This window comes from Neobacillus soli NBRC 102451 (genome assembly GCF_001591665.1).
GTDB lineage: Bacteria > Bacillota > Bacilli > Bacillales > Cytobacillaceae > Neobacillus > Neobacillus soli.
The window spans coordinates 1-57,671 of sequence record NZ_BCVI01000036.1; the positions used below are offsets into that span (position 1 = coordinate 1).

Annotated in this window: 48 protein-coding genes; 10 read left to right on the plus strand and 38 right to left on the minus strand. The window is 39.5% G+C overall.

Translation table 11 applies throughout. The annotated features are described in order from the left end of the window. Positions 1–589: 589 nt before the first annotated feature. Together BSO02S_RS12860 and serA are read left to right on the plus strand one after the other, a co-directional pair. Positions 590–1,747, plus strand: coding sequence for a pyridoxal-phosphate-dependent aminotransferase family protein (locus tag BSO02S_RS12860; RefSeq protein WP_066067587.1), 1,158 nt, complete (start codon positions 590–592; stop codon positions 1,745–1,747). Next, positions 1,740–3,383, plus strand: coding sequence for a phosphoglycerate dehydrogenase (serA, locus tag BSO02S_RS12865; protein ID WP_066067590.1), 1,644 nt, complete (start codon positions 1,740–1,742; stop codon positions 3,381–3,383). Before BSO02S_RS12860 ends, serA begins: the two co-directional genes overlap by 8 nt. 320 nt (positions 3,384–3,703) lie before the next feature. Here serA and BSO02S_RS12870 read toward each other — a convergent pair whose 3' ends face one another. The 9 genes from BSO02S_RS12870 to BSO02S_RS12910 form a co-directional block, all read right to left on the minus strand. Continuing rightward, positions 3,704–4,828 (minus strand): HAD family hydrolase, encoded by a 1,125-nt coding sequence (locus BSO02S_RS12870; protein ID WP_066067593.1) that lies wholly within the window; start codon positions 4,826–4,828, stop codon positions 3,704–3,706. Positions 4,829–5,327: 499 nt separating this feature from the next. Next, positions 5,328–6,749: an NAD-dependent succinate-semialdehyde dehydrogenase gene (locus tag BSO02S_RS12875; RefSeq protein ID WP_142303778.1), complete on the minus strand. Its 1,422-nt coding sequence runs from the start codon at positions 6,747–6,749 to the stop codon at positions 5,328–5,330. A gap of 37 nt (positions 6,750–6,786) precedes the next feature. Next, a complete protein-coding gene (gene gabT / locus BSO02S_RS12880) occupies positions 6,787–8,157 on the minus strand; it encodes a 4-aminobutyrate--2-oxoglutarate transaminase (protein ID WP_066067597.1) in 1,371 nt (456 codons plus the stop codon). A gap of 52 nt (positions 8,158–8,209) precedes the next feature. Continuing rightward, a complete protein-coding gene (locus tag BSO02S_RS12885; RefSeq protein ID WP_066067600.1) occupies positions 8,210–9,577 on the minus strand; it encodes a putrescine aminotransferase in 1,368 nt (455 codons plus the stop codon). Between the two features lie 63 nt (positions 9,578–9,640). Then, the gene (locus BSO02S_RS12890) at positions 9,641–11,134 is read right to left on the minus strand and encodes an aldehyde dehydrogenase family protein (protein WP_066067603.1); all 1,494 of its coding nucleotides are present in this window, start codon (positions 11,132–11,134) and stop codon (positions 9,641–9,643) included. Between the two features lie 304 nt (positions 11,135–11,438). Continuing rightward, the gene (locus BSO02S_RS12895) at positions 11,439–11,657 is read right to left on the minus strand and encodes a spore germination protein (RefSeq protein WP_066067605.1); all 219 of its coding nucleotides are present in this window, start codon (positions 11,655–11,657) and stop codon (positions 11,439–11,441) included. 75 nt (positions 11,658–11,732) lie between these two features. Then, positions 11,733–13,856, minus strand: coding sequence for a sigma 54-interacting transcriptional regulator (locus BSO02S_RS12900; RefSeq protein WP_066067608.1), 2,124 nt, complete (start codon positions 13,854–13,856; stop codon positions 11,733–11,735). Positions 13,857–14,094: 238 nt separating this feature from the next. Further along, complete coding sequence (locus BSO02S_RS12905; protein ID WP_066067611.1) at positions 14,095–15,447, minus strand: APC family permease; 1,353 nt, start codon at positions 15,445–15,447, stop codon at positions 14,095–14,097. A gap of 372 nt (positions 15,448–15,819) precedes the next feature. Beyond that, a complete protein-coding gene (locus BSO02S_RS12910) occupies positions 15,820–16,422 on the minus strand; it encodes a cell wall hydrolase (protein WP_066067614.1) in 603 nt (200 codons plus the stop codon). Positions 16,423–16,785: 363 nt separating this feature from the next. Between BSO02S_RS12910 and BSO02S_RS12915 the strand changes: the two genes are divergently transcribed. Further along, complete coding sequence (locus BSO02S_RS12915; protein ID WP_066067617.1) at positions 16,786–17,232, plus strand: Dps family protein; 447 nt, start codon at positions 16,786–16,788, stop codon at positions 17,230–17,232. A gap of 134 nt (positions 17,233–17,366) precedes the next feature. Further along, positions 17,367–18,635, plus strand: coding sequence for an FAD-dependent oxidoreductase (locus BSO02S_RS12920; protein WP_084375012.1), 1,269 nt, complete (start codon positions 17,367–17,369; stop codon positions 18,633–18,635). A 67-nt stretch (positions 18,636–18,702) separates the two neighbouring features. On the opposite strand, the gene BSO02S_RS12925 is transcribed toward BSO02S_RS12920, so the two are convergent. The 19 genes from BSO02S_RS12925 to BSO02S_RS13015 form a co-directional block, all read right to left on the minus strand. Beyond that, the gene (locus BSO02S_RS12925) at positions 18,703–20,001 is read right to left on the minus strand and encodes an MFS transporter (RefSeq protein ID WP_218010604.1); all 1,299 of its coding nucleotides are present in this window, start codon (positions 19,999–20,001) and stop codon (positions 18,703–18,705) included. Between the two features lie 321 nt (positions 20,002–20,322). Beyond that, entirely contained in the window at positions 20,323–21,069 is a 747-nt protein-coding gene (locus tag BSO02S_RS12930) for a LytR/AlgR family response regulator transcription factor (protein ID WP_066067620.1), read from the minus strand. Then, positions 21,047–22,825, minus strand: a complete 1,779-nt coding sequence (locus tag BSO02S_RS12935; protein ID WP_066067623.1) for a LytS/YhcK type 5TM receptor domain-containing protein — start codon at positions 22,823–22,825, stop codon at positions 21,047–21,049. Before BSO02S_RS12935 ends, BSO02S_RS12930 begins: the two co-directional genes overlap by 23 nt. 105 nt (positions 22,826–22,930) lie before the next feature. Then, a complete protein-coding gene (locus BSO02S_RS12940; RefSeq protein WP_066067626.1) occupies positions 22,931–23,635 on the minus strand; it encodes a response regulator transcription factor in 705 nt (234 codons plus the stop codon). Further along, entirely contained in the window at positions 23,625–24,773 is a 1,149-nt protein-coding gene (locus BSO02S_RS12945; protein WP_066067629.1) for a sensor histidine kinase, read from the minus strand. The genes BSO02S_RS12940 and BSO02S_RS12945 overlap by 11 nt, the downstream gene beginning before the upstream one ends. 97 nt (positions 24,774–24,870) lie before the next feature. Beyond that, positions 24,871–25,851, minus strand: coding sequence for a carbamate kinase (gene arcC / locus BSO02S_RS12950; RefSeq protein ID WP_066067633.1), 981 nt, complete (start codon positions 25,849–25,851; stop codon positions 24,871–24,873). A 59-nt stretch (positions 25,852–25,910) separates the two neighbouring features. After that, positions 25,911–26,810 carry an oxamate carbamoyltransferase subunit AllH family protein gene (locus tag BSO02S_RS12955; protein ID WP_066067635.1) on the minus strand — a complete coding sequence of 300 codons (900 nt, stop codon included), beginning with the start codon at positions 26,808–26,810 and terminating at the stop codon, positions 25,911–25,913. Continuing rightward, positions 26,811–28,091 (minus strand): YlbE family protein, encoded by a 1,281-nt coding sequence (locus tag BSO02S_RS12960; RefSeq protein ID WP_066067638.1) that lies wholly within the window; start codon positions 28,089–28,091, stop codon positions 26,811–26,813. A 53-nt stretch (positions 28,092–28,144) separates the two neighbouring features. Continuing rightward, positions 28,145–29,893 carry an acyl-CoA synthetase FdrA gene (gene fdrA / locus BSO02S_RS12965; RefSeq protein ID WP_066067641.1) on the minus strand — a complete coding sequence of 583 codons (1,749 nt, stop codon included), beginning with the start codon at positions 29,891–29,893 and terminating at the stop codon, positions 28,145–28,147. Positions 29,894–30,128: 235 nt separating this feature from the next. Then, a complete protein-coding gene (gene allD, locus BSO02S_RS12970) occupies positions 30,129–31,178 on the minus strand; it encodes an ureidoglycolate dehydrogenase (RefSeq protein ID WP_066067643.1) in 1,050 nt (349 codons plus the stop codon). Between the two features lie 40 nt (positions 31,179–31,218). Then, complete coding sequence (allD, locus tag BSO02S_RS12975) at positions 31,219–32,268, minus strand: ureidoglycolate dehydrogenase (RefSeq protein ID WP_066067646.1); 1,050 nt, start codon at positions 32,266–32,268, stop codon at positions 31,219–31,221. Between the two features lie 36 nt (positions 32,269–32,304). After that, positions 32,305–33,069 carry a (S)-ureidoglycine aminohydrolase gene (allE, locus tag BSO02S_RS12980; RefSeq protein WP_066067649.1) on the minus strand — a complete coding sequence of 255 codons (765 nt, stop codon included), beginning with the start codon at positions 33,067–33,069 and terminating at the stop codon, positions 32,305–32,307. A gap of 35 nt (positions 33,070–33,104) precedes the next feature. Further along, on the minus strand, positions 33,105–34,331 hold the full coding sequence (gene allC, locus BSO02S_RS12985) for an allantoate deiminase (protein ID WP_066067652.1): 1,227 nt from the start codon (positions 34,329–34,331) through the stop codon (positions 33,105–33,107). 167 nt (positions 34,332–34,498) lie between these two features. Further along, positions 34,499–34,882: a RidA family protein gene (locus BSO02S_RS12990; protein WP_066067655.1), complete on the minus strand. Its 384-nt coding sequence runs from the start codon at positions 34,880–34,882 to the stop codon at positions 34,499–34,501. Between the two features lie 50 nt (positions 34,883–34,932). Further along, positions 34,933–36,612 (minus strand): PucR family transcriptional regulator, encoded by a 1,680-nt coding sequence (locus tag BSO02S_RS12995; protein ID WP_066067658.1) that lies wholly within the window; start codon positions 36,610–36,612, stop codon positions 34,933–34,935. Positions 36,613–36,694: 82 nt separating this feature from the next. Beyond that, positions 36,695–38,038, minus strand: a complete 1,344-nt coding sequence (locus BSO02S_RS13000; protein ID WP_066067662.1) for an allantoinase — start codon at positions 38,036–38,038, stop codon at positions 36,695–36,697. A gap of 139 nt (positions 38,039–38,177) precedes the next feature. Further along, a complete protein-coding gene (gene allB, locus BSO02S_RS13005) occupies positions 38,178–39,536 on the minus strand; it encodes an allantoinase AllB (RefSeq protein WP_066067665.1) in 1,359 nt (452 codons plus the stop codon). 92 nt (positions 39,537–39,628) lie between these two features. Then, positions 39,629–40,966: an NCS1 family transporter gene (locus BSO02S_RS13010; RefSeq protein ID WP_066067975.1), complete on the minus strand. Its 1,338-nt coding sequence runs from the start codon at positions 40,964–40,966 to the stop codon at positions 39,629–39,631. A gap of 379 nt (positions 40,967–41,345) precedes the next feature. After that, a complete protein-coding gene (locus BSO02S_RS13015; RefSeq protein WP_066067668.1) occupies positions 41,346–42,668 on the minus strand; it encodes a uracil/xanthine transporter in 1,323 nt (440 codons plus the stop codon). Between the two features lie 347 nt (positions 42,669–43,015). Between BSO02S_RS13015 and BSO02S_RS13020 the strand changes: the two genes are divergently transcribed. From BSO02S_RS13020 to BSO02S_RS26370, 3 genes are all read left to right on the plus strand, one after another. Continuing rightward, on the plus strand, positions 43,016–44,674 hold the full coding sequence (locus tag BSO02S_RS13020) for a PucR family transcriptional regulator (protein WP_066067671.1): 1,659 nt from the start codon (positions 43,016–43,018) through the stop codon (positions 44,672–44,674). Between the two features lie 121 nt (positions 44,675–44,795). Then, positions 44,796–45,653, plus strand: coding sequence for an alpha/beta hydrolase (locus BSO02S_RS13025; protein ID WP_066067674.1), 858 nt, complete (start codon positions 44,796–44,798; stop codon positions 45,651–45,653). A 156-nt stretch (positions 45,654–45,809) separates the two neighbouring features. Next, positions 45,810–45,914, plus strand: a complete 105-nt coding sequence (locus tag BSO02S_RS26370) for a YjcZ family sporulation protein (RefSeq protein ID WP_142303696.1) — start codon at positions 45,810–45,812, stop codon at positions 45,912–45,914. Between the two features lie 121 nt (positions 45,915–46,035). Here BSO02S_RS26370 and BSO02S_RS13030 read toward each other — a convergent pair whose 3' ends face one another. The 3 genes from BSO02S_RS13030 to BSO02S_RS13040 all read right to left on the minus strand — a co-directional run bounded on the left by BSO02S_RS13030 (position 46,036) and on the right by BSO02S_RS13040 (position 48,982). Then, entirely contained in the window at positions 46,036–47,631 is a 1,596-nt protein-coding gene (locus BSO02S_RS13030) for an acetolactate synthase large subunit (protein ID WP_066067677.1), read from the minus strand. A gap of 216 nt (positions 47,632–47,847) precedes the next feature. Continuing rightward, the gene (locus tag BSO02S_RS13035) at positions 47,848–48,273 is read right to left on the minus strand and encodes a disulfide oxidoreductase (RefSeq protein WP_066067682.1); all 426 of its coding nucleotides are present in this window, start codon (positions 48,271–48,273) and stop codon (positions 47,848–47,850) included. Beyond that, positions 48,266–48,982 (minus strand): DsbA family protein, encoded by a 717-nt coding sequence (locus BSO02S_RS13040; RefSeq protein ID WP_066067686.1) that lies wholly within the window; start codon positions 48,980–48,982, stop codon positions 48,266–48,268. Before BSO02S_RS13040 ends, BSO02S_RS13035 begins: the two co-directional genes overlap by 8 nt. Positions 48,983–49,193: 211 nt before the next feature. Here BSO02S_RS13040 and BSO02S_RS13045 point away from each other — a divergent pair, with 211 nt between their 5' ends. The 3 genes from BSO02S_RS13045 (at position 49,194) to BSO02S_RS13055 (ending at position 51,639) form a co-directional block, all read left to right on the plus strand. Further along, positions 49,194–50,279 carry a lactonase family protein gene (locus tag BSO02S_RS13045; protein ID WP_066067692.1) on the plus strand — a complete coding sequence of 362 codons (1,086 nt, stop codon included), beginning with the start codon at positions 49,194–49,196 and terminating at the stop codon, positions 50,277–50,279. Between the two features lie 11 nt (positions 50,280–50,290). Continuing rightward, a complete protein-coding gene (locus BSO02S_RS13050) occupies positions 50,291–50,761 on the plus strand; it encodes a VanZ family protein (protein ID WP_066067695.1) in 471 nt (156 codons plus the stop codon). 173 nt (positions 50,762–50,934) lie between these two features. Beyond that, on the plus strand, positions 50,935–51,639 hold the full coding sequence (locus BSO02S_RS13055) for a DUF421 domain-containing protein (protein WP_066067696.1): 705 nt from the start codon (positions 50,935–50,937) through the stop codon (positions 51,637–51,639). A 147-nt stretch (positions 51,640–51,786) separates the two neighbouring features. On the opposite strand, the gene BSO02S_RS13060 is transcribed toward BSO02S_RS13055, so the two are convergent. From BSO02S_RS13060 to BSO02S_RS13090, 7 genes are all read right to left on the minus strand, one after another. Further along, positions 51,787–52,899 (minus strand): nucleotidyltransferase family protein, encoded by a 1,113-nt coding sequence (locus tag BSO02S_RS13060; protein WP_084375016.1) that lies wholly within the window; start codon positions 52,897–52,899, stop codon positions 51,787–51,789. Between the two features lie 15 nt (positions 52,900–52,914). Continuing rightward, positions 52,915–54,726, minus strand: a complete 1,812-nt coding sequence (locus tag BSO02S_RS13065; RefSeq protein ID WP_235846921.1) for an ABC transporter ATP-binding protein — start codon at positions 54,724–54,726, stop codon at positions 52,915–52,917. Between the two features lie 19 nt (positions 54,727–54,745). Continuing rightward, positions 54,746–55,201 (minus strand): signal peptidase I, encoded by a 456-nt coding sequence (locus BSO02S_RS13070; protein ID WP_066067699.1) that lies wholly within the window; start codon positions 55,199–55,201, stop codon positions 54,746–54,748. Further along, a complete protein-coding gene (locus BSO02S_RS13075) occupies positions 55,191–55,463 on the minus strand; it encodes a PqqD family protein (RefSeq protein ID WP_066067700.1) in 273 nt (90 codons plus the stop codon). The genes BSO02S_RS13070 and BSO02S_RS13075 overlap by 11 nt, the downstream gene beginning before the upstream one ends. Then, positions 55,463–56,248 carry a hypothetical protein gene (locus BSO02S_RS13080; RefSeq protein ID WP_066067703.1) on the minus strand — a complete coding sequence of 262 codons (786 nt, stop codon included), beginning with the start codon at positions 56,246–56,248 and terminating at the stop codon, positions 55,463–55,465. Before BSO02S_RS13080 ends, BSO02S_RS13075 begins: the two co-directional genes overlap by 1 nt. Before the next feature lie 89 nt (positions 56,249–56,337). Further along, entirely contained in the window at positions 56,338–56,544 is a 207-nt protein-coding gene (locus BSO02S_RS13085) for a hypothetical protein (RefSeq protein ID WP_066067706.1), read from the minus strand. 237 nt (positions 56,545–56,781) lie between these two features. Beyond that, the gene (locus BSO02S_RS13090; RefSeq protein WP_066067711.1) at positions 56,782–57,498 is read right to left on the minus strand and encodes a metallophosphoesterase family protein; all 717 of its coding nucleotides are present in this window, start codon (positions 57,496–57,498) and stop codon (positions 56,782–56,784) included. Between the last annotated feature and the right edge of the window lie 173 nt (positions 57,499–57,671).

Below are 57,671 nucleotides of genomic sequence, written 5' to 3' on the forward strand. Positions count from 1 at the left end.
GGGCGATGGAGCTAGACAGTAGTCAAAGTTCAAAGATTCATATTCTGAAAAATGATTAAAAGTAATGATGAAGACGGCATTAAGAAATAGCTTCAGAGAGCCGGTGGCTGCTGCGAACCGGTGCTATTTCTTAAAAAGTAAAGCGAAAGCTTCTTATAAGCGGCGTAGACTGTCGCAGGGGGCTTGAGCCGGAAACTATTTTGCCCAGCCCTTCTGAACTGGCTGCCGAACGTTTTTAGTAGGCAGTCCCGGGTGAAACCGTTAAATTGTTGAGGCTGCTTTTACTATTATGCAGCAAAAGAGGGTGGCACCACGTTACATCACGTCCCTCATAACAAGACAAATCTGTCTGTTATGAGGGACGTTTTTTTATATGGAAAAGGGGCGGAGCTTGAATTATTATTTCCAATTTGAGCGTAAAATATACATTTTTCACTACGAATTAGGAAAGTTCTGCTTCGCTCACACCGCCTTTATTATGTTGGTATACAGCTTGTAATCCATTCATTTTCATGAATTGGTTGGGAGTTAAAACTCATAATAGTTTTTATTAGAAAAACAAAAAGAAAATTTGAAAGGATGAGTTTCCATGTTACTTGATCAACAATATTTGTTTGCCCCTGGCCCGACACCCATTCCTGATCGCGTGAAAATTGCAATGAATCAACCGATGATCGCCCACCGCAGCCCAGAATTTCCTAGCTTACTTGAAGATGTATCGACCCGCCTTATGCCTGTGTTTGGTTCCGAAAATCCTGTCACGGTTCTAGCGGGGAGCGGGACTTCCGCTTTAGAAACAGCTGCCGTTAATGTGATTGAAGAAAACGATGAGGTTGTTGTCATTGTCGCAGGTGCCTTTGGAGACCGTTTTGCCTCTATTTGTGAAACTTTTGGAGCAAATGTCCACCGCTTAAACATTGAATGGGGAAAAACGTGCAAACCAGAGCAACTCGAGGATTTTCTGAAGTCCCTTCAAAAAGAAATAAAGGCGGTGTTTGCCACCTATTGTGAAACGTCAACAGGTGTCCTTAATCCGATAAAGGATTTGGGCAAAGTTGTGAAAAGGGTAACGAATGCCCTCTACATTGTTGATGGGGTAAGCTGCATCGGCGCTGTCCCTGTTGATATGAAGGGTTGGAATATTGATATCCTCGTCGCCGGTTCACAAAAAGCGCTTATGCTCCCTCCTGGTTTAGCGTTTATTGCGATTAATGATGAGGCAAGAGAGGTCATTAGAAACTGTAAAGCTAAACGGTTTTATCTCGACTTAAATCGTTATCTAGCATCCTATGAAAATGAAAGGTCCACACCCTTTACACCTGCCGTCTCCCTTATTTTCGGTGCGCAGGAGGTTTGCAACATGTTTGAAGAAGAAGGCTTTGAGCAGGTGATCAAACGTCATCAGCTTTTAAAAGAGATGGTCCGTGAAGGCTTAAAGGCAATTGAGGTTCCGCTGTTAACATCAGATGAAGATGCTTCTCCAACCGTTACTGCGGTTAGAACGATAGACGAACCGGCCAAGCAAATCAAAAAAGTCTTAAAGGATAAGTTCGCGATTACACTTGGCGGCGGTCAAAAGAAATTAAAGGGAGAAATTTTCCGAATCGGACACATGGGGTATTGTACGCCATTTGATGTCATAAAGGTTTTAGGAAGCATTGAAATGACCTTAAAGTTTTTAGATGGAAAAGATGTACTAGGTACCGCTGTAAAAAGAGCTGAGGAGGTTTGGATTGAACATGTATAAAGTACTGGTAACCGATGGAATTAGTAATACTGGTTTAGTGAGCCTAATTGAACATCCCCATTTTGTTGTTGAAAGGCAGCCGACTCTTCCTGTGGAAGAATTGAAAAATATTATTGGCAATTACGACGCCCTGATTGTCCGAAGCCAGACAAAGGTAACCGAAGAACTGCTTCAAGTAGCTGGGAGACTCCGCGTAATAGCCAGAGCGGGTGTCGGGGTCGATAATATTGACGTCAATGCGGCAACTCGAAAAGGGATTATCGTGATTAACGCTCCAGGCGCTAATACGATTGCCGCAACCGAGCATACCTTAGCGATGATGCTGTCATTAGCTCGAAAAATCCCCCAAGCCCATCAAAAAACGGCAGCGGGCGAATGGGACCGTAACTCCTTTAAAGGAGTGGAATTGTACAAAAAGACACTTGGTGTTATCGGCATGGGTAAGATTGGAACAGAGGTGGCGAAACGCGCCAAAAGCTTTGGGATGAATATCTTAGGATTTGACCCGTACTTAACAGAGGAGCGGGCAAAGAAACTGGGAATGACGAAAGCAAGTTTAGATTTAATTGCTCAGGAATCTGATTTTATTACGATTCATACACCATTGACCAATGATACCCGTGGACTAATCAATGATGACTATTTGCAAAAAACGAAAAAAGGGGTTCGCTTTGTTAACTGTGCCCGCGGCGGTGTGATTGATGAAAAGGCTTTGGTTCGAGCGATTCAAGCCGGTCATGTAGCAGGAGCAGCCCTGGATGTTTTTGAAAAAGAACCGGTTGCGGATGTAGAATTGCTACAAAATCCAAATATTATCGTGACACCTCATCTTGGAGCTTCTACTGTAGAGGCACAGGAAAAGGTTGCCCAAGAGGTAAGTGCAGAAATCATCGAAATCTTTGAAACCCAGTCAATCCAGAATGCGGTCAATATGCCTCAAATGTCTGGTGAAACCCAGGCAAAGCTACAGCCATATTTACTGCTTGGCGATCAAATGGGACAGCTCGTGATTCAATTGTTAAACAAGCAGGCCCCTGATAAAATTGAAATCAATTACTATGGCGATTTAATTGATGAAGATACCGAATTGTTGACTCGTACATTGCTAAAAGGCATCTTATCCTATCATTTAAGTGATTCTGTCAATCTCATTAATGCCCTTCATCTTTTGAAGGAGCAGGGGGTTTCCTATAATGTTGTAAAAAATGCGACAAATAAAGGCTTTGCAAATTATATGGAACTTCGTGTTTCTAATGGGGGTGAATCAGCCCAGATTGGCGCAACCGTCCTAAATGGTTACGGTGCGAGAATTTTGAAAATTAACCAATATCGGATTGACGTGAAACCGGAAAAATATCTCTTATATATTAAGCACCGTGACGTTCCCGGTATGATTGGCAGGGTCGGCTCTCTACTAGGTGACTACCAAATCAATATTGGAACGATGCAAGTTGGTCGAACGGAGGTCGGCGGAGAAGCTATTATGGTCTTGACGCTTGATAAAACTTTGGGCGCGGATGTCATTCGTGACTTAACTCTAATTGATGGATTAGATGAAGCACAATTACTGGAGTTAGCGAATGTGGATACGTTTGAACCAGGGCATATCGAGCAGGAGAAGGTGGAAAGTCTATAGGTATAGGAGAGAGGGATTGCATGCAGGTGCAATCCCTCTTTTCTTTATCGGCTTATTTCCTAAAGACTGTTGTTTTTTGAATTCGCCCATTTGGATCCGAAATTCGCTCATTGGACCTTGAAATTCGCCTATTGGAATCCGAAATTCGCCCATTAGACCTTGAAATTCGCCTATTGGAATCCAGGATTCTCCGTTTGAGAGGTAATTAATTAAATAAATCATGAAAATCTAAAAATTTAAGTGTAATTTTACATAAAAAGATTGATTCTTAATGAGTTTAATCTTGATTTATCAAAACATACATAAAAAAACAGCTCTTTCTATAAAATTCCTTTCAAATCAAGCACGGAATCAAGAATATAATCCGCTTCATGCTTTTCAAATTCACTTCTAGCATCTTTGCCGGAAAGGCCTGTTAAAACAGCGGCAAATTGACAGCCCATTTGTCTTGCAGCCAGAAGATCCGCCAAAGAATCTCCTACAACCAAAACTTCTTCCCCATTCTCGATTGGCAGCGCCGTGTTTAAACAATCCCCTACAGATGTCCCCTTACCTTTAAGGCCCATAATATAGGTAAAAGGATGCGGCTTCGATAAGGATGTTTGTTCTGATAGCTCCTGCTCCGCCGCAAACACTTCATCAGCCGTCACAATCCGCTTTACATCAAAATGCTTCAACCAATTTAAATGCTGAAATGGCTGAATCGTTTCAAGCGCCGGCCTGCCTGTACCAATTCCAATCATGAATCCTGATGCAGTTAAGAATTGAAACACCTCATCGATTCTGTCCCGAGGCGCCAAAGTTGTTTCATTGGCAAGAAAACCTCTTTTACCTGTTTGTACCGAAGGTCTTCCGGTAGAGGCAAGAACATTCTCATCACCCACATACCATTCCTGGGATACATGCTCACAAATAGACCATAGCTCACCCTTTTCGAAAATGGAAGTATCCACCCCGAGCTTCTCCTTCGCCAACACATTCAAATAACCAAGCAATTCCTGCTTCGTCGCCTCTGACCGTGTAAAATCCTCCACAAACAAACTAAAATCCATTTTCACATGATAATTACTCAACACCCTGCCAATCTCCAATAATGTTTCTCGATTGATTGGTGCCTGACACCATTTATTGATTTTTTCAAATTCCGTATCCTTAATTTGCGATAAGAGATGGATAAGTTGGTGGCTGAAGGATAAATAGATCATATCCCAGTTGGCGTTTAGGCCGCGTGATTTCATTAATTTAAGGACGTTATCATTCTTAAATACTTGCTCTCGGATGGACTTAATTTCAGCTTCATTATATTTCGTTTTAAATTTCTCAGGTGACAGCGCCAAATAATTACTGCTAATTAACAGCTCCCACACCGTTAATGCCGAGGCATCAAAATAATGCTCCTCGCTTAACAGCACTCCATCTACATCAAACAAAATTGTTTTAATCATAAACTCCGCCCTCATTTCAAGCTTTACTTTTATACGTTATCGTAACACAGCATCATAAGGTAATTGAAGTACATTTGTTTAAATAGAAGAGAATAATTATTAGAAACGCTTAACCGCAGGGCGGTAGGTTAGAACATCTGCAATCGCTACACCTACCTTTGCTGCTTCCATGAAGAGGTCCTGCCACCATAATTCCTCGTTTCCAAAAAGCATATTTATATTTCCTGAATTACTATTCTTGATGGGCGCTCGCTCTGATCTTCCCCCTGTTCGGACACTCTGCGGGGTCCCAGAGTGCCCATCATGTGGAAAAAAGACCTGGGTTGGGCACTATGAACTATGAACTATTCTTATTCGCCATTCTCTCTGTCCCTACCTAAATAGCCAGCGAAAACAACCAATGACAAATAAAAGCATTGATTGTTTCACTGGCTATTCTTCGTGGTTTCTCCTCTGGAAGGAGGATGAAACGAATTAGGCAGTTACATATTTTTTAAAATTAGAAGTCCAAACCAATCGAGATATATTTCACTTCTAAAAACTCTTCAATCCCGTAATGACCGCCTTCACGGCCGAGACCGCTCTCTTTATAGCCGCCAAATGGCGCTTGAACGACAGAAGGCAAGGCATCATTCAGCCCAATAATTCCATACTCCAGCTGCTCGGTGATTCTAAAGGAACGGCTTAAATTCTCAGTATAAACATAGGCTGCTAATCCGTAACACGAGTCATTTGCCCGTGCAATGACTTCCTCTTCTGTTTTGAAGGTCGAGATTGGCGCGAGCGGGCCAAAAATTTCATCCTGCATACATTCCATATCATCCTGTATGTCAGTCAAAATCGTTGGGGCATAGAAATAGCCGTTTTCTTCAGCAGGTTTCAGCCCGCTGTAAGTGACCTTTCCACCCTTTTTGAGCGCATCCTTAACAAGTCCGTCTACTTTTTTATACGCAGCCTTATCGATTAGCGGGCCGATATCCGTGTCCTCTTCAAGTCCATTCCCGACCTTAAGCTTCTCTAATTCCGCTTGAAAAAGCTTGATGAATTCATCTGCGACCCCTTCTTGCACATAAACCCGATTCGTGCAAATACAGGTTTGACCGGCATTGCGGAATTTCGATTGAACAAGCCCAACGGCAGCTTTTGCTAGATTTGCATCATCCATCACGATAAACGGCGCATTCCCGCCGAGCTCAAGCGATACCTTCTTTACATTTTCGGCGGCACCGCGCATCAGCGTCTTACCAACCTCAGTCGAACCCGTAAAGGTAATTTTCGTCACACGCGGATCCTTTAGCCACACCTCTCCAATCTCAGCGGACCTTCCGGTGACCACGTTTAACACACCGGCAGGGATGCCGGCCTCATGTGCCAGCTCAACCATTTTCAAAGCGGTAAGTGGTGTTTGGTTTGCTGGTTTCACAACGGCAGTACACCCGGCTGCAAGCGCTGGTGCTACTTTTCTCGTAATCATCGCCGCTGGAAAATTCCACGGCGTAATCGCCGCAATGACACCAACCGGTTCTTTCCTAACTAGTATTCTCTTATTAGGGTGAGAGGCTGGAATCGTTTCACCATAGATCCTTTTTCCCTCTTCCGCATACCAGGAGATAAATCCATTCGCGTACATGACCTCCCCTAGTGCTTCTTTTAAGGGCTTTCCTTGCTCAATCGTCATGATTCTAGCGATTTCATGTTTATTTTCTTCTATTAATTGATACCATTTCATCAGGAGTCGATAGCGATCTTCCGCTGTTTTTTTCGACCAGGTTTTGAAAGCGGTATGTGCAGCATCAACAGCCTGCTTCGCTTCATAAGCACCGCCTGTTGGAACAGCGCCGACAACTTCTTTAGTGGCCGGATTAATGACTTCTGTATATACTTCATAATCATTCCCGACCCAGTCGCCATTAAGGTACATCGGATAAATTTGGTAGTTTTTCTTTACAACATCCATTTTATTCTCCCCCAACCGATAAGGCAGAGTCATTTAGATAAACTGCCTCCATTGCTTCCTCAAGAATTTGTAAACCTTCTTCAAGCTGGTCATCCGTGATTGTTAATGGCATCAAAATGCGAATCACATTTCCATAAAGGCCGGCACTAAGTAACATAAGCCCACGTTCGCCTGCCGCCTTAACAATTTTTCCAACCGCCTCTTTATCAGGAGTTTTCGATTGCCTGTCCTTAACGATTTCCATTGCACACATTGCTCCAAGGCCTCGGACATCACCAATCCCCTCGAAACGGTCCGCCAAAAGATGCATCTTTTCAAGCACTCTATCTCCCAATTTCTCGGCCCGGTCATTGAGGCCTTCACTTTCAATAATATCTAAAACCGTCAAGGCTGCCCGGCAGCCAAGAGGACTTCCTGAATAAGTACCGCCAATCTCTCCAACTGCAGCAGCATCCATAATTTCCGTCCTGCCAATCAGGCCGCTGATAGGAACACCGGCCCCCATTGATTTCGAAATGGTAATCAAATCTGGGACAACATCAAAATGATCAATCGCAAAATATTTACCCGTCCGGGCAAACCCGGTTTGAATCTCATCAGCAACAAACAACATCCCATGCTGGGTACAGATTTCTCTTACTCGTTGAACAAAGGCGGTGTCAGGCACTATAAATCCGCCTTCCCCCTGCACAGGTTCCATGACGACAGCCGCGATTGTTTCTGGAGCGACCTCCGCCAGTAAAAACTGTTCAAATTGCTCAATAATCATTACGTTATATTGCTGCTCAGTCATTCCTTCCGGGCGTCGATAGACATATGGATAGGGCGCCTTGTAAACCTCCGGTGCAAAAGGCCCAAACCCAAATTTATACGGCTTTACCTTGCTTGTCATTGTCATCGTCATTAACGTCCGGCCGTGGAAGCCCCGCGTAAACGAGATGATTCCTTGCCGTTTCGTATATTTCCTGGCAATCTTCACCGCGTTTTCAACCGCTTCGGCACCGCTGTTAAAAAAAGCAGCCTGTTTATCGAAATCTCCGGGAGCAAGTTTGCAGAGCCGCTCGGCCAACGAAATATACGATTCGTACATCATCACATTAAAGCCCGTGTGAACAAATTGACTTGCCTGTTCTTGAAGCGCCCTAACCACCCTCGGGTGAGAGTGACCGACGTTCAACGTCCCAATCGCACCGGCGAAATCTATATAGGTGTTGGCGTCGACATCCTCGACAAGGGCACCTTGTGCTTTTTTTACAAAGGAATGGCAATTATTGCTAATCCCTTTTGGAACATATTTATTTCTTCGCTCCAATAATTCCTGCGATATAGGTCCGGGAATCGCTGTTTGGAGCTTCACATATTTCTTTTCCACTATTTCCGCACCTCCCTTTTAAATACATACTTTAAAAATTTACCGTTTATTCTTATACTTGTTCCAAAACCTTTTTAAATGTGCCTACCACTTTATCTACATCTTCATAACTAATCGTCAGCGCAGGTTCAATTCGAATCGTCTTCGAGTTGATCAATGTTCCGGCAACAAGGACACCATGATCAAACATCCCTTTTGATACTTCATAACCGATTTCATCTTGGTGGAATTCAATCCCAATCATCAAGCCTTGACCGCGTATTTCCTGAACCTTATCTTCATACCCTTTCGACGCTTCCTTCAGCTTGTTGAGGAAATATTCACCGACCTCGGCTGCTCTCTCTGGTAATTTTTCCTCAAGCAGCACGCCAATCGTCGCAATTGCCGCCGCACAAGCTAACGGATTGCCGCCGAAGGTTGTTGTGTGCATAAACGGATTCGGGAACCAGCTCTTGATGACGTCTTCTGTCGCCACAACGGCACCTGCAGGCATAACTCCTCCGCCAAATGCTTTTGCCAGACAAATAATATCCGGAACAACCTCAAATAATTCCGCGGCAAACATTTTTCCGGTCCTTCCCATCCCCGTTTGTACTTCATCAAAAATTAATAAGGCCCCGTATTGATCACACAGCTCGCGAACCTCTTTTAGGTAGTTTTCTGGTGGAAGGATAATGCCCCCCTCGCCTTGAATTGGTTCAAGTAGCACCGCCGCCACATCTTCACCAACGGCAGAGCATACCTCAAACGTTTTTCTCATCATATCGATATCTCCGAATGGGACATGACGGAAGCCTGGGATTAACGGCAGGAATGGTTTACGAAACATTCCTTTGGCTGTTCCAGACAGGGCACCTAAGCTTTTCCCGTGGAAGGCACGAGTCGTTGAAATAAACGTCGTCCGCTCACTGTACATTTTTGCTAGTTTAAGAGCAGCCTCAACACTTTCTGTCCCGCTGTTAGTAAAAAAGGCATATTTCAAATTGCCAGGAGTTATTTCGGCTAAAATTTTTGCTAGCATCGCCCGAAGTGGATCGAGCAGGTCCTGACTATGCAGGGCTTGACGTTTCAATTGGTCGGTCACTGCCTTTACTACTTTTGGGTGACGATGGCCGACATTATAAATACCAAAGCCACCGAGACAATCGATATACTCTTTGCCATTGACATCCTTAAAGCACGCTCCGGTATCCGACCATTCCACGGCTGCAAATTGACCGTCCTTTGTGACTGTTTTTCGATAATCAAGAAAGCCCGGGTTTACATGATCGCGGAAGCCATCAACCGTTTCCTTTGTAATCCATTCAGCTTCATCCTGATTGATGTCCTCTTTTTCTATTAAACCTAAAACCTTGTTAATATATTCGCTCACATGTTGATTCTGATTTATCTTCAATTCTTGTTTTAAATCGATACTCATATTCTCGCTCCTCCTATTGAATTTAGTTAATTGTCCAGTGCAAGCAGCCCGGCAACTTCGCTTTTAATTTGAAAACCAACCAACTGGCTCAACCTGCAAATTAATATTAATCTGTTTAATCTCCTGGAACTCCTCTAATCCAAATGTTCCAAGGCTGCGGCCAATGCCACTTTGCTTATAGCCGCCCCACGGTGCTTCATTATAAGTAGGATGGTAGGAATTGACCCAGGTAATTCCTGCGCGCAGCTTTTTAATCACCCTTAATCCCTTTGCGCCATCTTTCGTAAATACAGCAGCGGCTAACCCATAAACGGTACCGTTAGCTAACTTCAACGCCTCTTCTTCGTTCTTGAACTTCTGAATAACAACGACAGGACCGAATATTTCTTCCTGAACAATTCTCATCTCCTGCTTTACATCAACGAATACCGTCGGCTCAACAAAATAGCCTCTTTCTAGGCTGTTGCTGACAATTCGATTACCGCCACAAGCAATGGTCGCACCTTCCTGTTTACCAATTTCAATGTAAGAAAGAACTTTTTCCAAATGCTGCTCGCTTACAAGCGGACCCATTTCTGTTGAAGGATCATCTCCAGGTCCTACTTGAATTTGAGTGGCCCTTTCAACAAAACGAGCAACGAATTGATCATAAATGCTTTCTTCGACTAAGATTCTTGACCCGGCTGAACATACCTGACCAGAACCGGCATAGATGCCAAATAATGCATAATCCACTGCCGTTTCAAAATCGGCATCGGCAAAAATAATATTTGGCGATTTGCCGCCTAACTCCAAGGAAACCTTTTTCATCGTGTCAGCAGCCGTCTTCATAATATGCTTTCCAGTTTTCGTACCACCTGTGAAGGAGACCATATCCACTTCCGGATGGGAAGCGATTTCATTTCCAACCACTGGGCCAGCCCCCATTACCATATTGGCAACCCCTTTTGGCAGGCCCACCTCTTCAAAAATTTCAAACAGCTTTTTCGGGGTTATCGGTGTCACCTCGGACGGTTTGTAGACAACCGTATTTCCCGCAGCTAAAGCGGGCGCGAGCTTCCAGACACTCATTAAGAGCGGGTAATTCCAGGGAACAATTAAACCGCAAACACCAACCGGCTCACGGACAACCATGGCCTGCATCGGATCGGCGACATGGTAGGTCTGGCCATCAGGTGCTGTGATAAGTCCTGCATAATAGCGGAAGCATGCGGCCGCATCAGCCACATCAAAGCCAGCTTCTCTTAATGGTTTACCGTTATCCTTTGTTTCAAGCTGTGTCAATTCATCAGCATTCTCATCAATTTTGTCAGCAATTTTTAATAAATAGGAAGCTCTTTCCTGTGCTGATATCCCGGACCAGACACCCTCTTCAAAAGCTCTGCGGGCAGCATGGATGGCAGCACGAGCGTCAGCGATAGTTCCCTCAGGGGCATAGGAAATGACTTCCCCATTCGCAGGATTAATGACCGGGCGGGTTTCTTGATTTTTAGCATCCTTCCACTCACCATCAATAAACATCTTTAGGCTTGCAACCTGGTTTCTTACCTCCACCATTCACAAACTCCTCCTTTATCTATCTCATTAGAAATTAGTGCAAGAAGCGTGCCAAACATAAAAAGACTGATAGAATGATATTCTTCATTGCGTTTTTGATAAAAGCTATTCATTTTTGCATAGGACTATTTCTGATTGCATAATGGTTCTACTAAACATAAAAAAAGTGGACAACCATAGTGTTTATTACACTTGGTCATCCACTTACAGGTGGTACTGTAGAATTTGGACTTCAGCTTATCATCCTCCACCAATCAAAAAGTCTGTCATCCTTCGACAAATTTCGGGTGGTGCCTGGCACCAGCTATTTATTTCCGACAATCGGCTGATCAATTAGATTAGGATCAAGGACATTCGTTCCACTCAAGCCGTTATTTACAATGATAATTCCTCCCGTGTTTATTACACCAGAGCCAGCAAATGTCTTTGCACTTTCTTTTGGTGAAATAAAGAGGCTGTCACCAAACTGGGTAATACCTCCACTTACATTAACGATTTCGACCGGTCCAATAATCGCTGGCACTACACACATCCCTTTCAATTCAACAATAAGATATTATATGTGTGTTCCCCTTCCTTGTTCATGCGGAACACCTATTTAAGGGGTTGACAAGTTTTCAACTTTTATATTTTTCTCACTGACTATTTTCTGATATTTCCTGCTTACTGATGATTGGCTGATTCCTAATGCTTTAGCCGCCTTTGTGGTTGTTTTGTATTGGTTCATCGCCATTACAATCAGCTGCTTTTCGACATGATCGATAGCATCCTGTAAGGGAATCACCCTGGTAATCACGGGCTTCATTTGTTTATGCTCATAGCCTACCGTTAAAAATTGACCGACAAACTCGGCGTCAATTGCCGGGTGATCGGCGGTAACCACTAATCTTTCAATAATGTTTTGCAGTTCCCTTACATTACCCGGCCATGGATAAAATTCGAGCACATTAACGGCATCGGGCGTTAAATGATAATTACGGTCGTATTTCTCATTCAACTGCTGCAGGAAATGAAACGCCAGCAGCGAAATGTCCTCCGTCCTCTCCCTTAACGGCGGAATGTGAATTGGAATGACATTTAAGCGGTAGAATAAATCCTCACGAAAGGTTCCTTCTTCGACCATTTTTTCCAACTTTTTATTCGTAGCGGCAATGATCTGCACGTTCACCTTAATCGGCATGGTACTTCCGACGGGAATAACCTCCTGTTCCTGAAGTACCCGCAGCAGCTTTACCTGCAGGTGCACAGGCATTTCACCGATTTCATCGAGAAACAAAATTCCGCCGTCTGCCTGTTTGAAGTATCCTTCTTTTCCATTTTTATCGGCACCGGTAAAAGCGCCTTTCGCATAGCCGAATAATTCACTTTCCAGTAAATTCTCCGGAATCGCCCCACAATTTAATTTAAGAAAGGGCTGTTCAGAACGCCTGCCCAGTTGATGGATCGCTTGGGCAATCACTTCTTTTCCAACGCCGGATTCGCCAGTTAACAGCACGGTCGAAGAAAAGTCGGCAATTTTCTTTGCCTGGTTAATTATTTTTTCCATCTTCGGACTGCAGTAAATCAGCTTTTTCAAAAAGCGGTCCTTACTCTTGATATTATCTAATTCCTTCTTATATTGTTCCGAAATTTTTCTCATTTCCTGTAGTTCGCTTTTTAAGCGCGATGTTTCGGTAATATCGCGCGAGGCTATGATAATTCGGTCCAATTCATTTTGTTCATTGTAGACGGGATTTCCAACCGCAAGGATTTTCCGTCCCGTTTTTGTTTCTTGAACAACGGAAACCTTTTTTCCCTTTTCTAACACAAGTCTTGTTACCGAAGGTGTAAACAGCCCCTGGTCCTCAAGTTCAAGAATATTTTTCCCAATAAGCTCTTTTAAATCAACCTTCCAGAAATTCTGAATGATATTTTCACTAAAGCGGATTAATTCGCCTTTGGCATTCACGACAAGAATTTCATCATAAATACTCGACAAAATAGCATGCAGGTCCATATTTAGATCCTTAATATATTCAATTTCCATTGCCATCTCTTCAACCATTGGCAAATCCTGGGCAACAATAATAATTCCATCGACTTCATTTTCATAGTTTAAAATAGGGCTATAATCGACGAGAACCCCCATTTCATTTGTTAAGACAAGATGGTTTAGAAGCGTCTTCCTCGTGGCAAATACTTTGTTAATATGGGTAGCGCTAAATATATTTTCTGCAGGAGCATTCAATACCTTTTCTGCCGTGGATTTAATCATTTTTAAACCGGCCTCATTGCAATTAATAATCCGCTTTTCCTTATCCAATACAAAAATCCCCATTGGAATCGAGGTCAGGATGATTTTTAGCAAATCAACGCTTTTATTTTCCTGTTTAAAAAGCTCTGCAAGGACGTCTTCCCTTCGTATGTAACCTGATGGTATTCCATCCTCACCTTTGATGATGGCGAATGGTTCACCAATAATTTGGAACAGGACAGGCAAGGAGATATGTTCGCTAAGCTGGCAGATACTTTCGATTGGTTTGGCCTGTTCAAATAAGCGCTCTAGCGAAAAGCTCTCTTTTTCTGGCTTCTCAAGCAATACATAGGCTATTAGTTTATCTTGTTTTTTAAAGAATAAAAAGGGTTCTTTAAGGTTTTTTAAGGTCGAGCGAAAAACGGCTTCACTTTCATCAACTGCGACTGAAATAATCGGTTTAATTTTTTCCTTAGCAACAGCAAACATAATGACATCCCCCTTAGTTCCTATCAACCTTATACTACCACTTTATTCAGAATTTTTTAAATTTAAAAAAAGAAGATGAGTGCCTCATCTCCTTTTCTGTAGTCTTTCATCACCCTTATGAAGGCTAATTCCTAAAGTTAAGCCCTTTTACGCCATTTTTGGAGGGGAACTCCAATAAAAAAGCAGTGTAATCCCATATTTGGGAAACCACTGCTTTTTCTATATCTATGGAATCAATCTAAAGTGAAGAAGTCCGATCCGCTTCATCAAAAGCAAGATCTGCCATTTTGGTTCGAAAGAATTTTGTTTGGATTAGCAAATAGATAAACCCAATGACTATCCAAACAATCCCGCCAATAAGGGCGTCAGCATGCAGGTTATACCACAAGATTCCCGTTGATCCCGCCCCAATGATTGGCATAATCAGGTAGGTAAAAACATCTTTGCCCGTTTTATATCTTTTTTTACGGAACACGAAATGGGCAATAACGGATAAGTTAACAAAGGTAAAAGCTATCAATGCCCCGAAGTTAATAACAGAAGAAATTAACTCCAGGCTGGGGGCGATTGCAAGCAGTGAAACTACTCCAACCAATATGACATTAAACGCAGGTGTCCGGAACTTTGGATGAACATAGCCGAACAGTTTCCTTGGCAGGACACCATTTCGTCCCATTACGTAAAGAAGTCGGGATACACTTGCATGTGAGGCAAGTCCGGAAGCAACGGTTGCTGCAAAAGCCCCGGCAAGGAAAATCAGTTGAAAGAGTGTTCCACCGACATACAACCCTATTTCGGGTAACGTATCATCAGTCACTTTAAAATTCGAGACATTCGGAAATAATGACTGCGCGAAATAACCCGCGATGAAAAAGATAGCCCCGCCGATTAAAACCGTCAACATAATCGCTTTCGGCATCGTTTTTTGATCAATCGCCTCCTCAGCGTACATGGTAACCGCATCAAAGCCAATAAATGAGAAACAAACCACCGTAGCTCCTGTCAACACATGACCCAGTTGTACATTTGCATGAAAGAGCGGTTCCGTAGTAAAAATGGTTCCTTGTCCCATCCCTTGGGAAAGCTTAACAAAAGCAAGCACAATAAAGGCCGCAATTAACACAATTTCAAAAATAACAAGAATTGAATTCAAATTTGAAGTTTTCCCCATACTCCAAACATTTAATGCGGTCACGACAGCGACATAACTAACAACCCAAATCCACGCCGGGACCTCTGGAAACAGGGATACCATATAAATGCGGATAATCAAAGCATTAACCATAGGAAGTAGGATATAATCTAATAACGCCGCCCAACCAACGATAAATCCAAGATGCGGGTTCATCGTCTCCCTTGTATACGTATAAGCCGATCCGGCACTTGGAAATACTTGTACCATCTTCCCGTAACTAATCGCTGTAAACAGCATAACTGCCAAAGCGGTTAGGTAGGCAAGTGGAACAACGCCATTTGTTCCTTCAGACACAATCCCAAATGTATCAAACACGATTGTCGGTGTCATATAACCTAATCCAAGCCCAACAATTGCCCATAGTCCAAGTGAACGCTTAAGGCTAGTATTCCCCAATATTATCAACTCTCCTTTTACCCTTATTTTTCATTTGAAAGCACTTACATTTTTTAAAAAGAAATTAGATTTTAACTATTCAATCGACCATAAACTCCTCCTCAAACCTTACCTAATATTGGATTATTGTAAATAGTTGCAATTTTCATGCCATTATTCTCTTTTAAAAAATCTTTGTTTACTAGGACCTTTCCGCATAATTTTTAAAAAATGAAGCCAGTTTTTTATGAAATTTTGCATAATCTAATCAGGTATGCATAAACGGAACGAATAAAAGCAAAAACAAAAAAACAGCGGATTCCTAATTTCGGAATCCACTGCTTATTTCTTTAATAAAATTCTATTTTCTAGGTAAACTAATGATATTGGCTATTATTTCGCAAATCGATGGTTACCGATTGTAACCGTTACTTGGCGAGAATAAATCCACTTACTTACTGCCGTTTTTGGATTATAAAAGAATAACGAACCATTTCCCTGTCCTTTAAAAGCCAATGCTTCATTCACTGCTTGTTTTGACGAAGCGTCTGCCGCTTGCTTAATCGCACCGTTTTGAACCGGAGTAAATGCATAATGACCATTAGAAATTTCATTCACAACACCCTTAATGGTATTTGGAAAATCATTGCTCGCTACACGGTTAAGAATAACGGTTGCAACAGCTACTTTCCCTGCATATGGTTCACCTTTTGCCTCAGCATGAACAAGACGGGCAAGCAAATCTTTTTCTGATGCAGTAATAGTAGAATTCGGGATTACTATATTTGTTCCCGCATAAAGAAGACTGCTAGTTGTATTGTTTGCTTTTAATAGACTATTAACAGGCACACCGTATTTTGTAGCAATTTTCCAATACGTTTCACCCGATTGAACTTTATGAGTGGTAGTTGCAGCTTCTGTTGTACCATTTAATGTAAAAGCTGACATTGATAAAATTAATCCAGTTGCAATCACGAGTTTTTTTAGTTTATTCATTTTATTACCTCCAATTTTTGTTGTCCGTTTCTCTACTACTAAGGCTATCAGTTGTAACACACTTATTCATTACCCAATAAGTGGTAAGCGAGAATCTGCTAAACTAGCGCCCACCATGAAAGCTTTTCTCTACTAATTGGAAGTAACAACCATTTTCTTATTATTCCCTAAAAATGGACCCCGTGGTGAATTTAGGACACATTATTACATTCTGTATCATGTATGTAACATAATAAGGTTCTAAATTAAATAAGTTTTCCACGAAATCTTCACCAAATTGACAACAAATCCCTTAAATTCATAGAGGATTTCACCATTAACTTTGGTAATAATATAAGAGAGATTAAAAAAGGAGGCTTTCGAATGGAAAATCAGTTAGTCAGCGTATTGAACAAACAAATTGCAAACTGGTCTGTCTTGTATATGAAGTTACATAACTATCATTGGTTTGTGAAGGGTGGGCAATTTTTCACTTTACACATCAAATTTGAGGATTTTTATAATGAAGCGGGACTGCATGTCGATGAATTAGCGGAACGCCTGCTGGCGATTGGTGGAAAACCAGTTGCTACTATGAAAGAATGCCTTGAAATTTCATCTATTAATGAAGCAACAGGTAATGAGTCCGCTGAAGTAATGGTCGAATCGGTCATCAATGATTTCTCGATTATCATCGGTGAATTGAAAGAGGGAATGAGCTTTGCAAGTGAAATAAATGACGAAACAACAGGCGATATGCTGCTAGCGATTCATTCCGGCCTTGAGAAGCACGTCTGGATGCTGACCGCCTTCCTGGGCAGGGGCATTTAATAGCAGGAAAAAAGTCCAACAGTGTTGGGCTTTTTGTTTTTAAATTATAATAATTATTAATAAGTATTGACTTTTATATAATATTCATATTATTATAATAGTATCTAAAACTTATTAAATGGAGGTTTGCTAAAATGTCTGCACCTGAAGTTATCGTTTATAGCAGTACTGGCTGCCCGTATTGTGAAAAAGTAAAATCGTTTTTAAAAGGTCAAGGAATTGAATTTGAAGAGCGTAATGCATCCATACATAAGGAATATTTTGACCAATTAAAAGAACGGAAAATATTTGGTACGCCGGCAACATTGATTAATGGCAAGCTTGTACTAGGCTTCCAGGAGAAAAAGTTCAATAAACTGCTTGGGCTGACAGAAGATCAATCTCCCATGGCTACCACCACTCCTCAAGCCGAAACAAACATAGAAAACGCAGATTCAATTTTTCAACCAGTTAGCGAAAAAATACTCGAGGAAGTATATGATTTCGTCACCATCGGCGGCGGGCCTGCCGGTGCTTCGGCTGCTGTTTACGCTGCACGTGGGAAATTAAAAACATTAGTGATTGATAAAGCCCCGAAAGCCGGAACGCTGGCAATCACCCATAAGATTGCCAACTATCCAGGTGTCCGTGAGGAATTAACCGGTCTTGAGCTGTTAACGAGAATGCAGGCACAGGCAAAAGATTTTGGAGCAGAATTCGTGCGCTCGACGGTACTTTCCGTTGATTTTTCAGATGAAATCAAACTGATTGAACTAGCTGAAGGTAGAATCAAGGCGAAAAGCGTCTTTATTGGCGTTGGCGCGAAGGCTCCCTCAAGTAAGATTAAGGGGGAAGAGGAATTTACCGGCCGCGGTGTCAGCTATTGTTCGACCTGCGATGCGGCATTCTATCAAGATCAGGTAGTCGCCGTTGTCGGTGATAATGATGAAGCCATCCATGAGGCGCAAAACTTGGCCAAGTATTGTAAAACAGTAAAATTGTTAATTCCAACTGAATTAAAAGGCGACGTTGATTTCACTTTATTAGAAAATAATCCAAAGGTTGAAATCTACAAACGTCATCGTGTCAGAGAAATCACCGGAACCGATAGTGTTGAAAAAGTCATTGTCCTTACTGATAAAAGAGTGGAACAAGTTTGGGATGTCGATGGGATTTTCTTATACCTTGGCGGAATGATGCCTGGAACAGATTTCTTAAAAGGCTCAGTGATGCGCGATGAGGAAGGCTACGTCATGGTCGATGATCTTCTCCGTACCAATGTTGATGGTGTCTTTGCCGGCGGGGACGCTAGAAGGACACCGATTAAACAAGCGGTTATTTCTGCAGCGGATGGAGCAATTGCCGCATTAAGTGCCGAGCAGCATGTTAATAAGCGCTCAAAACTACGCCCGCAATATAGTTAAAATATAAAAAATGGCCTGCCCCTCGCATCATTCGTTAATGCAGCAAGGGCAGGCCACTTTCTATTTATTATGCGCCGAGTTTAGGGGCTAGATTTACTGGTTCCTCTTTTGGCTTCCCGGAAATAGTAAACGCGATACCGGCTGCAATTACTAGAGCCACAATCATCATAATGAATGATGAATTGAATGAGCCGGTTGAATCAATCATGTAACCCATTAAGAATGGAGAAATGAAACCTGCAATCGATCCTAAACAGTTAACTGTCGCTGAACCGGATGCCATAATTTTTGCAGGAAGACTGTCAACGACCAGCGCCCAGAATCCCCCTTGAGCTAGGAACATAAAGAATGCAGCAAGACATTGGTAAATGATAACCATTGTTAAGGATGAAGCTTGGAACATTAAATATAACGCTAAACCTCCAGCTAATGCGTTCGGGATAAATACCCATTTTCGATTTCCTTTCATTCTATCGGATATATACCCTCCTAGAACGATTGCTACTGTTCCTACTAAATACGGTAATGCACTATAGATACCTGTCTTCATTAAAGAGAGACCTTTTTCGTTGATCAGATAAGATGGAAGCCATGAGGTAAAGCCCCAAAATGTAATATCAAAGAAGAACCAAATAAGTGCCATTTGCCACAAAATTGGCTTTTTTAATAGTTCCTTGAAAGATACATCAGATTTCTTTTTCCCAGAAGCGTTCTCCACCACTATATCTTCGTCTAACTCCGCAAGTTCCTCTTTGGTTATTTTAGGATGATCTTTTGGATTATCTTTAAACTTAAACCAAATATAAATACCGATTGCTAATCCTGGAATCCCCATTACGATAAAGACAACACGCCATCCATATAACCCGATGATTGCTGCTGCCACAACCGCTGCAATTGCCGGTCCAAGCGTATTTACGGTTGATTGAATCCCCGTGGCTGTTCCACGCTGCTTACTTGGAAAGTAGGTAGCAATTGCTTTGTACGTTCCACCCGGTAAACAGGCTTCACCCAAACCGAAGACAAAACGAACCAATAAGAAAAGAGGATAAGAGAAAATTACCCCTGTTAAAGATGTAAAAATAGACCACCAAACAATACCAACACTTACTATCCGACGGAAACCAAATTTATCTGATAGCATCCCGCCGGGAATCTGGAACAATGCATAGCCGGCAAAGAACATACTTAATAGTAATCCTTGAGCTGTCTTATTTAAGTTAAGGTCTTCCCCGATAAATGGCAGGGCAATCGTAATAACCATCCGATCAAGAAATGAAAATAACCAACATAACCATAGAACTAATAAAATTGAATAGCGAACCTTCCATTTTTTCTTTGGCTGTACTTGAGATAAGTCACTCACCAAAATCCCCCCCTTAAATACCTTCGTAGATTTGCGTCTATAAATAAAACGATTTCATTTTCTCGAGAATAACTATAAATTCTAATCCCTCATCTTTTCGAAAACGGTTTTTAACTATTCCCTAAATTCATGATATATAAATGGTTGGACATTTTGTTATATTAGTCACGAAATGAACATAATTAGATATAAAACGCCTTCAAATACATACGAAGTGCAGTGAGTAAAGTTAAAAAAGCATTAAAAGGGGGTTGAAAAAACATTAAACTTTCCATCTAAATATAAAGATAAAATAAAAACAGCCACAATTATCGAATTTGGTTAAAAACCTAAGTATTGGCGAACGGTTTTAGCATAGGAGCGACTAACTGGAACTTTGGAACCATCACAAAAAATTAAATTATAGGTGCCATTAAACCATTGTTCTATTTCACTCACATATTTTAGGTTGATAATATAGCCACGATGTACTCTCAGAAAAGAATGATTTTCTAATTTTTGTTCTATTTCATATAAATTTGTATCAATGATGTACTTATCATTTACTGCTTTTACAAATACTTGGCGATTTTCTGTTCCGATATAGAGAATATTATCGATATCCACCAAGATAATCCGCTCATCTTTAACCACCGCTAGCTTATTTATTTTTAGACTCGACTTCGCTTCTTTAACCGGCTGTGATTGGTCGTCTTCCTTTTTTAATTGATGCCACTCTGCTATTCTTTCAAGGGTTTGTTCAATTCTTTTTTCATCAAATGGCTTTAAAATATAATCGACGGCATCAAGCTCAAAAGCTTTGATTGCATACTCCTCGAATGCTGTTGCAAAAACAATGAAAGGCGGCTTTTTTAATAAACGGAGTTTTTGAGCTAATTCAATTCCACTTCCATTTGCCAAATGAATGTCCAAAAAAATAACTTCGGGCTCCAATTGATGAATCCCCAAAATAGCAGCTTCTATTTCATCTGCTTCTCCTACTACCTCTATTTTATTACTTTGAGAAAGTATGTCCTTAAGGTCTTCTCTAGCAAACAACTCATCCTCAACCAAGAAAGCTCTTATCACAAGACTCTTCCTTCCTTTCATATTGGAGGGGAACAATGATTGTAATGTTTGTTCCACTGTTAACCTTGCTGTCTATAGAAAAAAAAGCTTCTGAACCAAACACTAATGATAGCCTCTCCCTAATATTTTGTAACGCTATCCCTGTCCCTTTATTTGAGGGAATGGTTTCACTGCCAATAAGCTTTAGCCTTTCGCTAGGAATTCCTTGACCATTATCTTTAATTAAAAGTCTAAGGAAACTTTCTTCCTCAATGTCTATCGTAATTTCAATGGTTTCCTGTTTACGTCGTTGTGAAAATCCATGAACAATTGCATTTTCAACAAGAGGTTGAATGGTGAACGGAGGGATTAATGCCATATTAACGCTTGGATGTACCGTTGTTTTAATGGTAAAACGCTCCGGAAAACGTGCTTGTACTAAATTAAAATAAGCATTTAGAGTCTCCATCTCCTTCTCAATGGGGATTAAAGTCTGACTTGCCGCACTCGTATTATTGCGAAGAAAAGTACTTAAGTGAAGTAATAGCGATCTCGCAAACAAAGGATCTCTTTTACAAAGAGCGGAAATCACATTAATCGAATTAAAAAGAAAATGAGGGTGAATTTGAGCTTGTAATGCTTTAATTTTTGCATTTTGCAGCAATTCTTTATGCCGTTCAGCATCACCTATTTCTAACTGGGTTGAAAACAACATGAGTAAACCTTCCGCTAATTCTAGTTCCGCTTCATTCATTTTAAATGGCTTCTTATAATATAATTTGAATGTACCTACAGGTTTTTCGCCCACTACCAATGGGACAATAATGACTGCTTTCAATGGACAATTACTATTTTTCAAGTTTATCGCTTTTAAGGTATGTATTTCCCCATTTTGGAGTACCTCTTTTACTGCGTCTTGATCAACGTACCGCAGTAAGTGTCCATATTCTTTCCCTTCACCAACATGGGTTAAAACATCAGTTAAATCGGTAATGGCTACAGAATCAGCCTTTGTATATGTACATAGTATTTGTGCTACCTTTTCGCATGAATGCACATTGAACCCCCTGCGAAAAAATGGCAATGTTTTATTTGCGATAAATAATGCCTTTTGGGTTTGAATGGCCTTTGCTTTTTCTTCTTCGCGTACCACACTATAGAAGATTAATGCACAGATCCAAATTCCAATTCCATTTACAATGATAATCGGTAATCCAGTGAATTGAATTAATAGCAAAGCCACGTTATGTGATTTCGTAAAAACAGGGATTAAAATAATTTGCAGGAATAAGATTAAAACACTTATCAATAAAATAAGCGGCGGCTGCATTCGTTCTTTAATGGTAATTTTCCGATTGATCCAACCTGCTGTTAATCCACCTAATATCGTCAGAATAAAAGTAGCCGTATTAATAAATCCGCCTAATAGATATCGGTGTCCGCCTGCGATAATTCCAGCACCCAATCCGACTGCTGGGCCGCCAAAGAGCCCGCCAATAATTACACCTATATTACGAGTATCTGCAATCGCCTTAAAGGAGTCTAGATTATAGGCTTCTCCTTTTGATACGATTTTGGAAATATCGGGATGGATTTCAATCCCTGTATAATTGCCTATTATGCCAAATAAACCAAATACAAAAATCATCACAATTTTACCTTTCCAGCTTAAGTGCTGGTAAATCATTTGTCTAAAGAGAGTTAGCCGAGTAATCAGGAATGCAATCGTAACAATCATGCACATCCGCCAAATCAGCTGGCTTATTAGATCTAACATAGAAACTTCTCCTATTTTTCAAAGTCCTAAGTAACTTAATATGGACCGTATGTTTTGTGCTAAGTTTCCCCTAATCCCTAAAAAAGACAGCGCAGGCCGTCTTTTCTATTTCACCGTTGTTACAAGTGAATACCCAATACCAGGATATGTACAAATGACCTTGGAGATATCCGTACACCCAGCATCCTTTAGCTTTTTCCGAATTCTAGCAATGGCGACACGTAAATACTCAACTTCATCGCGGTATTCCGCCCCCCAAACCGTTACAAGAATTTGCTCATGACTGACAATTTTGTCTGTATGAATGGCAAGGTGCTCTAAAATCAAATATTCCGTATTGGTAAAGCGCATCTCCTTCTCATCCACATACACACGTTTTTGAGCAAGATTTATGTGAATCCTGCCAATAGTAATCTTCTTATCCTCATGAACTGTCTGCTCCAAATGGGAGGACCTACGTAAAACGGCTTTTACCCTGGCAAATAATTCTTCAAGCGAAAATGGCTTCGTTAAATAATCATCGGCCCCACGCTCAAAACCCTCCACCAAATCATTGGAATTACTGCGTGCAGTTAAGACAATGACAGGAACATTAGAAAATTTCCGCAGCCTTTCTAGAACGGTGAATCCATCCATGTTCGGCATCATAATATCCAAGAGGATTAAATCAAGCTTATGCAGATCAAAATTTTCAAGGAACTGTTCACCATCTGAAAACGTTACTACTTTATATCCAAGAGATAGTAAGTTCGCCTTTATGAATCGGACAATTTTAGGCTCGTCATCTACGATTGCGATTTTATGATTCATAATGACCTCCTGGTTCTTTCGCATCAATCGGGAACTTCATTGTAAAAATACTCCCCTTTCCAGGTTCGCTATCAACTAGAATATCTCCATCATGTTCTTTCATTAAACCCAGGCAAATCGACAAACCGAGACCCGTTCCTCCCGTTTTCCGCTGTGGCGAATTATCAACTCTAAAAAAGCGATCAAAAATTTTTTTGGAAAGTTCCTTTGAAATACCGATTCCGTTATCCTTAACATGAATAAATACATCCTCTGAACCGGCCTCAGCCGTTAAGAAAACCTTTTTCTCTGGCGAGTCATTGTGGACTAGTCCATTCATAATCAAATTTAGCAGTACTTGCTGCAGGCGCTTTTTATCCCCATAAAGCAAGGGAATCTCTGAAATATTATCTGCGTTAAAACTGACCTTATTGCTATCTGCTATTTCGCGGGGCAGCTGGTCTAAGGTATTTGATATCAATTGAGAAATAGGAAAATAACCTTTATTTAAAGACATCGTCCCCATTTCAATTTTCTTGATATCGAACCAAACGGAAATTAAATCCTGCAAATGCAAAATATCCTCATGGATTCCCTGTAAAAGCTCTAATTTGAAATCTTCGTCCCACTCAGCATCTTTTCTCATTAATGTTTCTACACTGCCGCGGATGCTTGTAATCGGTGTCTTAAATTCATGACTGGCAATTGTAATTAAATTACTTTTTAACTGGTCAATCTCTTCCTCTTTCGTAATGTCACGAAGCAAGTACCCATTACCAATATAGCCTGTGTCAGAATACACACTAAATTTGTTCAACATTATATACTTTAGCTGATTCCCATCCTCAAGCGTTATTTTTACAGTTATATCCTCTGATTGTAATAACTGATCTACCTTTTTATTTTTCGAAACACTTAACTGCTGTAAAAAAGCAATTAAATCCATTTCTGTTTTAAGGTCTTCTATACCCATGTTGTGAAAAAGAGAATTATTAATAAATTCATTTTGATAAACAATATTTTTATTGTTATCGATTAGGATGATTCCTTCAGTCATACTTCTAAACACAGCATTTAGCCGGGCATGCTGATCCTTATATTCCGAAATATTGAATGGTTCTTTATTTATCATTGCAAATTCAACCTCAGACTCCTTCATAAGATGCTCCCCCTCATTTTTCCATCCTTACTATTAAAATGCCCATATTATTAAAAACCCCCTATATGTTTTACATACAGGGGTTGGAAATCTATAATTAGCTCATTGTTACTAAGTTTGAAGTTTCATCTGCTGCTTCACTACTCATTACGATACGTGTACCAGTTTTTCCTTCAATAGCATCCTGAAGCTTATCAATGGATGTAATGATCACGTTTTTACCGCCTTTTTGTAAAAATAAAATGGCCGCCTCAATTTTCGGACCCATGCTGCCTTTTGGAAAATGGCCTTCTTCCATATAACGGATGGCATCATCCGCTGTCATTTCTAATAAGTTTTGTTGCTGTGGTGTGCCGAAATGAATCGCAACCTGTTCAACGCCAGTTAAGATAAATAAATAATCTGCATTGATTTCGGCAGCCAATAATGCACTGGCAAAATCTTTATCAATTACTGCCTCAGTACCTTCAAGCATCCCGTTATTCTCTACAACAGGAATTCCGCCGCCTCCAGCTGTAATAACGGTAATGTCCTTTTCAAGTAATGCTTCAATCGCGTCTTTTTCAACAATTTTAATCGGTTTTGGAGACGCTACTACACGTCTATACCCTCTGCCGCTATCTTCAATAAAAGTCAGTTTTTCATTTTTAAGGATTTCTTCCATTTCTTCTTTTGAATAAAACGGTCCAATTGGTTTAGTAGGGGCATCAAATGCTGGATCATCTTTAGAAACAACTGCCTGCGTAACAACGGTAGCGACAGTCTTATTAATATTACGCTCAACCATTTTATTTCTAAATGCCTGCTGGATTAAATAACCTAAGTTACCTTGAGTTTCTGCATCGCAAACATCTAAGGGATAGACTGGGACAACTGATTCAGCCATTTGGCCTTTAATTAACGTATTACCTACTTGCGGACCATTGCCATGAGTGATGACAACCGTGTGGCCTTGTTCGATTAACCCTAGTACAGGCTCACAGCTTTCATTAATATTATTTTTTTGCTCTTCAATTGTACCCTTTTGTCCTTCTTTAATAATTGCATTGCCGCCAATGGCTAAAACGATTTTACTCATATAAACATCTCTCCAATGTTGTAATATAATTTAATTCTTGTTGTTTGCTTCGCTTTACTTTAATGCTCATTTGGGTTTTTAAAGGCCAGCATCCCGATAAGAATGCCAAATAATGTATCCAATCCCGAACTGTGGCCGACTTCAAGCAAGTTCTGAAAGGCCTTATTGAAGGTAGAATTATCACCGCTGGCAAGTGAGTTCACCAACTCGGTAACGGTTGAGCCAAATTCATGCCGAATGGCATACCTTAAGTATTCCCTGCTTACATCCGTTGTGATTGGTTCACTCTCCAGCAGCTCTGAAAGCTGTTTGTAAAATAGTGCAGAGATAAAATGGGAAGTGGCATCAAAAGCTAATAACCCGACGATCATGTCGTCACCTGATGGAGTCAGGCCTTTTCCTCTGCCAAGGAAAAACCTAAGAGTCTTCTCAATTAAATAATGGTCACTCGACATTACCACTTCAATCAACATAACCAAATAGGATTCAGATGCGAACCACTTCTTTTCGCCGACATCATTAAATCTATTTAAAAATAGTTTAATATCAACATCCAATCCAGTTAATGCATCCACTGTTGTTAGCTGTGAACAAAGCCTTTCAAAACTGGCTTCAAGGACCCGATTGTTTTTTAGAGGAGATAATTCATTTTTAAAACTTTTGCCCTTATCAAGGCTGATTGACATGGCCCGAAATTCTAAGGAATTCGTTTCCGCATTCCAGAAAACGGTTTCTCCGTTATTCACGACTGAAACAGCCCTTAAAGTGTCTTCTTCTAGAAGATGAATTCCAAATGGAAGCAGCCCGTTTTTTTTATTGCCAATAAAAACGAGAGAGTCATCCATTTTAATATTAAAGCCATTTTTAAAAATACTATGAACATGACCATTGCCCTTTTTACAAAGAAGGAGAGGAATTAGATCACTATATTCCTCTCCAAAAAGAGTACTTTTCCTCATTTATTCTGCTGCTGGTTCAATTAAACCAAGTTTAACTGCATAAGCATCAATAGCTTTTTCAAAGCAGGCTAATGGAGCACGAACGGTACCTGCACCGATTTGGCCGACACCTGCTTCTTTATGTGCAATACCAGTGTTGATTACTGGCTCAATTCCAGTTTCAACAACCTTCCTTGCATCGATTCCAAGACAAGAACCTTTGAAATCCCAAGTTGGAATGGAGAAGTTTGAGTTATGATCGATACAAATTTCCATCATGTCATTACTTGTTTTAAGGGCATCATCAAAGCCGCCAGCACCTACGAAGCGTGTAACACCAGGAGCAGCGATCATTGCAAAACCACCTACACCGAATGTTTCAGTGATTGCACTATCACCCATGTCAGGACAAGCCATTTCTTGATCATAGCCCGTAAAGAATAGACCTTGTGGTGTATTAACTGGCGCAGTGAACCATTGATCACCCATACCGGCAATACGGATACCAAATTCGTAACCGTTACGGCACATTGCTGTTACAACAGTACCATGTTGAATTTGACGAGCTGTATCCATAACTGCTTTACTTGTTGCCATCGCAATATTCAAGAAGAACTGGTCAGTATCAGCTAAGAATTGAATAACGTCTTGCTTATCTTTATCAGCTGCATCTGTTTGTATAATATATGGAGCAATATCTTTTAGAAAAATTAGTGAACCGGCAATATTACGTTGGTGGAACTCATCTCCCATTGTAATTGCTTTTGCCATCGCAACGTTCACGTTTAAGCCGTCGCCTTTTACTTTAAGTGCTTTAGAAATGACAGGACCAAGTACATCTCTAAACCATCCAAGGCGGTTTATTACTTCCTGTGAATAGGCACCGAAACGAAGAACTGCACCAATTCCTTCATTCATTGTGCAATATGCGCGATTTCCGCCGCTACGATTTTCTACAACAAGAAGTGGCATGCTCCCGGATGTGATTCCCCCCATTGGGCCGACTGCATCAACATGATGACATGGAATGAATTCAATTTCGCCATTTTTAAGCATTGCAAATGCTTCGTCAGCGTTCGAAGCCCAACCCTCAAAAAGGGTCGCTCCTACACAAGATCCTTGCATCGGACTTGTCATGTTTTCCCATTTGATAGGTGGTCCCGCATGAAGTAATACTTTTCCATTTAATTCTTTAATCACAGATTTAGCTAGAACAACATCCACTAAAAATGGTGAGCTTGATACAACATTATCGATTACCGCTCTATTTGCTTCATCAATTGTTTTAAATTGTCCGTACATTATACTTTCCTCCTGAAAATTCAATGTTAGTGCAAGTTCGGTTACCCTTTGGTTTAGCGAAGTACACTTAAGACTTTGCGCATTCTTTCATTTCCGCCGGCAACTGGACGCCAGTCGAATTGTACAACCTTGCCGCCGTTTTCAGTAATTGCAGAAGTAAATTTCTTTAAACCAACATTAATAACGCTTGGTTTTTCATTTAATAATTTCTCAATCGCAGAAGAAGTAGTGATATCTTGGTCCGCCGCTTTCTTAGCAGCTGGAACCATTTCTTTATCCATTTCTTCTACATGAATATCAATCATAGCAAGAGCCGTACGAATCGCTTGGTTATTACTATCTTTTATAATGACACCAGCATTTTCAAGTTTTGATTTTTGCTCCGCGATATTTTGTGGATCTTGTTCTGTACCACATACAGTTGCAACAAAGTAAATTGTTCTACCTTTTGCTTTTGCATCGTTTTGGATCTTTTGAATACCTGGAAGTAAAGCACCAGCCATATCTTCATGAGAACCGTAACCAAGAACAACATCGAAAAGAATAATTGCTGTAGACTCATCCTCAGCAGCCTTTTGGAAGAATTTGATTCTTGTATCAGGGTCAATCATTGGATGCGGCTTACCTTGTGTATAGATATCGTCACCTAGGTCGGCTACTTCAAAACCGTTTGTCTTTAACAGGTAACCTTCCTCGTGAGAATTACTTTTCCCAAGGCCAAGACCTCTGCTGATAAGAGTGGCTGCTTCATATCCAAGCGTTCCGCCGGAATAAAGTCCTTTGATTGTTTTTTGTTCTGGTTTTAGGTTTACAGCAGATACTTCACCAGTGATTTTATTATAGTTTGGTTTTACAGGATTACCCTTTGCAAGATCTAAGGCAATAGCGGCAGTTTCCTCAAGTGTATTTGCGTAATAGATATTTCCTTCATGGTTGTGCGGGTCTTCACCAAGGAAGATGGCAACAACAGGTTTTGATAAACTTTGAAGCAATTCAACAACTTGATCACGCACTTCTTTTGCAGGTGGTTTTGAAATGATTCCAATCACTTCTGTTTGCTTATGTGCCGCCAGCCCTTTAATCGCATCTATCATGGTAATGGCGCCAATTTTATCAGAAAGATCACGTCCGCCTGTTCCGATTGCATGAGTTACTCCACCGCCGAGACGGTCAATTTGGACAGTTACTTCTTGAATACCTGTTCCTGAAGCACCAACAAGACCAATATTTCCTTGTTTCACTACGTTTGCGAATGCAAGCGGTACACCAGAGACAATTTCAGTACCACAGTCAGGACCCATAACTAGCAGACCTTTTTCATGCGCTTTTTCTTTAATTCGGCGCTCATCCTCGATTGTTACGTTATCGCTAAAGATAAGAACATGCATATCATTATCAAGTGCTTTTTCTGCTTCTTCAGCAGCATATTGTCCTGGAGTGGAAATTAAAGCAATGTTGGCATTTGGTAACGCTTTAAGTGCCTTATCCCATGTCCGTACGGATTCAAACTCTTGTTTACTATTGCTGATTGATTGATTATTTAAATATTGATCAACCTCGTCAAGAACTTCTTGAATTTTTTCTTCTGAATCTGTATCTACAACAATACACATATCATTCGCAGCAGCTTTGCCAAGCTCTTCAGTAGAAAGGCCAGATGTTTTGAAGATATCTTTATTAGCAGGAGTACCCATCATAATTTGGACTTTGTTAATTCCGTCCATAGTAGAAATTTTATTGGTGAGAAGCATCAGGTTTACTGAATCCTGGTAGGAATTCTCTTTGATAATCGTATAAAGCATTAATGAATGCACCTCTTTATTTTATTTTTCGCTTCCATAATAAGCGGTAATTTAAATCATTAGTTCCTCTGTAATGGTAAGTTTTTTTCCCTTGCAATGTAATAAAAAACAACACCTTTACATTAAAAATTCGTTAAAACTTTGCTTGTTATACTCTTATGAATTTTCACTCTTTAGCAATTTTAAAAGAGCGGCTATAAATGGAAGCCGCCCTTTTAAAAGAATTTATTTACGATTATTTTGCAAAAGGGCTTTTATTATCATAAGCATTGTTGTGAACAACGTCCGACGTTAAATATTCATAAATATGATCGACAATTTCAATGCCGTCTACTTCTGATTTATTTTCTCTTTCTGCACTTCTTTGCCCAGGATAGTATACTTTATCGAATCCTGTAGCTGGCTTAATAGTATTCAGATCTTTCATTGTCTGAGCAACACTTTCTTTGAAGGCATTAATTCCTGCAAAACGTTCTGGATCAATGACAATATGCAGCTGACCTAGATTTCTACCTTCAGTTAAATCATGATACATCGAACTAACATTTTTTCCGAATGGAAGACCTAATAGGATGCCGGATAATACGTCGACCATCATCATTAACCCGTATCCTTTTGGACCTGCGATTGGCAATAATGCATTCACTTTAAATGGATCTGTTGTACCAGCGCCTTCGCTATCCACAGCCCAGCCTTCAGAAATAGGTTTATTTTTGGATCTGGCATCAAGAATTTTCCCCCATGCCTGAACGGTTGTTGCCATATCGATAATAATATGTTCTCCATTCTTTCCAGGAGCCGCAAATGCAATAGGGTTCGTGCCATAATAAGGTTCAGCTCCACCAAATGGTACTGCCATTGGGTCAGATTGACAAAGGGAAATCGCAACCAAGTCTTTATCAGCAGCTTGTTGTACAAAGTATGATAGGGCACCACTATGTCCCAAGCGTCTCATGCCTACAATTGCAATCCCATTTTCCTTAGCCATTTTAATCGCTTCATCCATCCCTAATTTGGCCACAACTTGACCTGCTCCATTATCACCATCGAAAACGGCTGTGCATGGGCCTGTTTTCGTAAACTCAAAATTCGGATTATGAGTTGTACCACCCTTTGCAATTCTTTCAGCGTAATATTCTACCCGCATAGCCCCATGAGAGTGATATCCTCGTGCATCCGCATGAACAAGAACATCGGCAACAATACCAGCATGGTCCACAGTTAATCCAGCTTTATGAAGTTTTGAAACAATCAATTCTTTTAATTGCTCTTTTGTTACCCTCATCCCTTGCACCTCATTTGATTATTAAATTTATCTTGCGAAACTATTCGGCAAATGGGTTTTTATTATCATATTGATTGTTATGGATCGTATCGGAGATTAAATATTCATAAATATCATCAACGATTTCAATCCCATTTTCCTTGTACTCTGCTATAACGACATCATTATTTTGCCCAGGGTAGAGAACTTTTGAAAAACCAGAAGCGGGTTTAATCCCATTAAGATCTTCCATTGTATTGGAAATATTTTGCTTAAATTCTGTTAATCCAGTAAAGAATGCTGGGTTAATCACAATATGAAGCTGACCTAGTTTCCGATATTCCGATAGATTTTCATACATGGAAGAAACCTTATTTCCAAAGGGAAGTCCTAGAAGAATTCCAGAAAGGACATCAACCATCATTCCTAGGCCATAACCTTTAGGACCAGAGATTGGCAACAGTGCGTTTACTTTCATCGGATCTGTTGTTGGCTCTCCATTTTGATCCACTGCCCATGTATCAGGAATTGCCTCATTTTTTGATCTTGCATGCAGGATTTTACCCCATGCTTGAACGGTTGTTGCCATATCCAATGAGATATTTCTGCCATCACTACTTGGTGCAGCAAAGGCAATTGGGTTGGTGCCATAATAAGGCTCAGCCCCGCCAAAGGGAACAACCATTGGATCGGATTGGCAAACGGTAAATCCAATTAAATCTGCTGCTATTGCTTGTTGAGTAAAATAGGAGATGGCACCACTATGGGACATATCCTTGACGCCTACGATGGCAACGCCATTTTCTTTTGCAATTTTAATCGCTTCATTCATCGCTAATTTTGCTGCGACAGTACCGGCACCGCCGTCACTATGAAATACTCCAGTGCATGGACCCGTTTTTTCAAATTTAAAGTCGGGATTTGTATTGATTCCACCTTTTGCTATTCGTTCAGCATAATACTCCACTCTCATAGCCCCGTGGGAATGAATGCCTCTTTCATCAGCGAACGCAAGGACATCTGCATAGATTGCAGCATGTTCTTCCTTGAGTCCCGCCTTTTGAAGCTTAGTTTTGATTAGTTCCTTTAATTTATCTTTTGTAACTCTCATTTAGGCACCTACTTTTTAGTAAAAACTTGTTGTAAATTATAATGAAGCGTCTCTGTTGCAATCTTTAGAGTAAACGTATGCTAATGGCTCTCTGCCAACTGCGTATGCCGCTTGATGAACATAAGGTCCCATAAAGATGTAATCACCTTTTTTAACTGGAATCCATTCATTATCAAGATTGTACATACCCTCACCAGACAATAAGTATGCTCCATGTTCTTGAACATGAGTTTCGATGAATGGATGGCTTGCCGCTGGATCAAACGATAAAATGTGGAAATTCATATCAAAATCAATATCCGTTGGTAAAAGATCTTTTATATGAACATTGTGCATGTCATCATAATCTCTGAATTCAATTTGATTGGCATGCCCTGAAATAACCCAAGGCTTACGTCCTTCAAGCGGCTTATATTTTTGCTTATATAGGAAAAGTCTTGAATCACCAGCTTCTAGATTTTCCAAATACATTTTTACTCCTGGCGGGCAGTATAAGTAGCCGCTTCCCTCAAGTACATATTCCTGTTCGCCTGCAGTTGCTTTCACTTTTCCCTCAAGTACATAAACAAATGATTCTACATCTTCTTGACCGCAGAAGCCTTGACTGTTTTTTCCGCCTTCGTGCATGGTAATGATATAATCAACAAAACTTGCTCCTAGCTTTGGTGAACCTAAAATTGACATGGAGCAATTTTCAAATCCAGGGACAACATTATTTACCAAACCTTCTGGTGCGATTAATGCATAAAGTCCGTGTTTAATAATTGATCTGCTTGAAAGTAAATCTTTTGGATAACCCATAGTTCCTATTCTCCTCTATAATGTTATTTTTGCTATTATTTGTATCCTAATTCATATAGGGCACCTATAAGACCCTTTACGCCTTCTACTAAATCTGAAGGCTCTGTATATTCAGCCGGGTTATGGCTGATTCCTTTGTGACTAGGCACAAATAGCATGGCCGTAGGTACGAATGGAGCAAATATTTGCGAGTCATGACCTGCGCCACTGTGCATTACCTTAAAATTCAAACCGTTTTCTTTAAATTGATTCTCAATCAATTCCACTACTGTTGCATCCATTGGAACTGGATCAGCATCCATCCACATATCGATGGATGTTTCAACACCATGCTCTTTTGAAATTTCGTTTATTCGTGCCGTTAACTGATTGGTAAACGATACGAGTGCCTCTTTATCCGTGTGGCGGACATCAATAGTAAAAATTGCTTTTCCAGGCACCACATTCACGATGTTAGGCTGCGCTTCAATCTTACCAACCGTAGTAACAAGCGGGTCTCCCACTTCTCTGGCCATTGTGATCATTTCAAAAACCATTTGGCTTGCAGCATAGAGTGCGTCTTTCCGATATCCCATTGGAGTTGTACCGGCATGGTTTGCTTCACCGTTTACTTCAACAGTAAATCGTCTTTGGCCAACAATATTGTTGACAACCGCTACTGGTATTTTTTCCGTTTCTAAGACGCTGCCTTGTTCTACATGAACCTCAACAAATGCTTTTAAATCATTGCGCGGTGCTTTTGATTCATCCCTGAAATGAAAGCCTGACTCTTTCATTGCTTCAACAAATGGAATTCCATCAAAGTCTGTAATGGTTTCAACATCTTTGCGCTTAGCTAAACCTACGATATTTTTAGAGCCCCAAAAAGCATAAGGGAAACGGCTGCCCTCTTCTTCTGCCATGGAAACTACCTCAATATTACGCAGTGGCTGTCCGTATTTTTGCTTTAAATACTTTAATGCCAATATTCCAGCAACTACACCATACGCGCCATCATATAGGCCGCCATTTTTAACTGTATCTACGTGTGAACCAGTAAGAACTGTCTCATTCGTATTTTTTCCTTTTAACGTCCCAAATAAATTGCCAATTTCATCAAATCCGGCTTCAAGGCCTTCTTCTTCGATCCAGCCTTTTAAAGCGTGCTGTGCTTGGGTCCACTCTTTTGAATATAGAAGACGTGTAACTCCGCCAGCTGAATCTTTTCCAAATTCACCTAGCCACTCAAGTCTTCCAACTACTTCTTTTTGTAAATCATCCATTGCGTTTACCCCCAAAAAACATTTTACAGAGATATAAATTTCTTTTTCTTTCCTCTTTTAGTGTAAGCATTTTCAGTTAAATTATCATTATGACTAGTGGATAAAGATGATTTGATTTTTTGTCCAAAGTGGATAATTAGAAAAGCATAAAAAAAGGAAGGCCTCATTTAGCAGGTTCTCTTTGCAATTAATTCTATTTCTACCTCCGCACCAAGCGGCAGCGCTAATACAGCCACACACGTTCTAGCAGGATACGGATCCGCAAAGAATGTTTTATAAACCTCATTCATTGCGGTAAAATTCTTCATATCTGTCAGATACACATTTACTTTTACCACATCATCTGGTGTAAGGTTTCCCGCTTCTAACACCTCGAATAAATTAGTAAAACACTGCTTTGTCTGTGCACCAATATTGCCCGTCATCTTGTCAGCCCCGACTGTGTTCATTGCCGTTTGACCCGATAAATAAATAAATTCCCCACCGTCAACCGCGTGTGAATATGGTCCGGAAGCAACGGCATTTTTTGCAGTATAAGCTTTTCTAGTCATGTAAATTCCCCCATCCTATTTCAAAGTAAATGTATACTAGTAAGAAAATATCAATTCAAATGTGTTTTATTTTCTCGTTCAAGAAGATCTACTATCTTCAAACCAACTCGAACGGATAACATTTCCTCTGGGTCTTCAAAATTCATCCCGGTAATCTCTTTTATCCTATCTAACCGATAAACAGCCGTTTTATGGTGTATATATAAAACCTGGGACGCTTTCGTAGCATTTTGATTACACTCTAAAAAGGTTTTTAATGTTTCCAGCAAATCATTCTTATTTGCTTGCGAGTAATGAAGTAGTTTTTGTAGTGAGGACGGGATAAATGGTTTCAAAAGAGTTGGATCCTCAAATTGGCAAAGGAGCCTAAATATCCCTAGTTCAGAAAATGCCGTAATGGCTTCTTTCCCTTTCAAAATCTCCCCCAGTTCCAAAGCATCCTGGGATTTTTGAAAACTTATTGGAATTTCATCTATACTATGTGCTAGGCTTCCTATCCCTACCTGTACCACGAAATCTCCTATTTGATTTTTTAATAAATCTTGGATGCCTTTTGCTGTTTCTTTAATAGAATCGGTCCACTTCCATCCACTTGTATTTCTTTCCTCTATTTTCCATAACACAATAACCTGGCTGCTTTTATTCCCAATAATCCCATTTGGCAAATATCGGTGAATAATTTCATATACTATTGGCTCATGCTGGTTGGTTAATCCCCGTTTATTTTTTAGCCTTGATGAAGGTGTTTCATTATTTTTGATGATCTTGAACAATACAACTGCAAAGGATCCTTCTAAATTCCAACCCATTAAATTCGCATTTTGGTAAAGCATTGTCTTCGATTGGTATTTCCCCTCAATTATTTCACCGATTAAATCATTTTTAAATTTCTTGTCTACTTCTGCTACGGCAAATTGTTTCACTAATTCCAGCGATAAAGCTGTCGATGCATTTTCAACAGCGATAAAGTCAAGTTCTTCTAGAGGTTTATTTGTTTCTCCGATTAACAAATAGGTTTTAATGTGGTTAATCGTTTCGATTGGAACGACGATTTGATATCCCTTTTGGCCTGCTAGCTCAGGATATTTGACAATTTGCCGATAATGCGGGAATTTTATTTCTTCTGTTTGATTGTAATAAGGGATTTTTTCAACAATCTCAAACATCGCCAGGGAGGGAAGCGTAGATGAAATACAATGGAAATTCCGGTCAAATAGAGCCACTGGATTTCCGATTAATAACTCTAATGTGGCAATTATTTTTTCAGGTCCCTCATCCGCTAACGATAATGCAGTAAAACGGTCATGAATTTCCTTGTAATACTGGAGTTTCTTTACTTGATTATTCATGATTTCGCCCATAACCGGATACATAACATCAACATAAGGAATTTCTTTTGGAAGCTGGATAATGGGCAACTTGGATTTTTCCCCGGCACTTACAATTACCTCTGGAATTTCTGTCACAAAGCGGTGATTTTTAATGACCAGTGCACTTACCCCTTTTTCCGCCAGACGAGAAATAAACTGCTGTTGCTCCTCTTTATCAAAAGAACGGATAGGATAGAGACTTGTTAAAATTAATTCCCCGCCCTTCAACCAGTCAGTAATGTCGGGGGCTTCCATAATCGTGGCACCTTTAATTACTTTATTTAAATAGTTGTGCCCACTTAGTACTACAGCATCTTTAAGAGAAACAATTTGGAGCAAATCTTTTACTCTGAATTCCATAAGCTGCTGCAACCTTTCTACATCAATAAATTGCTGAAAAGGGCAAAGAGAAAAACTCTAAGCCCTTTTTACATTGTAATCATTAAGAATTAATTAACTCTTTTGTAATACGACCGTTATCAAAAACAACTTCTCCATTGACAATAGTTGTTTTGACTGTCCCTTTAAATGTCATGCCCACATATGGGGAGTGCTTGTGACGGTAGAATAAATCTTCATTCTTCAGTTCAAAGCTTTCATTCAAGTTGACAAGAGTCAAATCTGCATCGTAATCAACAGCAATTGTTCCTTTATTTGCAAGGCCAAATAATTTCGCTGGATTTGTTGCTGTTAATGCAGCAATTTTTTCTAACGGAAGATTCCGTTTAAAATACCCTTCCGTCAACAAAATATTCAAGGTAGATTGAGCACCGGAAATACCGCCCCAGCCTTCGAAGAAGTTTCCTTCAATTTCTTTCATAGAAGCAGGTGCCGGTGAATGGTCAGAACCAATCACATCAATTTCGCCGTTCGCTACAGCAACCCATAAATCTTCAAGTTCATCTTCATCGCGCAACGGAGGGGCGCATTTCGCAATTCCTCCTTTTTCTTCTAAATCCTTAACGGTTAATGAGAGGTAGTGCGGGCAAGTTTCGACTGTAATATCAACACCCCGACGTTTTGCCTCTTCAATTACTTCGACAACCTTTCGGCTGCTTGCATGGACAATGTGTAATTTACACCCCGTTGCTTCCGCATACGAAATGATTCTTCGTACTGCCTCAATCTCAGAGATGATTGGTCTTGACTCAACAAAATCACGTGCCGATGTTTTGCCTTCCCTTTGTTTCTTTTGTGCAAGCTGATCGCAAATAACCGTACTTTCGGCGTGAACAGCTAAAAGAGAGCCAAGAGAAGCAATTTCCGTCATGCCTTTAAAGATAGTTTCATCGTCAACATTATTAAAATCAGCGATTCCACTTGGAGACATAAAGGCTTTAAAGCCGATGACTCCATTTTCATGAAGTTCTTTTAGATTTTCAATGTTTTCCGGTACAAGTCCGCCCCAGAAGCGCGGATTAACAATTGACTTTTGCTCAGAAAGTGTACGTTTTAATTCAAGATTTTCTTTATTAATGGTTGGCGGTGTACTGTTCAACGGCATATCAAAGAATGTTGTTACTCCACCCGCAGCTAAACTTCTGCTGCCGGTTTCTAGTCCTTCCCATTCTGTTCTTCCAGGCTCGTTAAAGTGAACATGTGAATCAATTAAGCCCGGGAATACATGGAGACCTTCCGCATTAATTTCTTTTTCAGCCTTTGCCTCAATCGCCTTGTTGACTGACACTTCTGCAATTTTCCCCGCCTGAACTGCAATATCCCCTTTGACAACTGAATCAGCAGTTACAATATTACCGTTTCTAATAATTAAATCGTAATTAGTCATGGCAGATAATCTCCCTTTTATAAAAAAAATACAAAATGTTTTTTACTATTCCATTGTAATTATTCAGAAAATATGTTATTTTTATTATCAACATAATTGTTCTATAACAATATCCGTTGTACTAATACAAGTTTACCCATTATTTTTGTGCAGACATTAGTTTTCCAATAGGATTCCCAACAATACCTTTTTCCAAGTCGAACACAACATTTCCACGTACGATTGTTTTCGTTACCCGGCAGTCAATTTTTCTGCCTTCATATGCGCTGTGTTTATTTTTGTAGTAAAGGTCTTCGCGTTTGACCACATACGACTGGTTAGGATCTACCAAAATAATATCCGCATCTTTTGAAACTGCAATTTCGCCTTTATTAGGCAAATTAAAACGTTTAGAAGGATTGGAAGCAATTAAATCAACAAACTTTTCAACAGCTAGACCACGTTGTTTTACAGCCAAATCGAACATTAAATCGACATTATTTTGAATACCGCTAATTCCGCCCCACGCTTCCCAAAGATTTCCTTGCTTTAAATCCTCGGTACAAGGCGAATGGTCGGAAGTTAGCCAATCGATATTGCCGCTCAGAAGCTCGTCCCATAATTTTGCTTGATCTACTGCTTTTCTAATAGGCGGCTGACATTTCGCTCTAGGTCCAATCTCATCAACTTGTTCGGCAGTCATGGCAAAATAATGCGGGCATGATTCAACTGTTACATCGACACCTTCAGCACGCGCTTTCAAGATGGTCTGAATTGCCTCAGAGGTACTAATATGGACAAGATGTAACTTACAGCCAGTGTCTTTGGCAAATAGGATTGCGCGTTGAACAGCTTCCACTTCTGTGACTATCGGGCGTGATTCTGCATATTCTACACCTGAATTTTTGCCTTCTCTTGCAAATTCTTTTGAAAGACCAGAGGTAACCGATGCGTTTTCGGCATGGATACATAATAGCTGATCTAATTCTGCTAATTTTTGCATACCTTTATATAAGGTGTAATCATCCACATTGGTGAAATCTCCTGGAATATCGCTTGTGATATCAGATAAGAAGCATTTGAAAGCAAGAACACCTGCATCAGCCAACTCTTGCAGCTTATCTAGATTTTCCGGCACAAGCCCGCCATAGAACGCATAGTCCACATAGTTTTGATGAACAGCGGCTTCAAGTTTAAGGTCCAGAGCCTCTTTATTAATTGTGGCCGGCAGCGCATTAAGCGGCATTTCTACATAGCTAGTTGTACCGCCCGCTGCCATTGCTTTCGAGCCTGTTTCAAAGCCTTCCCATTCCGTCCGGCCAGGTTCGCTAATGTGAACATGTGTATCAACCATCCCCGGCATTACATATTGGCCGTTAGCATCAATTATTTCTTTCGCATCTTCAGTAATTTGCTCAGCAATACAGGTAATTTTTTCATCTTTAACCCCAATATCTGCTTTTCGTACACCATCATGGAATACAACATTTCCGCCTTTGATGATCAAATCATACTTCATCGTATTTCCTCCTTCAAACATTTTGAACTGTTAGAAGCCGCATTTTTCAGTTGAAAAATGCGGCTTGCTTATTAAGAATCAATAGGTTACCATCATTTCTCAAAAATTGTACCCTCTTTAAATTTTGAACCTTTAAATGCAAACTTATTCAGAAGAATATAGGCAATACCTGCTACAACTAAGCCGATAATCCATGCTAGATCCACTTCGATAAAGGCAGCGCCAGCACCAATCAGCATGGCAATCACTGCAGCAGGATTAAACCCTGCAAATGGACCGTCTGCCTTGTACAAATCAGCCACATTTACCTTTTGCTTTCTTAAAATATAATAGTCAACTAATAATATTGACACAATTGGGCCTAAAAACGCGGAATACGTTAGAATGAAAACATTAAGCCCCTTTGCCGATGACTCCTGTACAAGCACCCAAGGAAACGCACATAACGCAAGCAATCCTGTTACAGTTACAGAAGCTTTATATTTTAATTTTGTTAACAATGTAATGACATAGGCTGGAGGAATAATGTTGGCAACCATATTGGTTGCTACGACCCCAATCACAATGAATGCCGATACACCTAACGAGATAAAAGAATTATCAATTACAGATGGAATGGCTTTTGCAGGATTCGTGATACCAGTTGCAGCGGCAAGCATTGCCCCGATAATAATTACAAAACCATACGCTACAGTAATGGGCATAAAGTATAATGACCCGCGTTTTGCATCACTCATACCAGTTTTTAGCTCTCTGGAATAGTCTGCTGCACTTACAAAGATACCTGCATAATTTCCTAATAAGACCATAATCATTCCGAAGAATGGCAAGCCCCATGAGCCTTTTGCATGGACCCAATTTTCTGCTATGGCTGTGCTGTGGGATGTTAGAAGAATTCCAAATACATAAACAAGTGCAAGCATAATAACAACAGATGCAAGTGTTTCTACCCATTTAACAGCATGGAAGCCAAACATTGATAATACAATTTGCACTAACTGCAGTGCGACAAAACAAATGGCAACATGATCAAAGGTGCCGCCAGTAACAATCTTCATAATTTCATTTAAGGCCGTACCGCCAATCCAACTTTGAACTCCGTACCAGACGATGGCGGGTATAGCACGTAAAAGTGACGATATAACTGTTCCTTTTATCCCAAAGGACATTCTGAGCTGCACCACATATGGTACTCCTTCTCTGTATCCGAGCCTGTCATTTAACGCAAAAATAGTTGAAATAATCCCAATTGCAACGATGGCTGCGGCAATTGTCTGAAAGATATTTAGTGTCGCCATACCCGCAACAATTATACTAGCCCCAAGCGTCATATTGCCTAAATTAACTCCGTCACCAATCCACATAAACATATAAGCTAATGGACCTACCGTCCTACCCGCGTCCGTTTTCGGCTTTAGTGAATCATCCATACCCGGATCAAATTGAATCTCCGTCTCATTTGTATCGTAACTTTTTATACTTGCCTGTGCCAAAGAGATCCCCCCAAAAAAGTTGTACTTCTATTATTATTTGCACAAAAACTCAAATTAAAAGCGGAAAGTATTTCATTAAAACAAATAAGATTTTCTAACCCCTATATTTGTTATACTATTTTTATTTAATGTTATACTTTTTAATCTTTTTTTAACTTGATTTACAGTATGATTGTAAACGGTCCCAACCAGGTTGTCATTGTTCATTTCACACAATGTTCACAAATTAAATTTAGATAAAATAGACAAATGCACTGGGGGATAAGCATTTAAACGGCAAAAAAAAGGCCATCCATCACGGATGCCCTTTTCGTTTTCAACCAGCCTTTTCCTTTTTTACGATACTTTTTCCCGCATTATCCAGTTTCGACCAGTTAATGGTGTTTTCAAGAAGAACTGATAATAATATCCCCATTAATAAGCCGCTGCTTAGAAGTGGCCGGACAAGCATCGGGATGGACCCAAACATATCAGCTGGAATATTCATAATCGCAATTCCTAACAAAACCGGGGCTGCAATCCGATAAATCGTTTTAGGGTTAAAGCGAATTCCATCTAAATTAGACAGTGCACCACTAAACAATTGCAGATAAGCTACAAAAAGAACAGCGTCTCCTACACTTACAGGGAGAGTCGAAAAGAGATGACTCAGTGCTGGAACTAAACCAAGTACAATAAACATGACCGCCCCAATGATCATTGGCAGTCGATCAAATATCAGTGTCGACTGCAAAAAGCCTAATGACGATACATAAGGTGCGTATGGTACCATTCCAAATAATCCAGAAACGACGGAATTGATTCCCGTCAGTACAAATGATTTGCGATACTGGTTATTGGTGGTAGTCGCCTTTACCATCGGTTCAAACCCTTTAATTGAGGCAATTGTATTGGTCGTATTTACCAGGCCCGTTAGGATTGCCATAATGATAAGCCCAAGACTAAAGGTTGGTTTCCCCCAAGGAAAAACATTAAAAATCTTTGTAGAAGTAACTACTTCAGAAGACTGTTCTGGGAAGAACAGCACATAAATAATCCAGCCTGTTACAATTCCAATTAGTATAGAGAAGTTCCGAATTACTCCAGGTCCCTTTACATTAATCCAGACAACGAGAATGATTAACCCAATTGATAACGCAGCTGTAGGAAGATGAATTTGATCCCCTGTAGCCAGCCCAAGCATTCCTTTTGTAAAAATCCCTATCAATTGCGCGGCCAGTAAAAATAGTACTGTACTCATAACAACCGGTGTAAACAAACGCTTTAATACACTTCCCATACCAAGAGCCCCAAGAATCATAACAAGAATCCCGGATAGGATGATTCCGATTGCCAGCCCGCCCCCAAGTTCACTAACAGAAATCCCTGACGAGGTAGCGGATGCACTTAAACTTAAAATGGCTCCCCACCATAATCCAGATTGCCCTTCCATCAATGGATATCTATGTCCAATTACTGCCTGAAGAACACAAGCCACGCCTGTAAAAATAAATGACCTTTGAAGTGCACTCGCGACTTCCATGGAGGATAAATCGAATGCATCCCCAATGGTTAACGGGATGACTACCGTATTTGCAAACATAAAAAACAGCCATTGTAAGCCGGCTAAAGACATCGTAGCTGATGACTTTTGATTCATTACTATTTCCCTCCAATTCTCTTTTAGCCGATAGGAAAGTATAACTTTCCTAATCGGGCATAAGGGCAACTACGCCTCTGTCTTCGCCCTAACGGGCTCGCCAATCGGCAAGTTTTCTTTATCTTTTCCTAACTATTTTGATCTATTTGGATTCAGTTCTTAGTAAAGTTTTAACTTATCAACAAATAAGTAAAAATATTCCCTAACAGATAAAAATCCCATTAGAATTAAATGTACTAGAAAAGGCAAATAAAGTCATTAGTCGTTATTCATAATTATATATGGTATTTTTGTCTAATATAGATAATAATAAAAAAAGTAAAGGATTAGCTAGGTGGAGGTACCAAATGAAAATAGTTGAGGATTTATTTATTGTCGATGTCTTTCAAGATGCACAAGTCATTGCTGGGCATGCGGGATTAAAACGAGTGGTCGAATCAATCGAGGTTTCCGAAACACCGGACGTGATAAATTTTTTAGCTGAGAACTCTCTGTTATTGACAACGGGTTTTGCATTTAAAGATGATCCGCTTGCACTCGGCAAACTGATATCGCAAATGAGTAAGCATCCCTGTGCCGGCATAGCCATAAAACTAAAAAGATTCATTGATATAATCCCTAAAGAGGTGGTGGATTTAGCCAATTCATTAGAATTTCCGATTATCATTATTCCCCCCTCTCTTACTTTAGGAAATGTTGCCCATCAATTGTTAAGTTTTTTATGGAATAACAAAATCGAGGAGCTATTTTATGCTATCCATATTCATAAAAAATTTACGGATATGATGATCAAAGGCTATAATCTTCAATCCCTAATTGAAAATCTTGGCTATTTTTTAAAAAACCCTGTCCTGTTACTTAGCCCTCTAGGTGATATTGTTTCATTTTCCCAGCACTTTCATAAGGAAAACATGAAAAATATGAAAGAACACGTGGAGTCTCTTTTTAAAAAGAATATTGAAAAATATAGCGAAAAAAGTATGATTACAATTGATCATCCTAACCCTACCAATTCCTCCATTTCACTTAATATAGTTCAGGTAAAAACGATGCATCCATATCCAAGCCTGCTTATCATCTTTAACGCAGAAAAATTACCCTATCCGTCATCGCAATTAGCGATTGAGCAGGCATCAACCGTGATTTCCTTCACCTTATTAAAGAACGAAGCAATCCGTGAAAGCAGCCGTTTATTAGAAAACAACTTTTTCGGCTCGCTCGTTGAAGGGAACATAGACTTAAAAGAAGAGATTATTTATCGTGGCAAACAACACGGGTTAATTGAAAAAGCAAAATACCTTTGTATTGTATTTCAGATTGATGGGGAAAAGCAGGATACATTCCTACAAAGTGATCTCATGACAAGGAATCGGTCATACGATTTTTTATATGATTTATTTAATAAATCAATAATCAAAATTAATAAGGATAGTATTCTTTTTATAAAGAACAGGTTTTTTGTCAGTATCATCCAAACGACAAACGATAGCCTCTTAACTTCCATTAAGAAAAAACTAGAGGAGTTCCAAGAGGAAGCTTTTAACACATTAAAGGTCTCGCTTTCCTTTGGTGTTGGTAACTTTGTCAACGATATGACCTATATCCCGATCACCTATTCTGAAGCTGTGGAGGCTTGGAAACATGGCGAGGAATTATACCAAAAGAAATTTATCAACCTTTACGAAACAAAGCAATTAATCGAACTCATTCATTTAATTCCAAAGGAAAACTTAAAGAACTTTTATGAAAACACATTGCGTTCGCTCGCGTATCCAAAAACAAAGGATGAGGAAGATTTAATCAATACATTAATTGTATTTTTGGAAAATAATTGTGAGATCACGATTACATCCAAAAAATTATTTATCCACCGGAATACGGTTAAATATCGAATCGCAAAATGTGAAAATATATTAGGGTATTTAGTTCATGAACCGCAAAACTCATTGCATTTGAGAATGGCATTACTGATGCGCCCGATTTTCACAAAAACAGTAGGTGGGTAAGTTCTCCGCTATTTCTTTAGCTGAAAACACTAACAAGGCTCATCCTGTTAACTTTATAATTATTATACTATAATAACAAATAGGAGAATTTAATTTTTATGAAAGTGTGTGAACCATCAAGATGAAAACAACCATCGTTTATAGAAAAGAAACTAACTTTGAGATAAAAGCTGATTTTTATCCGGTGTCGCAAAAATTCAGCCCTGTTATCGTCTATATTCACGGCGGCGGCCTCTTTTGGGGGTCGAGAGAAGATATGAAGGCCGAACAGATTGAACTTTATCTTCAGGCTGGTTTTAATGTATTCTCGATTGATTATCGGCTGGCTCCTGAATCCCAGCTGCCCGAAATTAAATCCGATATTGCCGCTGCTCTTTCTTGGCTTGAAGACGAAGGTGCCAAGGAATTTGAGTATGATCCAGACAAAATAGCTGTGATTGGGAGCTCAGCCGGGGCCTACCTTGCGCTATTATCTGGGACTTTTAAGAAGAAGCCAAAAGCGATTGTGTCGTTTTACGGATATGGTGATATTACAGGCGATTGGGCAACGAAACCGAGCCCCCACTATCAAAAAATGACTACTGTCCCAAAAGAACTTGCAAAAATGCTCGTTTCAGACAAAGTTATTACCGTAGGCCCAATTGAAAAACGTTATGCCATCTATATGTACGCCAGACAGAACGGTGTATGGATTGAAGAAATTAGCGGCCATAATAAGGGAAATCTTTCTGAATTTTGCCCATTAAACTTTGCAAATGCCGATTTTCCACCAACGCTCCTTTTACACGGAACAATGGATGAGGATGTCCCATATGAACAATCGGTACTAATGACCGAGGCATTAAAAAATGCTGGGGCAGAAAGCCGATTAATAACGATCCCAAACGGCAAGCATGTGTTCGACGAAGATTGGCAGAACCCGATTGTCCAAAAAGCCTTTGATGAGGTTATTACCTTTTTAAAAGGACATTTCGAATAACAAAAAAGAAGCCCGCCAACGATTGGCGGGCTTTTCTTTGAATTTCACAAACAATAAGGCAATTTATGACTAAAAAATCAGATAATAAACACTTGTCCCTTTCAAATCAAATAATCATGCATAAAATGTAATTATTTAATGGGGGAGGTGATTTCTATGTCTGAGCATCACGAAAGACACAACAACGGTTTTGCGTTAATTGTTGTGTTGTTTATTTTATTAATCATTGTCGGAGCATCCTTCATGAGTGGTATGTACTAAGCTTTAAACCACCGGTATCAAGATAACGAAGAAAGAGCGGTAAACCCTTGGTTTCACCGCTCTTTCTTATGTTTATTTGTAAAATATTTAGACTATAAAAATATTTGATGGGCTTGGACTACTAAGCTTTTGCAGTGAGAACTGTATCAATTAAAACGATCTCATTATTCGAGTCGATTGCCTCCGTTAACATTGCTTCAAATTCTTCGATGGTAGCTGGCTTTACCCCTTTTACTCCATAGCTTATCGCTAAATGAATGAAATCAGGATTGGTGAACGTAACGCCAAAACTATCGCCGAACTTTTTCCGCATTGTTGCCACTTCAAGCTTTAACATTGAATCATTTAATAAGATTATAACAAACGACAAACCCAGCCGCTTTGCTGTTTCCAGCTCAGCAAAATTCATTAATGCCCCGCCATCCCCGCTAATGCAAATGACTGTTTTTTCAGGAGCAGCCAATTTTGCGCCAATCGCCCCTGGGATGGATATGCCCATTGATGCCAGCCCATTGGAAACAATCAGTTGGTTAGCGTGTTTTGGTTGATAAGTCCTGGCAATTGAGATTTTATGTGAGCCCACATCCGAAATAACGATGGTTTCATCGGTCTGAACCCTTTCGATTACGTGGAGGATTTTTTCAATTGTCAACGAAGAATCACCACTCTCTTTTTCCATAATAGAATAGGATTCTTCGATACGAGTCTTCAAGTCTCCGGATGGCTGCCAAGGCTTGGCCGTGATCTCATTTTTTAAAAATAGCGTTAATGTTTCTTTGATATTGCCTACTAATTCAACTTGGGCAGGATAATATTCGTCTACTTCCGCTGCTGTGGCTCCAATATGAATAACCGGAACCTTTTTCTTGTTCCATTCCGAGGGCAGTTTCTCGACGAAATCAAAGCCAATCACAATCAGTAAATCGGCTTCCTCAAACCCGCGAAGGACATAATCCTTTTCATTAAAACCAAAGGTATAATAGTTTTGCGGATGCCCCTTTGGTAAAATCCCTTTCGCCATAAAGCTTTGTGCGACGGGTGAGCCTTGTTGCTTAATGAGTGTCTGCACCTCATTGACGGCATTTTGGCGGATTACTTCATTTCCGACGATGATAAAGGGACGAATACTTTGATTTAGTAATTTTGCTGCGTAATTTAATGATTCGGCTGTAGGCACGCATTTTGGCAAGCATGTCACAGCTAAAGGCTTCGTTGTTACATTCTCCATCGCGATACTTTCCGGTAATTCAATCACGACTGCTCCTGGCTTTCCTTCTGTTGCGGTCCGAAATGATTTCCTGATTATTTTCGGGATTGTGTTTGCCGCTTTTATTTGCACGGCCCATTTCGTTACAGGTTCGTAAATCTTTGAGATATCAAGGTACTGGTGGGTATTTTTATGCTGTTGTTCCAGCCCTTTTTGGCCGGTTATGGCGACTACAGGTGAATGATCCAAATTGGCGCTGGCTATCCCTGTTAAAAGGTTGGTCGCCCCAGGGCCGAGCGTTGCCAAACAAACACCTGGTTTTCCGGTGATTCGGCCATAAACATCGGCCATGAATGCGGCACCCTGCTCATGCCTTACAGGAATGTATTTAATTTTTTCAGAAGTGGATAAAGAATCAGCTAAATCAATAACCTCTTTACCAATAATCCCAAAAATATATTCGACCCCTTCGTTTTCTAAACAATTCACGATTGTATCCGTCGCTTTCATTGCGTTGCCGCCCCCTGATGAATAGATTAACTAGTTCTATTCTTTGCCAAAACTTTATAAACATGAAAACAAAATATCGCACCCCCCCCAATTTTAGATTCGCGAGTAAATGTTGTAAATTCGCGTGTAAATGTCGTGAATCCGCGAGTAAACGCCTTAGAATCGCGAGTAAAACACTTGAATTCGCGTGAAAAACAAATAAAGGATGTCCAAAAGCTAAGCTTTTTGGACATCCTCTTCTTTTTGACTGCGGGCTAGAACAACTAGACTTACAGTAATTATCGTAAAAGCAATAAAGGCCAGCAATGGTATCGTAATAAACCCAAGCCAGTTAATATAATCCTTTGAGCAAGGAATTCCGGTTGTACACATTTCAAACTTTTGTAAAGAGGGAACCTTTTGCAGCAGCGTATGATAGCCGGAAATCAGCATCCCGATAATGGACAACGGCAGCACATATTTATAAATCCTTAGATCATTCCGATAAACAGCAATCCCCAATATAACAGCTAATGGGTACATAAAAATCCGCTGGTACCAGCAAAGAGTGCAGGGAATGAAGTGCATGACTTCACTAAAATATAAGCTTCCAAGTGTTGCCGCGATGGCCGCAACCCAGGAGAGAAGCAATGGCTTATTCATTCTTCTTCCCCTTTGCCGCATCCTCGACCATAGTAATTAAGTCATCAATTGTCTGGCCAGTGAACATCTTCCCATTAACAAAAAGGGTTGGTGTACCAGTAACTCCTAGTTTTTTCGCATATTCCATATCTTTATCCCAGGCATCCTCTGATTTCTTTGCACGGAAGTTTTCTACAACCTTATTTACCTCTTTGTCGCCAGCGAATTCCTTCAACGTATTAACCAAGAAATCCTCTGTGAAAATATCAGCCTTTTCACTTTTAGGGTCATTTGGCTGCTTTTTATAAAGAAGTTCGTGAAATTTCCAAAACGATTGGTTTCCAAGTTCCTGAAATACGGATTCCGCAAATTTAGCCGAACGAATCGAGTCAACATTGATAAAAGAATTATTCATAAAATAAAATTTTGCCTTGCCGTTATCAACAAGTTCAGTTTGGATAATTGGCACAGTCTGCTCAGCAAAATTTTTGCACATTGGACATTTATAATCCCCAAATTCTATAATGGAGACAGGTGCTGACTTCTCACCAAGGAATGGCTGATTGCTATAATCAATGTTTTCCTTTGTTTTTGTTTTTTCATCTGGTTTTGTATGATTACCTAAAAAAATAAACCCTAGGATGAAAGCAGCAACGAGCCCTACCATCCAGAAAGCAAACTTCGATGAAGATTTAGATTCATTTTTCAAGTTTTTTTTGTTTTTTGCCATAATCAAACTCCTTCTATATGAATGTTTACAAAAAGTTAATATGTATATGATTGCCCTAGTATAAATATCACTTATCCCGCTTAATAAAGCAAATAAAAGGCTCTTCTTCCGTAAAAATACCCCTTTAGAAGACAGGAAAATTAGATTTTAAGTAATGTTGGATACTATAATAATGAATGCTAATATTATCACCTAAAAGGGAGCATAGAAAATGGAAAACTCTAATAACTTCATTGGTTATGTTGGAACGTACACAAAAGGGGAAAGCAAAGGGATATACTCCTTTACCCTTGATACAGTTGAAGCAAGAATAAACAATGTTAAGCTTGCCGCTCAGTTAGAAAACCCTACATATTTAACGATTAGTAAAGATAATCGATACCTATATTCCGTTGCCAAAGAAGGTGAATCCGGGGGTATCGCATCTTTTTCGATTGGTAATGATGGCGAACTAACAGCCATTAATAGTCAAGCGCTTCCGGGCTCATCACCATGTCATGTCAGTGTCGATAGTAAAAACCAGTATGTGTTCAGCGCAAATTACCACATGGGGTCAGTAGCATCGCATTTAATAAATCCGGAAGATGGTTCCGTCCAGCCTTCAGCCTCAGTGATCAAGCATGAAGGCCGCGGTCCGGACCCGCGCCAGGAAAAACCTCATACCCATTATGCGGGACTTACCCCCGATGAGAACTATCTCACAGTCGTCGAATTAGGGATTGATGCGCTTATTACGTATGCAGTTAACAGTGACGGGACATTGACGAAGGTAAAGCTGCTTCCTTTAAAAGCAGGCAGCGGTCCAAGACATCTTGTTTTTCATCCGAATGGCGAACTGGCTTATATCATGACAGAATTTAGTTCTGAGGTTATTGTGTTAAGTTACAATAAAGAAAATGGCCATTCTACCGAAAAGCAATATATTTCTACTCTACCAGCTGATTTTAACGGGAATAATCAAGGCAGCGCGATTCACATTTCTGCGGATGGCCGCTTTGTCTATGCCGGCAACCGCGGACATAATAGTATTGCTGTTTTTAGTGTGGATATAGAAACCGGGGAACTTAACTTTATTGAACACACACCAACTGAAGGAGATTGGCCAAGGGATTTCATGTTTGACCCGACAGAGAAATTCGTCGTTGCTTCCAATCAAGAATCAGGAAATCTTGTCTTATTTGCGCGGGATGAAGACAGTGGTAAGCTTATCTTACTGCAATCTGATATTGCCGTACCTTATCCGGTTTGTATTAAATTCTTACATACCTTGTCTAATATAGAAATACTCGAAAGTTAGGAGAAAGGATTATGGTTCACCGCCAGTTGCAAAGCAACAGATTAACTGAAAATCGAAAAAGAAAGATCCAAAAACAAAAGCTTTTTATTAAACTGATAATGGTTGTTTTATGGGGATTATTTTTATTATTAAATACCTGGACTGAAAGTATTGAGCGGCTAATGTATTTACATACTTTCGGATTCAAATGGGTTTCAAATCCAAACTTTTCATCCTTCTTTTATTTTCATGATTTATATTTGATTCATCCTGAATTTATAAAAGTTAAGTTAGGGCATTTTATTGGTTTTGCTGTCATGGATTTTCTATTATTCAACCTGCTGAAAAGACACAAATATGCGATCGGAATCTCGATTACATTTGCGTTTCTCACAGAATTTCTGCAATTGTTTTTCGGCAGAGATGGGCGGTTGTATGATCTTGTTATTGATTCATTGGGGGTTTTAATGGTTTTCATTATATTAAAAAGGCTTAAAGTTTAAGGGAAATGTAGTACAGACACGGGTCTATGAATAACTTGAATACTTAATGATGATAAAACAGGAGGAGCCCATTTGCTCATTCTGTTTTTTGTTTTTTTAAAATCAAGGCGTAAAAAATGTGATTCCTTGAGAATACTAAGAAAGACGTTTATCAGGTAAAGGATGTGTCTTTATTGGATTTTTTTCTCAGCCAAGAATCACTTACGTTAATAGAGTGGACTTTAAGAGCTGTAGTCACTTTCATCTTTTTGCTCATTGCGGTCAAAATAATGGGTTCTCGTGCCATTTCTCAATTAAGATTACTCGATTTTATTATCGCTTTAATGTTAGGAAACATTATTGCCCATCCACTCTCAGACCAAAGAATCGGATTAAAGGGGTCTGTCATCTCTACGATTGTAATCATTGTTCTATACTTAATGGGCATATTCTTAAATTTAAAATGGACCTGGCTAAGAAACACAATTGAGTCATCGCCCATTCCACTTATTAAAGAAGGAGAAATCATTTATAAAGGACTGAAAAAGGCCAGAATCTCGATTGACTTATTATTAGCGGAGTTAAGAAAGGAAAAAATCGAGGATGTCAAAAAAGTAGCGTTGGCATTATGGGAATCCGACGGGAAGATGTCTATTTTTCTTGATCCTCAGTACGCGGCCATTACACCGTCAATCTACAACTTAAAAACGGAGCCCTTTGACCTTCCACAAACGATAATAAGAGAAGGAAAGATTGATTTTCCTTTGCTGCAGCAGATGAACCTGGAGGAAGAATGGCTGGTTAATTCGCTTAAGACTCTTCATCAGGAAGAGGCTGGTAATGTTTTGCTTTGCACAATCGATAGGAAAAAGAATTTGAATGTGTTCTTATATAAATAATAGAAGCTACATAAAGCTACTAAGTAGAAATAAGCCATCTTTGCAGGTAGCTTTTAAATTATCTCAGTTTGAAAATTATCGATGATTTTGCTGGATTACTTTTAATAACAACTCAGGGAAAATTCCCATTCCAAGAGACCCCAAACCCTATCGGTTATTACTTTTCCCACTCTTCAGTAGCCGAGTCTCTACTAAATGTGTTAGTCGCTTTTTATATAACAAAATATATACCTTGAATATAGATAGTCGATTGTCCTTTACGCCTACTTGAGCATAAGCATCCATTCTTGATGGGCATATCCAACGAATCACCCTTATAAAACTATGGTTAGCCCTATCAAAGCTAAAAAATTGAAAATCAAGAAACGCAATAAATTGTTTTAAATCTTTTGAAGTTCGATACTCCCATGAGAAAGTTGAAATGTCATTTGGTAATTTTTTTACATCATTTAATTGCGGAAAGTTCTGATAGGTAATGGACAATGTCCTCTTTATTCTTTTAAACGTTTGATGTGACTTTGCTAATTTTAAAAGAGTCTCATAATTGTCTTCTTCATCCAATTTGTTAATAACTTGTATAATGTCTAAGAAATATTTTAGAGAATCTAAATTATGTCTCCAACCATGTAGGAGTATCATGTATAGAGTATGATGAAGGGACAATTCTTTAATATGCAAGCATTCTCCAACAGGTGTTGACTGCTTCCAAATATCTTCAACATTAAACCTCGCTGTTCTTTCATTTATCAAGCTCCAATGCAACTCAACTACCAACGGGATGGGGGAATGAGGTAATTTCTTACTAAGGCTGCAATGGAAATAACCAGGTATTACTCCACTCTCCATTAAAAAGCCTAATGATTTAACAGAATCAATCGCTTTCTCTAGGTCTTCCACCCTGATTAATAAATCGATATCGGATGTCGTTCTTGCCCCAATATGTCCAAAATATTTTTCAGCAAAATAAACCCCTTTTAGGGCTATGACGTCTAGCTTTTCGTCCTCAAACTCTTTTAAAATTAAATCCGTCTGATTTTTAATAAAAAGGTTTTGATATAATCCCTTTTCATAGGTTTCTTTAAGACGAGCTTGAAAAAAGGAAGGGGTTTGATCCAGTCTCCCTTGCTGCTTTAAAAGGAAATAAACTTGGGATGAGATTCCGTCAAGTTCAATATCCATAAGAGCATCATCATAGAACATTTTATCAATAGGCATTGCTGACTGTGGATCATATAATGCTTTGACCAACTCTATACTCACGGTACTCACCACCAATCACGATTTTGCAACCAAAGACAACGCCCGGGCTTTTTTTGGATTAAAGGATGTTTCATTAAGCTTCTGATATAATCCGGTTTGCCGGATTAACTCCTCATGTGTTCCGCTTTGAACGATTCGACCATGATTCATCACCATAATCACATCGGCATTTTGAATAGTCGATAATCGATGGGCAATCACAATCGTGGTCCTGCCCTTCATTAATTCATCCAGTGCTTCTTTTACATGGTATTCGGTTTCCCCATCTAATGCAGATGTGGCCTCGTCTAGTAAAAGGATCGGTGAATCTTTTAATATTGCTCTAGCAATTGCGATTCTTTGTTTCTGACCACCGGAAAGTTTTATTCCATTTTCGCCAATTTCTGTGTCATAACCTTTTGGCATAGACAGAATAAAGTCATGAATATTAGCATTTATTGCTGCTTCGACCATTTCCTTCTCTGTTACGTTTGGACGGGCAATCAATAGATTATCCCGAATTGTTCCAGCAAACAGGAAGGTTTCTTGAGGAACATGGGCAATAGAACTTCTTAATTCCGACGCTGAAATCTCCTGAACCGGTTTACCTGCGATTCGTATTTCTCCTGACTGCGGTTTATAAAATCCTTGCAAAAGGTTAAAAAACGTACTCTTACCGGCTCCACTTGGTCCTACAAGAGCGACAACTTTCCCCGCGGGAATATCTAAACATAATTGTTCGAAGACATTTTTGTTTACCTCATATCCAAAGGTAACGTTTTGAAAATGAATGGACTCAAAATTGCTCATTGACGTCGTAAAGGAAGGTAACTCGTCTAAATCAGCAGGCTTCTCGAGAACGTCTAGTACTCTTTCAAGCCCCGCAATAGAACGTTGGAACCCCGCCCACAAACTTGCCAGCTCTGTTAAAGGATTGTATAAATGATTAACCAAGTTCAGAAATGTTAATAGAGCCCCAACTGTTAGAATACCCTTTGATACGAATAAGGCACCAATTGACAGGTTAACCAAAAAGGTGATGGATCCTAGGATCTGTCCACCCGTATAATACCAGGCTTTCAGCTTCGCATTTTCTATTTCTAATTGAAACAATTCTTGATTTTTTTGGGTGTACTTTTTATAGTGAATCTTTTCAAGAGTAAAGGAACGAATCACAGCGAAGCCGTGAAATGTCTCATTTAAAAGACTATTTATATTTCCTATTATCCGGTGAATCAATCCACCATTTTTCCGAAGGAGCAATCCAAATATTAGACCGGATATTGCCGCAATGGGAGCAATAATTAGGCTTACTAAGCATAATGTTAAATTAATATTTACTAGATACATAAAGACAGCAATGTAGACAATTGGCAGCCTAATTAGACTAATAAGACTGCTGCCTATCACACCATCGACACCATGGATATCATTGGAAAAGTGAGACATTAATTCTCCGGAATGAAGATTTGAAGCATCCTTCACCGGTAATCGTAGTATATGGTTATATAAATGGTTTTTTAGGTCCATTTTTACGCCATTGATTGCAATGGTATCAAAATATGTAAAAGAAACGTTTGAAACAATACTTAATAGAATTAGAAATACCCCGTATGGAATATACGACAAAATCTGATGAAATCCTCCATGAATGGCTGAATCAGTAATTTCACCATAATACTTGGCGAAGGCAATGGTTAAGAAGATATCCACCAGCAATGAAATTAAAAGGACTAAATACGCCTTCCATTGTTTCATGATAAAAGGCCTTAATAATGAAAATGTCTGCCGAATATCCTTCATGATAAAGTACTGTTTTATTAAGATGGCAAATTGTTCTTTCATCATATGGGCACTCCATAACTAGTTAATATTGTAAATGGATATTCCTATTTAAATATTTTCGAAGTATAAATGACAGAGCCGGGAAGACTATGATCATTTTCCCCCATAAATGGGAGACTTGATCATCAGGACTGACTTTTTTACGCCCCTTCTGGACACTTATCAATTTACCAAGGATTTGATTGTATTCGATTGGTTGATCAAACCCTAGATTAGCATCACCTTTACAAAAAAATTGGACCTTATTTTCCATTCTTTCTTTCTTATAATATCGATGGGCGATTAATTGCCCGTTTGGAGTATGGAATAAGATAATATCGCCTTTTTTTATGATTGATAGCTCAAATGGAGCAAATCTACAAATATTTCCCTGTTGAATAAACGGAAACATGCTATTTCCCATAGAGGGAAGTTCCAACCATCCATCCTTAAGAATGACGCTTTTGAGAAGCATAACTGTTTCGTTATCAATCAACACGTTGGACTAACCCGCACTGAACAAGGTTTATTAAAAATTCTTCTACATCCTTTTTAATCTGTTCATCATTCTTAACCGATGAATATTTCTTCGCTAAGGACCTTGTAAGCGATTCAGATGTTTGGACCTCCGTTAGCAGCGACCAGCAAAGTCCCCCTACATCATTTAATCTTGTTACCGTATACTGTTCGGTATTTAGGATAATCCACTCTCCCTCAAGTTCAGTAGCTTCATATTTTCCCTTTTGAATATATTGAGACATCAGGATATCAACTCCCAAAATGTATTATCTTTTTTGAAATGAAATTCATAAACTGGTACAGTTTTCACCAATTTGGTTAGTAACCTCATGATTTTTTTTGTCTCTTCTTGACAATGAGGCCAAAAGAAGACTTTATCCATTAAATGGAGCAATGCTTCAGACTTCGCCAATTGATTTTTGGTATTTTGCTGTGCCTGGTGCAGGATTTGTACACTGGCTAATTCCACTTGTTCCTCAAGGCTTTCTGATTCCATTTCACTACGAAACGGAGAATCGTACACAATTACTCCTTTTGTTGTGATTTTTACAAGTGTTGCCTCATCAGAAAGGAGATTTCGTGGATACGATAGTTTTGCAGCTGTTGATTTCCCTGCCCCCGATTGGCCAGCAAAGATATGCGCCTTCCCTTTTTCGATTGCACATGAGGAATGAATTAATAATCCCCAATTTTGATTGACAATGAAGGTACTGTATAGGTTCATTAAGGCATGTTTTAAGGCGAGTTCATCATGGACGGAAATTGTCGCATATTTGTTTTCTGGGTCAAATTTAATTAAGTAATCGGCTCGCAGGAAATATATGAGGTTATTTTGTTTGATTATTTCAACTTCATAATCTTTGAATGAAACGCCATAGCCATTTTCAATTTTTATAGCCAGATCGGATTGTTGATTTTCATCACCTATAAATGAATAGAAATTCTTTTCAAACATTTTTATTAAACTAATGGATTCACAAATGATTTGAATGAAATGGTCACCAATTTTTGTATGTACTTCCTGCATGTTGACCCTCCTTAGGATAATTCTGTTAATTATCTAGAAAGAGAGTCAATGGAATAACCATTGACCCCCCCTCCCGGGTGCATTAAGGATTAACCTCCAAGTATTATACCCTTCTTCTTCTTTTTATCTGGAGGACGGGGACCAGTATATGGAGGATTAGGGTAATTGATACCCCCATTCCCTTTACCGGGATGATCAAGATTTCCATGTCCTTTATTCCAACTTTGAGCGGTTTCAAATTGAATGGGTTGGTGGCTTAATACGATTGGTCTGGAATAAACTTTTTCTAAAATCAAATTCATCACCTCCTAACTCAATATTCTTGTTCATTATAAAGAACATAATGACTAAAAAGGTCCAATTTATTAAAAAAAGGTACGTAAATAACACATATTATTTCTCTATCTAAAAATTATAATCCAAATGTGATTCTTTTTAAAGAACAATCATTCGACAAAATCTATTGCCCCCATTAGAACTGAAAAAACTAATCATTCGAACAAAAATATAGAGAAGGCGGATGCCTCCTCACTCTAAATTCCAGAATTGCTCAATATTTTCTTCATTTGCTCTGAATTCGGATAATCAGACTCAGTAAATTGTTTAATAACTTTATTTACATCGTAAGCAACCCTTACAATGGATGTTTGAAAACTTTCTTCTTGAATTTCAAGTAATGCGTAAGATGATTTAGCTAAGCCATCAAACGGCAAGCCTACACTTCCAATATTGATAATACATTTACCATTAATGTATCTTATATATGGCTTATGAATGTGGGCGTATATGTAAATATCTGCTTCGCTGCCCATCATCTTCTCAGCTATTAGTTGATCACTTTCATATGGGGTAACGACTTCAAATAAACTATGTGGTGTCGCGTGGTAAGCATGAATTTTTACCTTTCCATATTCCAGCTTTAATTCGGTTGGTAGGTTCTTTAGGTATTCAACATTACCTTCATCTAACTGCGACAATGCCCAATCCCGCTCTTTACTCATCATTTCAAGGGCACTATCTGGTACCTCTCCCTCTTTTATACCACGTACAATCCATTCATCAGCATTCCCTTTAATTACCTCCGCATTTAAAGATTTAACAAGTTCCAAAGAACGATGAGGTTCTGGCCCCCTAAAACATAGATCACCAAGAACAAAAACCTTTTCTACATTTCTTTGGTTAATCTCTCCTAATACAGCATCGAGAGCTGTTGCATTGCCATGTATATCAGAAATAAATGCAATCCTCATATTAAAACTCCCCCTTATTAAATTGAATTTTTTGATTCCTATCTGAAACTGTATAAAAAAAATTCTTGCCCTACATATTTAAAGGTATCCTTAATTTTCCTATTTATCAAATGTTATGGGCAATTTTAAATTTTGTTATCTGATTGATTACTATGTATCTTCTTAGGTAATAA

Coding starts and splice junctions, on each gene's coding strand:
- BSO02S_RS12885 (WP_066067600.1), bottom strand. CDS start 9,577: ATGAGTATCGATTTAAAACAAGAATTGAAGATAAATCAGAATCAACAT.
- allB (WP_066067665.1), bottom strand. CDS start 39,536: ATGAAGTATGATTTGATCATCAAAGGCGGAAATGTTGTATTCCATGAT.
- BSO02S_RS26370 (WP_142303696.1), top strand. CDS start 45,810: ATGTCTGAGCATCACGAAAGACACAACAACGGTTTTGCGTTAATTGTT.
- BSO02S_RS13045 (WP_066067692.1), top strand. CDS start 49,194: ATGGAAAACTCTAATAACTTCATTGGTTATGTTGGAACGTACACAAAA.
- BSO02S_RS13015 (WP_066067668.1), bottom strand. CDS start 42,668: ATGAATCAAAAGTCATCAGCTACGATGTCTTTAGCCGGCTTACAATGG.
- BSO02S_RS12935 (WP_066067623.1), bottom strand. CDS start 22,825: ATGTTAGATCTAATAAGCCAGCTGATTTGGCGGATGTGCATGATTGTT.
- BSO02S_RS13040 (WP_066067686.1), bottom strand. CDS start 48,982: ATGGCAAAAAACAAAAAAAACTTGAAAAATGAATCTAAATCTTCATCG.
- BSO02S_RS13010 (WP_066067975.1), bottom strand. CDS start 40,966: ATGGATGATTCACTAAAGCCGAAAACGGACGCGGGTAGGACGGTAGGT.
- allE (WP_066067649.1), bottom strand. CDS start 33,069: ATGGGTTATCCAAAAGATTTACTTTCAAGCAGATCAATTATTAAACAC.
- BSO02S_RS13030 (WP_066067677.1), bottom strand. CDS start 47,631: ATGAAAGCGACGGATACAATCGTGAATTGTTTAGAAAACGAAGGGGTC.
- BSO02S_RS12945 (WP_066067629.1), bottom strand. CDS start 24,773: ATGAAGGAGTCTGAGGTTGAATTTGCAATGATAAATAAAGAACCATTC.
- fdrA (WP_066067641.1), bottom strand. CDS start 29,893: ATGCTTTATACGATTATCAAAGAGAATTCCTACCAGGATTCAGTAAAC.
- allD (WP_066067643.1), bottom strand. CDS start 31,178: ATGAGGGTAACAAAAGAGCAATTAAAAGAATTGATTGTTTCAAAACTT.
- BSO02S_RS12995 (WP_066067658.1), bottom strand. CDS start 36,612: ATGGAATTCAGAGTAAAAGATTTGCTCCAAATTGTTTCTCTTAAAGAT.
- arcC (WP_066067633.1), bottom strand. CDS start 25,851: ATGAGTAAAATCGTTTTAGCCATTGGCGGCAATGCAATTATTAAAGAA.
- BSO02S_RS12910 (WP_066067614.1), bottom strand. CDS start 16,422: ATGAATAAACTAAAAAAACTCGTGATTGCAACTGGATTAATTTTATCA.
- BSO02S_RS13025 (WP_066067674.1), top strand. CDS start 44,796: ATGAAAACAACCATCGTTTATAGAAAAGAAACTAACTTTGAGATAAAA.
- BSO02S_RS12890 (WP_066067603.1), bottom strand. CDS start 11,134: ATGGTGGAGGTAAGAAACCAGGTTGCAAGCCTAAAGATGTTTATTGAT.
- BSO02S_RS12875 (WP_142303778.1), bottom strand. CDS start 6,749: ATGTACCTTAATGGCGACTGGGTCGGGAATGATTATGAAGTATATACA.
- BSO02S_RS12940 (WP_066067626.1), bottom strand. CDS start 23,635: ATGAATCATAAAATCGCAATCGTAGATGACGAGCCTAAAATTGTCCGA.
- BSO02S_RS13090 (WP_066067711.1), bottom strand. CDS start 57,498: ATGAGGATTGCATTTATTTCTGATATACATGGCAATGCAACAGCTCTC.
- BSO02S_RS13050 (WP_066067695.1), top strand. CDS start 50,291: ATGGTTCACCGCCAGTTGCAAAGCAACAGATTAACTGAAAATCGAAAA.
- BSO02S_RS12990 (WP_066067655.1), bottom strand. CDS start 34,882: ATGACTAGAAAAGCTTATACTGCAAAAAATGCCGTTGCTTCCGGACCA.
- BSO02S_RS13020 (WP_066067671.1), top strand. CDS start 43,016: ATGAAAATAGTTGAGGATTTATTTATTGTCGATGTCTTTCAAGATGCA.
- BSO02S_RS12915 (WP_066067617.1), top strand. CDS start 16,786: ATGGAAAATCAGTTAGTCAGCGTATTGAACAAACAAATTGCAAACTGG.
- allC (WP_066067652.1), bottom strand. CDS start 34,331: ATGGATGATTTACAAAAAGAAGTAGTTGGAAGACTTGAGTGGCTAGGT.
- BSO02S_RS12870 (WP_066067593.1), bottom strand. CDS start 4,828: ATGATTAAAACAATTTTGTTTGATGTAGATGGAGTGCTGTTAAGCGAG.
- BSO02S_RS13075 (WP_066067700.1), bottom strand. CDS start 55,463: ATGTCTCAATATATTCAAAAGGGAAAATATGAAGCTACTGAACTTGAG.
- serA (WP_066067590.1), top strand. CDS start 1,740: ATGTATAAAGTACTGGTAACCGATGGAATTAGTAATACTGGTTTAGTG.
- BSO02S_RS12860 (WP_066067587.1), top strand. CDS start 590: ATGTTACTTGATCAACAATATTTGTTTGCCCCTGGCCCGACACCCATT.
- BSO02S_RS12900 (WP_066067608.1), bottom strand. CDS start 13,856: ATGTTTGCTGTTGCTAAGGAAAAAATTAAACCGATTATTTCAGTCGCA.
- BSO02S_RS13000 (WP_066067662.1), bottom strand. CDS start 38,038: ATGACTAATTACGATTTAATTATTAGAAACGGTAATATTGTAACTGCT.
- BSO02S_RS12920 (WP_084375012.1), top strand. CDS start 17,367: ATGTCTGCACCTGAAGTTATCGTTTATAGCAGTACTGGCTGCCCGTAT.
- BSO02S_RS12960 (WP_066067638.1), bottom strand. CDS start 28,091: ATGTACGGACAATTTAAAACAATTGATGAAGCAAATAGAGCGGTAATC.
- allD (WP_066067646.1), bottom strand. CDS start 32,268: ATGAGAGTTACAAAAGATAAATTAAAGGAACTAATCAAAACTAAGCTT.
- BSO02S_RS13035 (WP_066067682.1), bottom strand. CDS start 48,273: ATGAATAAGCCATTGCTTCTCTCCTGGGTTGCGGCCATCGCGGCAACA.
- BSO02S_RS13065 (WP_235846921.1), bottom strand. CDS start 54,726: ATGATGAAAGAACAATTTGCCATCTTAATAAAACAGTACTTTATCATG.
- BSO02S_RS13080 (WP_066067703.1), bottom strand. CDS start 56,248: ATGCAGGAAGTACATACAAAAATTGGTGACCATTTCATTCAAATCATT.
- BSO02S_RS12955 (WP_066067635.1), bottom strand. CDS start 26,810: ATGAGGAAAAGTACTCTTTTTGGAGAGGAATATAGTGATCTAATTCCT.